Below are 56,734 nucleotides of genomic sequence, written 5' to 3' on the forward strand. Positions count from 1 at the left end.
TATGTATTGCTAAGGTTAATAGGGAAACACGATAGAATCCGAACAGCACCTATGACCGCTGCACGGAGGCCGTGACAAACGCCGCCCAGGGATGATCCGGCTCGATGCGCGTCGCCGGGAACGCACCGTCATTGACCGCGGGCGGCGGCATCACCTTCACAAGATGGTGCCCTTTCGCTTCGAGGTGACGCTTCAGCGCCGGCACGATGTTGTCGACATCGGTGCCTGCAATGAAGCGAAGCTGGCAATTCGCTACGGCCTTCGGCGGAATGGCGTTGACGGGCCGGCCCGGCGTTCCGGTCCAGAAGGTCAGGATGTTGAACGTGTTGGCCGCATAGACGCGCTCGGCCGGCGACAACCCCGGCTCACCCCACCACCTGTCGATTTGCGGACCCTTGTCACCGCCGTCGATCTCCACATCCGACAGCGCGGCTTTCACCGAGGCCGTCATTGGCGGCGCCTTCAGTTCCTCCACCAGCAGCGCGCCCGTCGGTCCCACAATCGACGCCAGCGCGTGCGCCAGCAGGAACCCGGGATCGGCAATGAGACCGCCCCAGTTGCCGGAGTGATGGCCGCCCTCGCGCAGATCCACCACGAGATCGAAATTGAGTGCACCGCGGCAGCCGAGCGCCAGAGTTGGCCTGTCCTGCCGCACACGCGGACCATCGGAGGCGATGAGACGTCGGCCGCGAAATCCGCCTTGTTCGCCTGGACGAGTTCCTTCAGCCCTTTCGAGCCCGCCTCTTCGCCCATCTCGATCATGAACTTGGCGTTGAAGCCGAGCGTGCCGCCACGCTCCGCGAGGACCGATGCCAGCGCTGCCATGTTGAGCGTGTGCTGTCCCTTGTTGTCCGCAGTGCCGCGGCCATAGAGGCGATCGCCGTCACGCGCGGTGATCCACGGTCCCTCACCTTTCGTCCATTGATCTTCGAGCCCGCGCACCACGTCGCCATGGCCATAGCCGAGAACCGTCGGCAGCTTCGGGTCCTCGATGCGCGTTGCAAGCAGAACCGGACCCTGGCCCTTGAACGGGTTGTCATAGACCTTCGACGTGAAGCCCATGGCGGCGAACGCGGGCTTCATCTCCTCGTCGAGATAGCGATGGCATTCGGCGATGCTTACGGGATCGGGAAACTTCTGGCTTTCCGTGCGGATCGCCACCCGACGCGCCAGATCGGCCTCGAATGCACCTCCTGTCACATAAGTTTCCGCGCGGCGGATGGCACCGGATCTGTCGCCCGTCATGGTGTAGCCTGTCATTGCTCGTTGGTCACAGCTCGTGCTTTCCCGCGGCATTTGGCGCGAAAGCCCGCGCATCATTATTGATCCTGCGCATAAAGCAAAGGAACCTGTTGGCGGTCAGACTTCGGCGGTATTGTCGTCAGGCGCTCTGCAATGCACGCATAGCCGCTTCACGGCAGGAGGTTGTGCCTTGCCACGCTCCAGTCATGGGAGCAAAGGAGAAGACGTGGGCGCGAGACGCGATTCGCCAATCCACGGGATTTTCCAGTGTCCTCGATCGAAAAACGCAATGCTGCGGCGGCCCTTCCGTCGCTGCCTGTCCCTATTGGAGCAACCTCCATGACAGCGCAGCCCTGGAATCCGACCCTGATCGGCATCCTTTGGGTCGCCCTGTCGATGGCCCTGTTCCCATCCTGGCGGCAGCATCCCGCACGGCGACGGATCTCGGATACCATCCGCTCGAGGTCGTCTTTCTGCGCAATTTCGCGGCTGTCATCGTCATGCTGCCGATGCTCGGCTGGCGCGGGTCCGAACTCTACCGCTCATCCGCCCTGCATCTCTACGGCGTGCGCGTGGCGATCAGCCTGGTATCGATGATCGCGTGGTTCTACGCGCTCTCGCTCATTCCACTGGGTGAAGTGACGGCGATCGGATTTCTCACGCCGCTGTTCGGAACACTTACGCCACGTGTTTCTCGGCGAGAAAGTGCGTCTGCGTCGGTGGACGGCCATCATCATCGGCTTCATCGGCGCGATGATCATTCTGCGTCCTGGCGCATCAGCGTTCGGCTTCGGTCAGGCCTGCGCGCTGGTGACGGCACTTTCGGGCGGCGTCATGGGCATTCTGCTGAAGCGCCTTGCCGCGGTCGACCATCCTGACAAGATCGTGTTTCTGACTGCGCTTCTGCTGACGCCGCTATCGCTGGTTCCGGCCCTGTTCGTTTGGAAATGGCCGGGCCTGGATATCCTGCCCGCGCTCACCGTCATTGCACTCACCGGCGTGCTCGGTCATGCGGCTTTGATGCGCGGGTATCGGACAGCGGATGCCTCACTCATCATGTCGCTGGAGTTTATCCGCCTGCCGTTTGCGGTGACGATCGGCTATGTGATGTTCAACGAGACGATCGACAAATGGACGTGGATCGGCGCGGCGATCATCTTCGCGTCCGCCTACTACATCACGCTGCGCGAAGCGAAGCTACGGCGGGAGCGCGCCAAGCCTTCGGCGTAAAACATCTTCCAATTATATACACTGAGAATGCCGCAAATTCTCACCTCTCCCCGCCCGGCGGGGAGAGTTCGCGTAGCGCAAGCTGCGCGGGTGAGGGGGCTTTGCCGATAAGGAAGAGGTGGAGACAGCTTCGACCGCCCCCTCACCGGCTCCCTCGATGTTCTCGGGAGCCTGCCTCTCCCCCTCCGGGGGCGAGGCGAAGTGAGGAGATGCGACGATTAGAGCACGTTAAACAGCGCCGGCGGCCTTGGCTCGCGCCAGCACGCGGTCGGCCATCAAGACAATGTCTATGGCGATGAATGTGCCATCGACATAGGCCGTTCCACGCCCTTCGGCTTTCGCAGCGTTGTATGCCTCTACGACACGGCGTGCCCGCACGATCTCATTGGCGTCGGGCGTGAAGACCTCGTTCACAGCCGCGATCTGGCCGGGATGGAAGACGAGTTTTCCGCTGAAACCAAGCTCGCGCCCGACCTTCGCATCTGCCCGAGCGGCATCCACATCCTTGACCGCGGTGAAGAACGCGGCGTCGATCGCCCTCGATCCCGGCGGCCGCGGCAGCGGCCACGATCAGCGCACGTGGCACCGCGAGTGCACGCTCCGTCACGGCGCTTCCGGTTGCGGCCGTGTAGTCGCCCGAGCCGAAGAACAGAGCCGTCGTACGCTTCGTCGCTTCCGCGATCTCAAGCGCGTTGAAGAGGCCGCGCGGCGTCTCGATGGTCGCCACAATCTCAATACGGTGCTTGAGGCCGCGCCGCGCCTCCTCCCCTCGAGCCAGTTGGCGAGCCCGAGCAACGCAGCGCCACTCTCGACCTTCGGCACGAACAACGCATCGATGCGATCGAGGTCCAGCGACGTCAGATCGGCCTCATGCTCGGCCGTGCCGATGGCATTGGTGCGCACCAGACGCTCGCGACGGCCGAAGTCGATGGTGCGCAGAGCATCGGCAACGAGGCGCCGGGCTTCGGGCTTCTGCTCCGGTCCGATGCTGTCCTCGAGATCGAGAACCACGCAATCGGCATCGAGCGTCGCGGCCTTGGCGATCCGCTCCGGTCGATTGCCAGGCGTAATCAACATCGAACGGCGCAGTCGCATCGAGAGGCTCCGGATCAGAGAATGAACTTGGAGAGATCGGCGTTCTTCGCGAGGTCGCCGACACGGGCACGCACATAAGCTGCGTCGACGGTGTCGTCGCCGTTCTTATCCGAGGCCTCGAACGAGATCTCGTCGAGCACCCGCTCCATGACGGTCTGCAGGCGGCGCGCGCCGATGTTCTCGACCGTCGAATTGACCTGCGACCGCGATGTCAGCCAGCGCATCGATGGCATCATCGGTGAAGTCGAGCGTCGACGCCCTCGGTCTCCATCAGCGCCACGTACTGCTTGATGAGGCTCGCCTCCGGCTCCGTCAGAATGCGCCGGAAGTCCTCTCGCGTCAGCGGCTTCAGCTCGACGCGGATCGGCAGGCGGCCCTGCAGCTCGGGCAGCAGGTCGGCGGGCTTGGCGATGTGGAATGCGCCGGACGCGATGAACAGAATATGGTCCGTCTTCACCGGCCCGTACTTGGTCGACACCGTCGTGCCCTCGATCAGCGGCAGCAGGTCGCGCTGGACGCCCTCGCGGCGAGACATCGACGCCGACTCGGCCGCTCTCGCTGCGCGAGCAGATCTTGTCGATCTCGTCGAGAAACACGATGCCGTCGTTCTCGACGGCCTTCACGGCCTCCTGCGTGATCTGGTCGCTGTCGATCAGCTTGTCGCTCTCGTCCGCCGATCAGCATCTCGTAGTCTGTCCGTACGGTCATGCGCCGCGGCTTCGTGCGCCCGCCGAACGCCTTGCCGAGCATCTCGCCGATGTTGATCATGCCGATCTGAGCGCCGGGCTGGCCGGGATGTCGAACATCGGCAACGTCGGGGCCGGTGTCGGCGACCTTGATCTCGATGTCCTTGTCGTTGAGCTCGTTGTTGCGAAGCCGGCGGCGGAAGCTTTCGCGCGTGGCCGGCGAGGACATCCTCGCCGACCAGCGCATCGAGCACCCGCTCCTCGGCGGTCTTCTCGGCCAGCGCCTTGGACTTCGCGGCGCTTGCCTCGCGCACCAGCGTGATGCCGATTTCGACGAGATCGCGGATGATGCTGATCCACGTCGCGGCCGACGTAGCCGACCTCGGTGAACTTGGTCGCCTCCACCTTCAGGAACGGCGCGCCTGCGAGCTTTGCCAGGCGCCGCGAGATCTCGGTCTTGCCGACGCCGGTCGGGCCGATCATCAGGATGTTCTTCGGCAGCACCTCCTCGCGCAGATCGCCGGTCGAGCTGCTGGCGCCGCCAGCGATTGCGGAGCGCGATCGCCACGGCGCGCTTCGCGTCCTTCTGGCCGACGATGTAGCGATCGAGTTCGGAGACGATCTCGCGCGGAGAGAAGTTGGTCATCAGCCGTCCAGTCCTAGGAATGCCAAGACGAATTTGAGGCCGATGATCGCGCCGACCAGCAGCATCAGAAAGAGAGCGCGCAAAGCCGTCATCGGCTCGCCGTAGTAGGCAACGCCCAGGACCACGGTTCCCGCCGCGCCGATGCCACTCCACGCGGCGTAGGCCAACCCGATCGGAATGCTCTGCATGGCGGCCAAGGAACCCGAAGCTCGCGGTTGAGAAGATGAGGAACGCGATGATGGCCAGGGGCGCAACGACCAGTCCTTGATGTGCATCGATGTTGTAAACCCGACCTCGAACAGTCCCGCGAGAAGCAGGGTGAGCCACCCCATGGCGACCGGTGCTCCCCTCAGCGACTGCTCTCGAGACTCTCAATCACGAGACTCCCGTTGGTGTAGACGCAAATCTCGGCAGCGATGGCCATGGCCTTCCGGGCGATATCTTCAGCGCTCATCTCGGTGTCGAGCAAGGCGCGGGCTGCGGCGAGCGCATAGTTGCCGCCCGAGCCGATGCCCATGACGTCCCGCTCGGGCTCCAGCACGTCGCCCGTGCCGGTCAGGACGAGCGTGCGCTGACTGTCAGCCACGAGCATCATGGCTTCGAGGCGGCGCAGGAAGCGGTCGGTACGCCAGTCCTTGGCGAGCTCGACGCAGGCGCGCGTCAACTGTCCTGGATACTGTTCCAGTTTGTTCTCCAGCCGCTCGAACAGCGTGAAGGCGTCGGCCGTCGCGCCGGCGAAACCGCCGATCACATCGCCCTTGCCGAGCGACCTGACCTTGCGGGCGTTGGATTTGATGACGGTGGCGCCGAGGCTGACCTGTCCGTCGCCCGCGACCACGACGCGCCCGCCCTTGCGGACCGTCAGGATGGTCGTGCCGTGCCAGGTCCCAGGGCGTCCTCCGGACGATGAGGCAATCATACCGTGTGTCATTCTGTGCGATGTCGGTGCATCATCGGGCGCCGTCAAGGTCCCATGAGCCCCGTTTGCTAGGCTTGGGCGCCGTTTTTCGCCGGGTAAGGGCGTGGCGCTCAAGGCGCCAAGCTGATAAACGCTGCGGAAGGGAACTGCAAGTAAAGTAGGGCAGATCCTGAAGAAGAGCAGCCAGCGAGGGTTCCGTGGCACGTACAGCCACCATCGAGCGGTCGACCAAAGAGACCCAGATCAAGGCAACTGTTAATTTGGACGGAACCGGCGCGTACAAGATCGCGACCGGCATCGGCTTTCTCGACCATATGCTGGAGCAGCTCGCCCGCCATTCCCTGATCGACATCGAGTTGCAGGCCAAAGGCGACCTGCACATCGATTTCCACCACACGACCGAGGATTCCGGGATCGTGCTCGGCCAAGCTATCGCGAAGGCGCTCGGCGACAAGCAGGGCATCACGCGTTACGCCTCGATCGATCTCGCCATGGACGAGGCGCTGACCCGTGCGGCGATCGACGTCTCGGGCCGGCCCTATCTCGTCTGGAAGGTGGACTTCACCCGACCGAAGCTCGGCGACATGGATACGGAACTGTTCCGCGAGTGGTTCCAGGCCTTCGCCCAAAACGCCGGCATCACGTTGCATATCCAGTCGCTGGCCGGCGACAACAACCACCACATCGCCGAAACGTGCTTCAAGGCGCTGGCACGCACCTTGCGGCAGGCTCTCACCATCGACGAGCGCCAAGCCGGCCGCGTGCCTTCGACGAAGGGAACACTGGCCGGTTAGTGTGATGATCGGGAAATCCGTCATACCTGGCAGCAGGGCTCACAAGCGAATTTCTCGATCTGAATCACACTGGAAAGTCTATGGTGATTGATCAAAGGCAAGGACTCTTGAGTGACTTGGCTTTTAAACTGGCAGTCCCCAATTTGAAGGGCAGTCTCAATTGCATCTCAAGGAACTGCCGAGCCACAAGACGGGCGATCTGACCGAAGCAGCGAGAGCCCGCACATCGAAGGAGTAAGCCGCGTGAAGACCTACACCGTGCACGAGCCGCCGAACGCTCCCGCAAATGTGGTCGACCGCGCCGAGCATATGGTGTTCGTGAAGGACGGTTTTTCCTGGGCTGCGCTGATCTTCGGGCCGATCTGGCTGCTGGCCAAACGGCTGTGGCTCGCCTTCGTGGTCTATATGGCGCTTGCTACGGTGATCTCTCTGGCGTTCGAAGCCGCCGGTGTGGGCGAGAAATTCATCGGCTGGGTCATTGCCGCACTCCATCTTCTGCTGGGACTGGAAGGCTCGACCCTTCAGCGCTGGACACTCGATCGCGCGGGCTGGCGGCTCGTCGGCAGCGTCATCGGCCGCAATGGCGATGAGTGCGAGCGCCGGTTTTTCGACGCATGGCTCGACGGCGATATGTTCGCCAAGTCCGTACCGCTGGGCGCCGGACCGGCCCCGCTATTCACGGATCGCAATCCAGGCTGGCTCTCGGGCCTCTGGCGGCGCACCTGAAGGATACCCATGCAGCGCGTCGTCATCATCGACTACGGCTCCGGCAATTTGCACTCGGCGGCCAAGGCGTTTGAGCGCGCCGCGCGATCAGCCACACCTGAGAGCCGCATCATCGTCTCGTCCAATCCCGAGGATGTCGCGAATGCGGACAGGATTGTCCTGCCGGGCGTCGGCGCGTTTGCCGATTGCAAGCGTGGTCTTGTCTCCGTGCCCGGCCTTGAAGCCGCGCTTGTCGAAAGCGTCCGGCGCAAAGGCAAACCGTTTCTTGGAATCTGCGTCGGCATGCAGCTTCTCGCCGACCGTGGCCTCGAGCATGTTGTAACGGAAGGCTTAGGCTGGATTCCGGGTGAGGTGCGTATCATCGAGCCCAACGATCCTGCGCTCAAGATTCCGCACATGGGCTGGAATACGTTGACGGTGCGGAGCGAGCACCCGCTGCTTGCCGGCATTCCGACGGGTCCCAAAGGACTGCACGCCTACTTCGTGCACTCCTATCAGCTCGTGACGAAAGACCGATCGACGATCGTTGCAGAAACGGATTACGGCGGGCCTGTCACCGCTATGGTCGGTCGCGATAACATTGCGGGCACTCAGTTCCATCCCGAAAAGAGCCAGACGCTCGGCCTTGCTTTGATCGCGAATTTTCTGAGCTGGCGGCCGTAAGCAGCGGGCGCAACACAGCTTCGCCTCCCTTCCTCTGCCGATTTCGAAAATCGTTCGCGCACGCCCGAACGGGCTACACCCAGTTTCCGCGCGTGCCGCCTCGGAACGGCCACGGATCTCGCGCATTCTGGTGATGGAGGGGCGGAGCCGCCCGCGGCACGTAGAAAAATGTGGACAATGCGTCGGAGTCACGGCGACCACGCCCGAACCACCGCTAGCATCGCAATCGAACGATGCAGCAAGGGGAGGGCGGCTGCGATGTCACGCTGTGGCTGGCTGGTTCAAGATCTCGATGTCTCGGCGCCACCGAATGCGCCGCTGCTGTTTGCGGTCGCGATCGATGATCCCTACGAGGCCGAACGCATTGTGGCCCGCCGCCTGAAGCGGCACGCATCGGTTGCCGCCACGTTGATGCAGCTCCCCGGTGGCTTCCTGAAAAAATTGGACCTTGCGCCCGGTCAGTTTGCTATGCTCGACCGACACAAGGGTCCCTGATACCACAAGACGACGATCGTCCTTGTTCGCCGCAATATCGCTCCTTTCGCGAGGCTGATCAGATGCCCCAGGGCTCATCACGATCCGATGCCTCATGCGCTATGTCTTGACGCTATGGCTCATCATCAACGGCAAGCCACAGCAGCTTGACGTCGCGACATTCAAATCGCAGCTCGGGTGCCAGATGGCATCGCGCCTCTCCGTCTCAGTGAAGATCAAGAGCACAACGGTGCGCAGCGTGCGGCCCCGGCGCGTGGAATGCCGCCGAGTCCGCACGCCCTAAACACCCGCACAAGCAATGCGAAACAACGCACACAGAACAACACAACGCCACACGACTCACACCAACGCCGTCCATTTGCCTGAAGGGGGATCTCGGGAAGCTTCATGCAATTGGACAATCTCGGGGAACACACGGGTTTGACAAGGCGATCAGGGCGACCGGGGCCCGACCACACCTCCAGCCTCCGATAGCCAATAGCCGTATCGGAGGCTGGGCAGTTTCGGGCGCGGGCACTCTGCGCGATGCCACCCTTGCGGAAGGGTCTTAGCTTGCCGCTTTCAGCGCGACATCGAGGTGCGGGATGTCGCCTTTAGTGATGTCCGCCGTGGCTGGGCTGGGGAATGCAACGACGTTATCGGACGCCACACCCTGCTGTTGCTGCCGGCGGCGGAACCAGCGCAGACCTGCGTTGGTCAGCACCGCATCACCGCGCGTCTCCTGGATCAGCAGGCCATCATTCTCGTCGAGCAGACGGTTGAGGCGCGATCCGAGTTCGGCGTCGCTACGCTCTGTCCGGATGTACCAGACGTTCTCAAGGGGTCGTGCCCAAGCCTCGCCGAGCGCCATGATGGCATCGGTGAGATAGGGCTGGTTCATGTCGGGCTTGGCGAGGTCGTAGGAGACGAGGAAAGTGCGCATGGGATGATCTCGTGGGCTGCGAGAAGGGTCCGAGGGCGGAAGTCCATCACCGCGAGTCGCGGCGTGAACATATAAAGAACAATGCCCCGATTCGGCGGTAAGTTCAATCTTTGTTCTCATCTTGAGAGGCAATATTTTCGATCTGAAACTTAGCGCCCCAAAGGGTATTGCCTCGTATCCCCGCGGAAGGGCTGCGTCAGCATCCGATCGAGACGTTGCTCCGCCGGATCCCTGAACTGCCCGATCCCTAACGTCATGCCGTCGTGTCCTGCTTCGGGCTGGGCCTTATAGGTGCCGAAGATGCGATCCCACCACGGCAGATTGAACCCGAAGTTGAGTGGCGGGCACACAGCTGGGCGCACCAAAATGAAATTTAAAAGGAACGGTCTTTCCATTGGCGATCATGAATTTTACTCCATCCATGCCGCATACATTGGCGATCTCGTGCGGATCGCTGATGGTGCCAACTGTACCATGCACCACGGCCAGCTTTGCAAATTCTGATGGTACCAGCATGCTGCTTTCAATATGCACATGACTGTCGATAAAACCCGGCAGTATAAAATGCTCCGTTTCAGGATGATGGTTCTTATGTGGTAAGCGGTTAATGGCAGTTATCTTTCCATCTGTTACATGCACTTCGCCGTAAAATATCTCTTTGTTGAAAATGTCAACAACATTGCCGTGTATCTTAAAAGAATTCATGATGATTTAATAGTGGTATAAGTTTTGCACCCGAACTGCAAGTTAATGGTTTAGTCAAAAAATATTTGCTTACAATTTTACTTTATATTGCGATCCTAAATTTTTTTAAAATGAAAAGTGTAATTATTTTCTGCCTCTTTATAATGATCATGGTGATTGCCCAGTTTGCCAATGCTCAAACAGTTGATGATGTGATAGAAAAAAATATTGCTGCCATGGGTGGTAAAGATAAACTGGCCACACTCAACAGCGTACGCATGGAGGGCAATTTATCTGTACAGGGCACCGATGTAAATATTGTCATCACCAAATTGCACAATGTGGGCATGCGCAATGATATTTCGGTAATGAGTACCGAAAATTACCAGATAGCCACACCAACCGGCGGTACTGTGTTCATGCCAGTTTTTGGCCAGGCCTCTCCACAGCCAATGCCCGACGATCAGTTGAAGTCTGCCCAGACTGCATTGGACCTGCATGGCACTTTTGTAAACTATAAAGAAAAAGGAACACAGCTGGAATTGCTGGGTAAAGAAGCGGTGGATGGTGTGGACTGCTATAAAGTAAAAGCCACTTTTAAGAACGGTAATGTTACTGTTTACTTTTACGATGCAAAGACCAACCTGTTATTAAAAACTTCTACTGAAGGTTCTGCCAACGGAGAAAAAGTAGATGTGTATACCATTTACAGTAATTATAAACAAAATGCGGATGGCTACTGGTTCGCTTATACCACTACCAATTCAAGAGGGCAAACTGATTTTGATAAGATAGAAACCAACATAAAAGTAGACGAGAAGATTTTTAAATAAATAACACAACCTCACACAATAAAAAAGCCCTTTTAAAAAGGGCTTTTTTAATATCATTAATTATTCATCCAGCAGGTCGGGCCTTTTCTCTTTGGTCCTTAATAAAGATTGTTCGTACCTCCATTCTTCCACCAGTTTATGATTGCCGCTCAATAATATTTCCGGCACTTTCCAGCCGCGGAATTCTTCGGGTCTGGTATATACCGGCGGCGCCAGCAAATTATCCTGGAAAGAGTCTGTCAAGGCACTGGTTTCATCATTCAGTACACCAGGTATCAGCCGGCCAATGGCATCTACCAAAACGGCTGCAGCAATTTCGCCGCCGCTCAGTACATAATCGCCAATGGAAATTTCTTTGGTAATAAAATGTTGCCGCACCCTTTCATCAATGCCTTTGTAATGTCCGCAGATTAGGAGCACGTTATTTTTTAAAGAAAAACTATTGGCCATTTTCTGGTTAAAGGTTGCGCCGTCGGGTGTTAAGTAGATCACTTCATCATACACCGTTTCTTTTTGCAATGATTCAATTGCATTCACCAATGGTTCTATCATCATTACCATGCCGGCGCCGCCGCCAAAGCATAATCATCCACCTGCGCCCTTGCATAAGTGGTATGGTCACGCAGGTTGATCACGTTCACTTCCAGCAAACCTTTTTCCTTTGCCCTTTTTAAATATAATGTGCAAAGGGGCTTTGCAATATATTCGGTAGCAACCGAAATGATATCGATTTCATTTTATACAACTTGTTTTAATAGATTATTTAGCAACAAATTTATCCAGGTCTCTTTTATCTTTTTTAGTGGGCCTGCCCTGTTTGCTCATTCTTTTACCGGTATGAAAAACAGCCGCCTGGAATTTGATGCGGTCCAGTTCTTCAGCAGGGGTGATGTCAATATAAAATTGGATGGCCTCACTGTATTGCACCCGGTGATTGAGCAGGCCGGTAACTTTATCACCCAGCGTTTGGCCTCGGTCTTTACTTCATATTCATCTCCAATATTTACAGTTTTGGAAGCCTTACAGTTATCACCATTATATTTCACCTTGCCCTTGTCGCAGGCATCTGCCGCCTGGCTGCGGGTCTTGAACAAACGGATGGCCCATAAATATTTATCCAGCCGCAACTTTTCCTTTTCCATGCTGCAATAAATGCTTTTATACCAATGGTAACCGCTGTAGAAGGGATTTGCTTATTTTTAGTGCTTAAAAAATAAAATCTATGAAGTTCAGGATCATTGCTCTCAGTTTATGCTGCTTATTTTTGACAGTTGCTGCAAGCCCAGCGGGGCCGCATCAACTGGACACCCGATGGATACGCTTATACCAAAATGAAGGAAGGTAACATTGTAAGAGTGGATGCCCGGACAGAAGCGGAAACTGTGCTCATTAAAGGAGCCACGCTCGCTGGTGGCAAAGCACTGATGCCGCAGTCCGGACGCTTTAGTGCCCATAACAGCAAGCTGCTGGTATTTACCAACACAGCCAAAGTATGGCGCTACAATACCCGTGGCGATTACTGGGTGCTGGATATTGCTGCCAATAAATTGACACAACTCGGTAAAGGGCGTCCTGGCGAATCACTGCCATGTTGTCAATTTTGCCGATGGAAAAAAGTAGGTTATGTAAGTGAACACAATTTGTATGTGGAAGATGCGAATACCAACGTGATCAAAAAACTTACTGCCGACGGTACCAGGAAACTGATCAACGGAACTTTTGACTGGGTGTACGAAGAAGATTTGGCTGCCGCGATGGTTTTCGCTGGAGCCTGGATGGCAAGAAGATCGCCTTCTGGGCAGGTGGTATGCCAACAAGATCAGGGATTATTATATGCTCAATACCACCGACAGCAATTATTCAAGAGTGATACCGGTGGAATACCCAAAAGTAGTGAAGCGCCGTCGCCGGTTAAGATTTGGTGTGGTGGATGTAACATCAGGTGTTATCAACTGGATGCAGATAGATGGCGATCCGCAACAACATTACCTGCCAAGAATGGAATGGAGTGGCTACAATGAATTAATTGTACAACAGCTCGATTGAAACAACAGGAAAGTAAACTGATCGATTGCAGTACATCCGATGGCAGCAGCCGTACTTTCTGGGCCGAGAATGATGAGGCCTGGGTGGACCTGAATTCTGCTGATATATTTGGTGAGCCGGGTGGATTTTCATTTATCAATAAAGGACAGAGTTTTATATGGGTGAGTGAAAAGACGGCTGGCGCCATATTTACAAGATCAGCCGCGATGGCAGAACAGAAACCTTGCTGACAAAAGGCAATTATGATATCGGTGATATCAAGTGTATTGATGAAGCCAATAATTACATCTATTTTACCGCATCACCTTCCAATGCCACACAATTGTATCTATATCGTGTACGTATAGAAAATAAAACAAGCATCCTCGATAAATTCAAAAAACCAAAAGAAGAAGCGGAGTTGCTAAGTGCAGAAAATTTAGTAGGTACCCACAACTACAATATTTCGCCCAACGGAAAGATTTGCCACGCATTCCTTTTCCAACTACAATACCAGGCCGGTAACGGAATGGATTACGCTGCCGGATAACAAACCATTCAGCGAAGCGAAAAGCATTGCTGCTAATATTAAAACTGATAACAGCAATGATGTAGAGTATATACAGATCACCACCGAGGATAATGTAACGGTAGACGCATGGGTAAACAAACCGGCCAATTTTAATCCTGCAAAAAAATACCCGGTAGTAATGTATGTATATGGCGAACCTGCATCCAGCACGGTGCAAAACAGTTACGGCGGCCAGCGTAATTTTTTATACGATGGCGATATGAGGGCTGATGGATATATACAGGTTTCGGTAGATAACCGCGGTACGCCAATGTTGAAAGGCGCTAAATGGCGTAAGTCAATTTATCGCAAGATCGGTATCATCAATATCAGGGACCAGGCCATGGCGATGAAGAAATTACTGGAAGAAAGGCCTTATTTTGATAAGGACCGTGTGGCAGTTTGGGGATGGAGTGGTGGAGGATCTTCCACACTTAACCTCATGTTCCAGTATCCCGAAATATTTAAAACGGGTATTTCCATCGCAGCTGTGGGCAACCAATTGAACTATGATAATATCTACCAGGAACGCTACATGGGATTGCCGCAGGAGAACAGGGAAGATTTTGTAAAAGGATTACCCATTACCTACGCAAAAAATTTAAAAGGTAATTTATTGTACATACATGGTACAGGAGATGATAATGTGCACTATGATAATGCAGAACAGTTACTGAATGAATTGATAAAATATAATAAACAATTCCAGTTTATGCCTTATCCCAACCGCACGCACAGCATTTCGGAAGGAGAAGGAACCTGGCAGCATTTGACCACTTTGTACACCACTTATTTAAAACAACACTGCGAGCCAGGCGCTAAATAATTTAAGATAATTTTTCAGCTGCAATAAAAAGGGTCCCGTCATGGCGGGACCCTTTTTATTTTTTGGGCTTTAAACTATTGGCAAGCCATTTGGTCTTACCGTTAGAAAATAATACATATGAAAAAATATTTTGGAAAAATGATGTTATTGCTGCTGGTAGGATTTGCATCCATTACAGCAGCCGATGCACAGATTGTAGTAAAAGTGCGGCCCGGTCCGCCGGTAGTAAGAGCAAGGCCAGTTGCGCCTTCGCCTAAGCATGTATGGGTAGGCGGTAATTATGTTTGGCGTGGGGGTAAATATGAGTACACCGAAGGTTATTGGGCCGTACCTCCCAGGGCCCGGGCTGTATGGGTGGAAGGCCATTGGCAACACCGCCGTGGTGGATGGGTGTGGGTACCCGGCCACTGGAGAAGGTAAATAACGCATAGTTTTAACGGGGTTCTTATAATTAAGCCGGGCCTGCCATAGTGCAGGCCCGCTTATTTACAGGCAACTGTTAAATTTTTCTTTGGCATAATGTTAGCAGTACTACTGTCGTTATCAGTAAAATTCAATTATGAAAAAAATACTCACGGCCGTATTGCTTTTCGTTACTTATTGTACTGCTGCTCAGCGCAACAGGTTGAGCGAAGATCATGAAAACTTTTTCCGCTTTGGTGCAAAGGGTGGTGTTAATGTAAATAAGATCACCGGTCAATCATATAAAAGCGGGTACAATTATAATTACCAGGTAGGCGGTTTTGTACAATTTAATTTTTCGAGAAGATTTGGCATACAGCCCGAAGTGAATTTTGTACAAACCTCTTCCGAATTCAGCAACTATCCTAATGATATTTATGATGATCTGTTCAGAGATGGCAGCCAGAAAAAATCTACTTTGAATTACCTGGAAGTGCCTGTTTTCCTGAATGTGAACCTTGGTCCCAGTAAAAGAATAAAACTCCAGGTAGGCCCATCTTACGGAGGTTTATTAAAACAAACTACCGACAGCCTTAAAAGCAATGGCAATATTTATAAGAATGCAGAGTGGAGCGCTATAGGCGGTCTGTGGATACAATTGCCCCTCATCAACCTGGGTGCAAGATATAAATTAGGCCTTACCGATATCAATGCAGTGGACGATTGCCAGACATGGAAAAGCCAGGCAATTCAGGTATTCGTTGGCGTTACCTTTTAGTATCAACGGAGATTGATTTTGTTTTTGTACGGAGTACTTTGTATATTAGAAGTATAATCTCCCACCATGCAAAACATACCGCTCGATCATTTATTAATGATAGATATAGAAACTGTACCCCAGTTTGCTTTATTTGATGAATTAACAGCCGACTGGAAACAACTATGGGAAGAAAAAACCCAGCGCAGTTTACCCGATTATACATCTGCCGGAGAGTTCTATCCGCAAAGGGCCGGTGTAATGGCCGAGTTTGCAAAGATTGTTTGTATCAGTATCGGTTATTTCAATAAACAGGGGAATACATTACAACTCCGTGTAAAATCATTTTATGGGGATGATGAAAAAAAACTGCTGCAGGATCTTATTGTAACAGTAAACCAGATGGAAGCAAAGAATAACCGCTGGAGTTTTGCAGGGCACAATATAAAAGAGTTTGATATTCCCTTTATCTGCCGCAGGCTTTTAATAAACAGGTTGCATATACCTGCTTATCTCGATTTTCAGCACATGAAACCATGGGACACCAATATTGTAGACACATTCCAGTACTGGCGTTTTGGCGATTACAAAAATTATACTTCTTTAAAATTACTCGCTGCGGCGCTAGGTGTTCCCTCTCCCAAAGATGATATTGATGGCAGCATGGTGGCAGAAGTATACTGGAAACAAAAAGACCTGGAGCGTATTGTAACTTATTGTCAAAAAGATGTGTTGACCACCGCTAACATCATCCTGCGTTTCAGGAATATGGACCTGCTGACAGATGAAGCGGTGGTGATAGTAAAATAAGAATTGCCTGTTGCTGTAAAATAAAATGCCCCCGTCAACTGACAGGGGCATTTATTTTATGGTGCCGTGAATTTTATTCTACGAACACTTTTAAGGTAGTAACATTATCTGCATCTATCACTTTTACAAAGTACAGCCCTTTGCTCATGGTTGCAGTATTGATCTGCAAATGTGTTTGCGCTGTAGTGGTTTGATAAACCAGTTTGCCCGCAGCATTCAGCACCTGTACAGTTGACTGCTGTGTACCTGTTTTGCTGATATACAGATTGATTGCATCTTTTGCAGGATTAGGTACCACTTCTGCAGTGTAGTTGGAATTGAACAATGCCTTCTTGATATCTGAATAATCATATTTATTGTCCTTATCCACTTCTTTCAGGCGGTAATAATTCACGCCCCTCATTGGTGCATAATCGTAGGTGCTGTAATCAATGCGATGGCTGCTGTTACCTGCTGCTGCAACTGTTGCAATAGCATTCCATGTTCTGCCATCAATAGACCTTTCGATCACAAAATAGCTGCTGTTGATCTCCTGCTCAGTGCTCCAGGTAATTTTTGCGGTGTTGTCAACTTTCTGCACATTGAAGGAGTTGAGTTTAACAGCCAGTAAAGCATTATCGTTCCTGGTATACCAGATAGGAGAAGTAATGATCCTGCTGGTACCATTGGTGATATCCAGGTAATAGTAACCGGTAGCATTGTTGGCTAAATTGATATCAGTGAATTTTAAACTGCTGCCGATAGCAGAATCAATTTTGATCGCTGACACGCCGCTGCCCGGTATACCAAACATCACACGGATAACTGCTGCTGCAGTAGAAGTGGTGGCATCAGTTAATTGCACTGCAATATTCGGAGCAAACCTGTCCAAAAGTATAGAACCCATTATCTTGGTGTTGATCGTGAAATCCACCTTGGTATCACAATCCTGTGTGGCATAGAAATTCATATTGCGCATACCACCCACAATAGCTGTCTTGGTCAACACAGGTGCAATGATCGCTGTTCTTGAATAAGTGGTATGACCAAAAGTAGTGTTGTGGTTATCATGATCCATAGTTGGGCCGAGGTGATAACCTAATGACAACATTTTTTGATAATAGAACAGATACGACAATGAAGAACCAGGATTTGAATACGTGGTATTGGTAGAAGTTGCAGGTCCGCTTTCTACTGCAGAGCCGGTGATGGCATTATCTGCAACCGGGTCGTATGCAATATTGGCAAGGTTATTATAGTCAGTAAGATTAGGATGCGCCAGTGTAGCAAAAGTATTTTTCGCCACATTATCATTCACGGTTTTAAATAAACCGGTGCTGCCGGTATAAATACTCTTCGGCACATACACGTCGTAATTATTAGCAGCGCCCCATGCACCGGCACCACTTTCCCAACCCCAAAGATCATCCATACCATCGCCGTATACCACTACGTGGCCGCCGCCGCTGATAACACCCCATTCCATACCATACAAAGCCAGGAAGCCCGGATGTGCGGAAGTGAAGTTGTTGGCTTCGGTAGAACCGGAATGGAATAACGGAATGGTATTACCAGGGTTATTTACCGAAGAGAAGTGGTTGTGTTCAGATATACCCAGGTAATCCATACACTGCGCTGTCATAGCATACGTATAATCATCAGTGGGTGTATAGCCAGGATGATCCTGGTTACCATCTGAATAATCAGAGTGAGAGTGCAGGGTACCAAAATAATAATTATTGGTAAGTACATTGGTGGTAACAATATTGCCGGAAAGCGATGCGCCTGCAGCATACTTGGTACCGCCCGAACAGTTTTTATTAGCAGCAAATACAAAATAGTAATAAGTGGTATTGGCTGTAAGACCTGTGTTGAGGAAAGTAGTAAGACTGCTGTTGGCAACTACAGTACCACCGCCAAATGCATCACCCACATTGTAATCTGTATTATCCACCGGTGAAGCAGATAAAGTAGGAGATGTGCTTTGAACAACCAGGTAATCATCTGCACTTGCTACACCTGTAAAAGTACCTGCCACCGCAGTGTTGGATGGAGTAAGCGCCAGTACAGTAGGTTGCGCACTTGGTGCAGAACATGGAGGAAGTGGTTGTGTTGTCTGCGTACCATTTAAAGGACTGGTGATATTATACACCGGTCCGTTTACGCATGACAGTGAGTTGATGCTGAATACAAAGAAATAATATTGTGTGCCTGCCTGCAAACCATTTGCAGTAAAGGAAGTAGCAGTACTTCTTTCCACCACTACGGCATTACCCAAAATATCGCCTACATTGTATACGGTGGTATTAACAGGATTATTGCTTAGTGATGCTGAAGTACTTCTTAACACCAGGTATTCATCAGCTGCAGGGCTTGCCGCAGTGAATGAACCCTGTATGGAATTAACACCCACAGTACCAAAAACAAGATTGGTTGGTTGAGCAGTTGGGGCACTGCAGGGTGGTAATCCTGCAATAGTGCTTGCAGTACCATTCAATACTGTGGTGGTGTAATATAAAGGACCGCCGGTACAAACACTGTTCAGCGGGAAAATAAAGAAATAATATTGTGTAGATGCGGTTAAACCTGTAGCAACAAAGCTGGTGCTGCTGCCTCTTGCAACAACAGTACCATCGCCCAGGTTATCACCCACATTGTATATCACGCCGTCGGTAGGGTTACCGGTAAGGCTGCTGTTAACGCTGGCAACCACCAGGTATTCATCAGCCGCAGGACTTGAAGCAGTAAAGCTTCCTGCAATTGAAACATCCGTAATGGTTCCAAAAACCAAAGCCGTGGCCGGTGCTGTAGGACTGGCACAAGGTGTAGTGGCAACAGCAGTTACATTGATATTATCAATAGAGATCTTTGGTCTTGATCCTGTAGTACCACCGGTACCGTTATGATAATAGAAACGCAATCTTGCAGTAGCGCTGTTATTGAACGAAGCAGGTAAAGCAATATTCGCTTTAGTGCCGCTGGTGGCGGCATTGTTGGTAAAGTTGAGTACCGAAGCAAAGGTCAGTTCAGTAAAAGTTACACCATCTGTGCTGGTATAAACCCTCATCGAACCATTCCTGTCACCGGTAGAGTTATTGATGGAAGCCCAGTCAAAACTTAAAGTACCCGCATTTACACCGGTAAAATCCAGGTAAAAATCAATAGCGGAAGAAGTGGAGTTATCCGGAGAGCCTGTAGATAACAATACAATGGATTGTGTAGGCGCTATCTGGTCACTACCTCTTTGCACACCACCCGAAAAACCAGGGTTACCGGTCTGGAATGATTGTGTGGATGCAGTAATATTAAAACCATTCGGAATAGTACCGCTACCGCCGGCACTGTTGCCTCCCCAGTGATTAGCGCCTGTACCGGTGATGAAGAAGTTGCTCCAGTTGGCAATATCACTAAAGGTTTCTGTATAGCTTAAACCGGATTGTGCAGACATTACTACCGGTAACGCGGTACAGTTAAATGCCTGCTGTGTGCCATAAGTAGTGCCGATGCTGTTGGTGGCATAAGCTTTATAATAGTAACGTGTATTAGGAGTAAGACCTGTAAGTGTAGAAGAGAAATTACCACCTGCTAAATTAGAAGCAACCACCTGTGTACCTGATCCGTCAGGGAAGCCAGAACTTGTGCTGTATTCAATACCATAAACAGTTACTGTAGCACAACCCGAACCGGTAATAGTACCTGCGGCAACACCGCTGGTAGCAGTGATAGACGAACTGCCGCCTGTAGTTACAGAAGGTGCAGTATTGATACCTGAGCCGGTTGCATTTACAGGATAAGATGCAGCAAGGCCACCACCACTTAAATTGATAGTGCCATTATATGATTGAACAACTGTAGGAGTGAATTTTACATAGATCACCTGGCCTGTAAAGCTATTACCCGTATACGAAAAACTTAAAGTTGAAGTATAAGTACCACCGGATGTAGTGGAATAAGTAAAGCCCGGAAGTGCAGCAATATCTATATTACTGCCATCAAGATTATTACCATCCAGCGTAAAAGAATTAGGACCGGCAGTGGTGTTGATACAAACATTACCAAAATCAGCCAGGCCGGAAGTTAATGTTACAGTACCTCCAGACGCAGGATTGATAGTAAATGTTTGTGTATTGGATGCTGCTGCTGCACCGGTAGTGGTAACACCTACCTGCGCTGTTCCAGAAGCGCTGATGTCTGTTGCAGGAATGGTAGCAGTCAATTGACTTGAATTTACAAAAGTGGTTGTTCTGTTGGAGCCAGCCCATGTTACAGTAGAACTGCCACTGATAAAATTGGTTCCATTAACAGTTAATGTAAACCCTGCAGAACCTGCTGTAGTGGAGGAAGGCGCAATTGAAGTTGTTGTTGGAGTATTCGGTACACCGGTTAACTTGATATCATCTACTCTTATAGAAGCTGTTCCGCTTTTTACAAATCTAATTTTCAAACCATTGATCTGACCAGCTGCTGGTATAGAAAGCGCTTTGGACAAATACCAGCCGGTAGATGCGTTGGCGGCTTCATTGAACAATGCTGCACTTGTATTGGCAATTACCACCCAAGCTGTACCATCCCAATATTCTACAGAAAAAGTTGCTTGCAGTGAAGCTGACTCTTTCCTATAACCAAATTGTAATACTAAAGTATTATAAGTAGCAGCATTAATAGATTCAATTGAAAAACCATAGTTTCCACTGGTAGTGGTAAAAAAGACATTACCTGCTCCGGAAGCACCTGTATAAGTACTGGAAGCACTCGTATTCCTTACGTCGGCAGGGTTAGTAGCGCCACCGTTGGAAAATGTGAATACACCGTTATTTTGCCAACCGGTATAGCTGGCAATAGTAGTAGTGGCCGAAGGGGAACCTACATTTTCTGATAAAATAGTGACTTGTGAAAAACTACTGATTCCGGTGAGCGTGAAAAAAAACAGCAATATCAACTTTAAGGTAGATAGTTTGGTCATATCCAAGTTTTAGTTTGTGTAAGTAAAAATCAGGCGTCAAATGTAGGTGCATAAAGGCTCTTAATAGTAATTTTGGTGTAAAGAATTTATTAACAATTTGCCATCCTGTCAGCGAAAAAAAACTGGCATTCAGTTTGACAAAAAGGCCATAAATAATAACAATCAATCATATGCAAAAAGGAAATATCAGGGTACAGACCGAGAACATCTTTCCCATTATTAAAAAATTCTTATATAGTGATCACGAGATATTTATAAGGGAACTGGTAAGTAATGCTATTGATGCTACCCAGAAACTGAAAACCTTGTCTTCGATAGGCGAAGCAAAAGGCGACCTGGGCGAGTTGAGGATCGATATAAAGCTGGATGCTGAAAAAAAGACACTCACTATCAGTGACCGTGGTGTGGGCATGACAGACGAAGAAGTGGACAAATACCTGAACCAGCTGGCATTTAGTGGTGCAGAAGAATTTTTGGAAAAATACAAAGGCCAGAATGAGAATAATATCATTGGTCATTTCGGGTTGGGCTTCTATTCAGCCTTTATGGTAAGCGATAAAGTGGAAGTGTTCAGTAAAAGTTTTAAAGAAGGTGCCAAAGCGGTAAGATGGGAATGTGATGGCAGCCCCGAATTTACTTTGGAAGAAGTGGAAAAAGATACAAGGGGAACGGACATTGTATTGCACATCAATGAAGAAAGCAAAGAGTTTTTAGACAAATACCGCATTGAAGCAATGCTGCAGAAATTCTGCCGCTTTTTGCCTGTGCCGATTTATTTTAAAGATGTGAATGAGAAGCCGGAAGAATTAAAAGAAGGCGAAACAGCACCGGAAGAAAAATCGATCAATAATCCTTCACCGGCCTGGACGAAGAAACCATCAGAATTAACGAACGAAGATTATATCAATTTTTATAAAGAATTATATCCTTACGGCGAAACACCGCTGTTCTGGATCCATCTGAATGTGGATTATCCATTCAATCTTACCGGTATTCTTTACTTCCCCAAGATCAAACAGAGTTACGAGATACAGAAAGATAAGATACAGCTGTATAGCAACCAGGTATTTGTAACGGACGAAGTAAAAGAGATCGTTCCGGAATTTTTAATGCTGATGCATGGTGTGATCGACAGCCCGGATATACCACTCAATGTAAGCCGCAGTTATTTGCAGGGTGATCAGAATGTAAAAAGGATCAGCAGTCATATCACCAAAAAAGTGGGCGATAAGCTAGAAGAGATATTTAAGAACGACCGCAAACAGTTTGAAGAGAAATGGGAAAGCCTGGGCCTGTTTGTTAAGTATGGTATGATGACCGACGAAAAATTTTTAGAAAAGGCCAACAAATTCCATATCCTGCAGGATGCAAAGAATGATACATTCTATACGCTGGAAGAATACAGGCTGGCAGCAGAAACCCTGCAGAAAAATAAAGACGGTTATCTTATCATTTTATACACCACCAACCCGGTGCAGCAGGACGCTTATATACAACAGGCCGAAGCCAAAGGCTATAAAGTGGTGAAAATGGAAACCATCATCGACAATGGCTTTATACAGCAGATGGAAATGAAATGGGATAAGGTACAGTTTGTAAGGGTGGACAGTGATATTACCGATAACCTGATCGATAAACAGGAGGGAGGTGATAGTGTGCTGAGCAAAGATGACGAAGCTAAACTGAAAGAATTGTTTGGCGTAAAAATTCCTGACCTGAACGTGACCGTGGAAGTAAAAGGATTGAGCAATGATACACCACCGGTAGTTGCAACCCGACCTGAGTTCATGCGCCGTATGAAAGATATGGCAGCCATGCAGGGAGCAGGCGGAATGGGCGCCTTTTATGCCAACATGCCCGACGAGGTTACACTAACAGTAAATGGCAACCATGCTGTTTATAAAAACATCCTTGCCGAAGGAGAAAAAACAAAACAGGAAAAACTGGTGCACAATCTTGCCGACCTTGCATTGTTGTCGCAGGGATTATTAAAAGGCAGCAGCCTCACTAACTTTATCAACCGCAGTGTAGAACTGATGGGGAATAATTGATAAAAGAATTTAAAATAGAAAAAGGGTTACGAAACAGTAACCCTTTTTTATTGTAGCTCTAATATCACTGCTTCCAGGTAATTCATTTTTTTAGTATGGTATACTTCTTTAAATCCTATGTTCAGTAATTCTTCTTTATGCAATGGGTTTGCATAGATCAAACTGATCTTCCTGGGGTGTTCCTCAAAACTGGTCAATATATTTTCTGCCACGCCACTCATGATAACTTCATCAAAGGGGTTGAACATAAAAATACAATCCACATCAGCAGGTATTTCGTAATAAAAAGCATCATTGTTAAATACCCTGTACTGCAGTTGCGGAAATTTATTTTTTGTAAGTAAAAGATTTTTTTCTGCGGCTGTACAAAATGCTTTTGAAAAATCAATACCGGTAACTTTTTTAAGATCATAATAAGCAGCTACACACAATGTTCTTCCCTTGCCACAACCGATATCTAAAAAATGAGTATGATTGTTTGCTTTTACCCGGTCAAAAACATCTTCCAGCACATCATAGCTCACCGGCATATAGATCGTGGAATGATCGGTATCAATGCCTTTTTTACGCAGCGATCCTAACTCATCTGCGCCAGTGGTATCAATGCCGTATTTTTTCTCTCCCTTGATCTCTTTCCTGGTGATATGCGCAGCGATCTTAAAGTTCCAGTTATACGCCAGGTAAAAAAAGTATCGTATGTATTTGAATAAGTTCACTATGGATAAAGATAAGCAGAAGGCTGTATGCTTGATAAATAAATTGTAAGGAGTGTAATTTCAAAAGATCAGATCCTTCCTACAAGATAGGTTTGATCTGTAGTGGGAGTTGCAGCGCCGCCTGCTTTTTCCAGCGTTACGGTAAAACCGGTCGCGTCACCGGGCACGTTGGATACTGCTATAAAGCGGTCGCGGATGGTGTCGTCGATAATACCAACGCTCACAGGTTGCCCATTTACAGTGGCCCACAACTGGTAATTATTACCGGGCTTTTGTTTGGCCAGGTGATGGATCATGATATAAGCCTTGTTGGTCTTTTTATCCCAGAACATAGTGCATCTGCAAATAGTATGAGGCCCCACACCGTTCATGGCCACAGGAGTGATAGCGGGGTTTTTAAGGATGTTGTAATCGTCGGTTGGCAATGTTGCAGCGGCGGTTTCTTTTTCTGCCAGTAAGCGGTCTTGCTTTTTTATTTTATCGTACAGTGTATAATTGAAGACAGTGCTGCCGATCAGCAATACCAGGCTGGCTGCAACAGCAGGCTTCCACCAATTCATCTTTTTTGATGCGATCGGGATAACAGGCGTATTCAGTTCGCTGAGTGAGGAAAGTATTTTTTCATCCAATGCAGCCGTGGTGGAACTGGGGTTATCCATAAATTGTTTTTCCAACGCTGTTTCAAAAGCAAGAACAGCACTTTGTACTTCGGGGTATTGCAGGCACATGCTTTCCACCTCCGCCTTTTCCTGCGCAGTGCAAAGCCCCATTACATAGGTCTCAATAATACCGGATGTTATAAATTCATTACTGTTCATTTACAAAAATTGTTTTCGCAGTTCGATCAGCGCATTTCGTAATCTTGTTTTTACGGTTCCTTCCGGAATGCCCAGGATCTTTGCAATTTCCTCGTGCGTATATCCATTAAAATAAGATAATTCCAGCACATTTTTATAGTCTTCCCTCAATTGCTGCACCTGTTTGCGTAAGCCAATTTTGTTAATGTTCAACTCCTGCCCCGGCAGGTTGTCGGTATAATTAACGTAATTGCTCAGCGAATCGTTTTTTTGCTGCGATTTATATGCTTTACTCCGGGTGGTATTGATGGCGCAATTGCGGGTAACATTATACAGCCAGGTAAATAACCTTCCTTTTGCCGCATCATACTTGTTGATATTTTTCCAGGCCGTAACAAACACTTCCTGTAATACATCACTGGCAGTTTCCTCATCATCAATCAATTGTTTTATTACAGTCAGCAACGCACCTTTATAATTATGGTACAGGTATTCAAAAGCGCTTTTACTATGCTTTTGAAGTGCCGTTACCAGGTCTGTTTCGGTATATGATGTTGTATTACTCAAGGAAAAGGCGAAGTGTGTTATAAAAATATAGGTAACTGTCGTTGTAAAAAAATTTTTTACCTACAAAAAACCGGAATTCTTTTTTTCTTGTACATAGCTTGAATATTTTTAATCAAAACCAGTGTATAAGCGTTTAGGGATACTGCTTTCCTGAATATGCCTGCACACAGGTACCATCACCACTATAATTATTTATTTTTTGTTGCATTATTTATACCATAACAGTATGAAACGGTATTGCTTTATTATACTTGTTCTAGCAGCTGGTTCCAAAACGCAGGCGCAGGGTTGCAGCGATGCCGGCTTTTGCTCCCTGAAATATGCTGGTACAAGCGCTCATAAAAACAGTATTGCACTAGGTAATATAAGTGGTGTTGCAGATGGACATACTTTTGTTAACAGTACCTATATCACGTATTCAATGCAGTTGCACAAAAAACTGCTGTGGGATACAAAGCTGGTTGCGAATTATGCATCGGGCAAACTCGGCCATAATTTTAATGCAGGAGATGTGTTCACGAATATTTCTTATAAAGCCTGGCAAAACAGTACGCAGCAAAAAAGTATTACTGCATTGGCAGGGTTAAAGATACCTCTTACAAAATCTAATGATAAAGCTGGTGGACAACCATTACCTATGGCTTACCAGGCATCATTGGGTACGTACGATCTGTTACTGGGCGGCAATGTACAGATCAATAAATGGGAATTCACCAATGCATGGCAAATACCATTGACACGGCAGAATGAAAATACATTCATAAAAGAAAATTCATCATCCGGCGATTTTTCTTCCACCAATAAATTCAGGCGAAAAAGCGATGTATTGCTGCGTGCAGCTTATAATATTAAGAGAGCCGGGAGTAAATTTTCTTTTAAACCCAACCTGCTGGCAGTTTATCATTTAAGTAATGATAGCTACGAAGATGGCAATACAAACAGGCAGCAGCTTACAGGTTCAAAAGGATTAACACTTAACGCAAATATTATTGGAAAATATTTCATCAACAGGTCTAACAGTATAGAACTATCCATAGCAGCACCTTTTGTGGTAAGGCAGATAAGGCCGGATGGCTTAACGAGAGAATTTACAGCAGGAATAGAATACAAAATTTCATTTTAAAATAATCCAACATGAAGCAGTTAATAACAGCAACCCTGTTGCTGATGGGGAGTCTTTTTGCAAATGCCCAGCAGGCGGTGCGTAAAGCACAATTCAACATTGATAAGAATGCAGTGGCAGTGAATGGCTATGATGTAGTGGCCTACTTTAACCAGGGCAAAGCAATAAAAGGCGATAAAAAATTTTCGGCGAGCGCAGAAGGAGTTGTGTATTATTTCAGCAACAATGATAACAAGGAACTATTTCTAAAAGACTGGAAAAAATATGAACCACAATATGGCGGCTGGTGTGCTTATGCAATGGGCGCTAAAGGAGAGAAAGTGGAAATAGATCCTGAAACTTTTAAGATAGTAAATGGTAAACTGTACCTGTTTTATCACAGCTGGGTAAACAATACACTTACCAAATGGAATAATGACGAAACTAATTTAAAAACCAAAGCAGATAAAAACTGGGTAAACATTTTTAAATGATCATGAACAAGATTTTTATTTGGATACTGAGAATAGTGCCGGCCGTAATAATGCTGCAGACACTCTATTTTAAATTTACCGCACACCCGCAATCGGTAAAATTATTCACCATCCTGGGAATGGAACCATGGGGACGCATCACCGTAGGTGTATTTGAATTGATCGCCGGTATATTATTGATGATCAACCGCACTGCGCTACTCGGTGCATTGCTGGGAGCAGGCTTAATGTGCGGCGCTATTTTCTTTCATCTTAGCAATAGCCAGGTAGGTATTTATTTTGATGGGGACCCGTTGCTCTTCATCTATGCAGTAATTACTTTATTGTGCTGCGCAACGCTGGTATTGATCTACCGCAGGCAGATACCTGCATTATTAAAACTAAAATTTTAACCATGCACGCTTTATTGCACACAGTAAACGACCTGTTTACACAAACAAACAGGGCGCTGCAATTGATCACGGCAGAACAGTACAGTTTTAAAAACGCACTGCTGGGTAATGCAACCATTGGTCAGCATGTGAGGCATATAATTGAATTGTTCCAGGAAATGATGACAGGATATTCCAGCGGCAATATTAATTATGAGAACCGCAGGCGTGATTTTTTAATAGAGACCGATAAAACATTTGCAGGCGAACAAATGCAGGTATTGCTTAAAGAGCTTAACCGGCCGGATAAAAAGCTATTGCTCAGTACAGGTTATAGTACCGAAGATGATGAATGCATTACAACAGTAACAAACTTTTACCGGGAATTTATTTATAACATCGAGCACACCGTGCATCACCTGGCATTGATAAAGATCGGCTATAAATCGGCATTCAATATTGATCTGCCGGATGAATTTGGCGTGGCGGCGTCTACCTTAAAATACAGGAAACTATGTGTACAGTAAGTTATGTGCCTATAAAAGATGGATATGTATTTACGTTCAACCGTGATGAAGATCCCAACAGGTATACGCCACATTTTATCACCCGGCAAAAACTTTTGCAAAAAGAGATCTTTTATGCAAAAGACAATAAAGCAGGTGGTACCTGGTTTGCAACCGATAGCCTGGGAAATGCAGCCATGTTATTCAATGGGGCCTTTACCCGCCATCAAAAAAAGACAGGTTATGCAAAAAGCCGGGGTGTTATTCTATTGCAGTTGGTGGCAGCACAAAATATGTTGGATTATTTCGATAACGAAAACATGCATACTATCGAACCATTTTCTATAATACTGTTTGAAAATAAAAATTTATACAGGCTGGTATGGGATGGAATGAACAAACATGTATTACCCATGCAGGAAACTAATGCCCACATATTTTCTTCTGCAACACTTTATGAAGAAAACATACAGCAATTGCGAAAAGAATGGCTGGCGGAATTTATGCAGCAGCAAATCATTAACAGCGAAGCATTACTGCACTTTCACAGCAATTATAAAAATACAGATAAGCAAAATGGTATGGTGATAGAAAGACCGGGAGGCTGCAGTACATTAAGCATATCTCAGGCAGTAATTACGCAACAGGCAACGGTAATAAAACATGTTGATCTTAAAACAGGTATGCAATATCAACAGCAAATATTATTAAATTGAAAAAGAACAGGTTTAGATATTGGTTGCACAAAGTGATACATTGGGAGTACTGGCCGCAATGGCTGGTATATGCTCCTGTAACGCCGGTATATATTTACTATACAATAAAAGCACGTACACCATTTTTTGTAACAGCAGCAAATCCCTCAATGGAAAATGGAGGTTACCTGGCCGAATCAAAATTCACCATTCATAATCAATTAGCGCAACAGCCTGTTGCGCAAACTATTTTGATAGCACAAGTTGAAAATTATGAGCAGGTAAAAGAGCAATTACATACATCCGGCATCAGCTACCCATTTTTTTGTAAACCCGATATTGGCGGAAAAGGAAGAGGAGTTGAAAAAGTGGAGAACGAAAACGGGTTAAGGAATTATCATAAAAAATCGCCCGTAAATTATTTGATACAGGCAGCGATACCTTTCAAAAACGAGATCGGTGTTTTTTATTGCCGGCTGCCTGGCGAAGCAAAAGGATTTATCAGTGGAATTGTTGGCAAAAGCACTATGGAGATAAAAGGTGATGGTGCGCATACCGTAAAGGAATTGATAGAAGCCGTGCCCCGCTATTATTACCAGCGGCATTTTTTGTTTGAAAAATATAAAGCGCAATTGCATACCATACCAGCAGCGGGCAACAGATTTTTACTGAGCGAGATCGGTAATCACGCAAGAGGTTCCCTGTTCACTGATCTTACGCATTACAATAATGCAAAACTGGAAACTGTGATAGACAGCATATCCAAAGCCTATAACACTTTTTATTTTGGCAGGTATGATATTAAGTTCAACAGCTGGGAAGAATTGTACGAAGGGAAAAATTTTATGATCGTGGAATTAAATGGTAGCGGCAGCGAGCCAACGCATATATACGATCCCCGGAAAACTATCTGGCAGGCATGGAAGATCATTTTACAACATTGGAAATTGCTATACAACATCGCCGCTGCAAATCATAAAAACGGGGTACCTTATCTTTCATTTAAAGAAGGGAGAAAGCTGCAGCAAATAGAAAAAGAGATCAATAAAAAATTCAAACAACAGGCAAAGAAAACCAGTGCTGATAACAGGGCAGCTATTCCGAAAGGCGCAGATCAATTACTTTCAGTTGCAGGCTAGTGGTGCCGTTCCATTCATTTTCATCAATGGTAAACACAATGTCTACAGGTTTTTTTAATTGCAGCAGGTGAAATTTTTCGGCCATATTAAAACCAATGCCGGTTAAAGTAACATTGTCCTGCTTTACCACAAAACGAATATGCAGTTCCTTCACAATTTTAGAATAGCCCGTATCCCAAACATTTTTTGCAACAAAAACAGGTCGCATATTCTCGGGGCCAAAAGGCTCCATCTGGCTGATGATACTATAAAAGGAATTATTCAGCGAAGCAAATGAAACCGGTGCATCAATAATGATCTCGGGCACCAGCAAATGTTCCTCAATAGTGGCAGCCACCACCGATTCAAATTTATTGCTGAAAGCTTCTACATTTTCCGGCAGTAGAGAAAGGCCGGCTGCAGCAAAATGCCCACCATAACCCAACAGGTATTCGCGGCAGGCATGCACAGCTTCGTATAAATTAAAACCCGGCACACTTCGGGCACTCCCTGCCACCACATCTCCGCTTTGTGTAAGCACCACCGTGGGGCGGTAATATTTTTCAATCATGCGGCTGGCTACAATGCCCACCACACCCTTATGCCAATGATCTTTAAAAACCACGGTGGTTTTCCTGTTCACCAATGCATCATCCGCATCAATGATCGCAAGGGCTTCTTCGGTAATACTGCTGTCAGCTTCCTTGCGGTCGCTGTTATCACTGTGCAGCATAGCCGCAAACTCCAGTGCTTTTTTATAATCAGGTTCAATGAACAACTGCACTGCCTTGCGGGCATCGTCCATACGCCCGGCAGCATTCACCCTTGGCGCAATCACAAACACCACATTATTGATGGATAATTTTTTTTGAATGCCTCCCAGCTCGATCAATGCCTTGATACCGGGATTGGGATCACTGTTGATCCTTTGCAGTCCGTAAAAAGCCATGATGCGGTTCTCACCGGTCATCGGCACAATATCAGCAGCAATCGCGGTTGCCACAAGGTCCAGGTAACAATAATAATGTTCGGCTTCAATATTAAAATGTTGTGCCAGTGCCGTGATCAGTTTAAAGCCAACACCACAACCGCACAATTCTTTATAAGGATAATTGCAATCTTTTTGTTTGGGATTTAAAATGGCCACCGCATCGGGAAGAATGCTGTCGGGCAGGTGATGGTCGCACACCACAAAATCAATGCCTAGTGTTTTTGCATAAGCGATCAGGTCAACTGATTTAATACCACAATCCAGCGAAATGATGAGAGAAAAATTATTTTCCTTCGCAAAATCAATTCCCATCTTGCTTACACCATAACCCTCGCGGTACCGGTGGGGGATATAAAAATCCAGCAGTGAAGGTTCATAGATCTTGCACAGGAACTGGAACATGGTTGCCACGCTGGTGGTACCATCCACATCATAATCGCCAAACACCAGTATCTTTTCTTTTTTTTCAAAGGCAGTAACAATGCGCTGCACGGCTTTGTCCATATCCTTCATCAGCCAGGCATCGTGCAGGCCTTGCAGTTGTGGCCGGAAATAGGTTTTGGCTTTTTCAAAATCATCGATCCCTCTCTCCACCAAAATGTTGCAAATGGTTTTGTTGATCTTCAGTTCCTGCTGCAGAGCAGTTACCTTGTTTTCATCGGCAGCTAATATTTTCCAGCGTTTCTCCATCATATCAGTATTTTCTATCGGTGGTATACCTTACCAGTTGTTCCAATGCTTTGCGTACCGGGCCATCGTTAAATTCATACAATATTTTCAACGCTTCGTCCCTGTACTGGTACATTTTTTCTGTTGCATAGGCAATGCCGCCGCTTTGCTCCACCGTGCTGATCACCTGCTTTACTTTTTCGGGATTCTTATTCTCATTCTTGATGATGTAAATAAGTTCCCTTCTTTTTTTTGCATCAATTTTATTGAGGGTGTAAATGAGTGGCAACGTTAGTTTTTTTTCTTTGATATCATTGCCGGTAGGTTTGCCGATATCTTCCTGCCCATAATCAAAAAGATCATCCTTTATCTGGAAGGCGATCCCGGCTTTTTCGCCAAATAATTTCATTTTGGCAGTGATATGCTCATCCTTGCTGGTACTGTAAGCGCCTACGGAGCAGGCAGACGAAAGGAGGGAAGCGGTCTTATTGCGGATGATCTCGAAATAAATATCTTCTTCTAAATTCAGCTTGCGTGATTTTTCTATCTGTAACAGTTCACCCTCGCTCATTTGTTTAACGGCATCAGAAAGTATGTGCAGGTGCTCAAAATCATTATTGGTCGTGGATAAAAGCAAACCTTTGGAAAGCAGGTAATCACCCACCAGTACGGCGATCTTATTTTTCCAGATGGCATTGATAGAGAAAAAGCCCCTCCGTTCCAGCGATTCATCCACCACATCGTCGTGTACCAGGGTGGCTGTATGGAGTAATTCCACCAGGGCGGCGGCCCTGTACGTGCTTTCGTTGATGGACCCGTGCAGTTTGGCGCTTAAAAAAACAAACATGGGGCGCAGTTGTTTACCCTTGCGCTTAATGATATATTTCATTATCCGGTCCAGCAAAGGCGTACTGCTTTTAACAGCACCGGCAAACTTTTTTTCAAAAATACCCAGCTCCTCTCCAATGATATCAGTTACAAATTTCATACACAAAATGAAGGCAATATAAGCCAGTAAAAAGCTCTGTCAAATTATTTTATCAGGCTTGTGCTGTTACAAAGGATGAAAATAAATATTTCGGGTAAGAAGAAATAATTTAACTTTAATGCAACGAATTGTGAGAATACTACGTCTTTAGCTATTTAAAAACAATACCTTATGAGTTTTTGGTAACCAAAATTAAATATTAAAAAATTTGGTTTGTAACGCTCATTTGATATTTTTGCAGTAAAATCAACTCGTACACATTTAGAAATTTTATTAATCATTAAGTTATGACAAGCAAAAAGTACAAATTATTATTAAGCGCTTTCATGTTCCTGGCGCTTGGGTCTTTTGCCCAGGTAGGCGGAAGTGGAAGTGTTTATGATTCCTCTGTAATTCCTGCTAAAAGGATGCCTCAGCAGAACGAATTCTGGAATAAATCTTACAATTTCCCTGCTAAACCACGCAATATGTGGGAGATCGGTGTTTCTACCGGTATCTTCACTGTAAGTGGCGATGTAGCTGCAAGAGCGTTTACGGCTCCTAATTTTGCCGTTCATGTAAGAAAAGCATTAGGATACGTATTTTCACTGCGTCTTCAATATTTAAATGCTGTTGGTAAAGGTTTAAACTGGGTAGGTTCCAACAACTTCGGTAAGAACGAAGCCTGGAATTTAAATCTGCCGGCAGGTAAACGCTATTTCTCTCCTGAAAGGGGTGGTAATGGTGTAATTTCCTACACAGATCGTGCAGGTACAACTTCTCCAACTGCCGACCAGGTTTTTTACAACTACAAAACTAAAGTGCAGGACCTGGGTTTACAGGGTATTGTTACTTTGAATAATATTCGTTTCCACAAACAAAAAACCGGCATCGTTCTGTATGGTGGTGGTGGTATAGGTGCAACTTTATACAATACTTATGTAAATGCACTAGATGGAAACGGCAACAATTACAGGTCTTTGTTTAACGGTATTAACAATATAACTTACAAAAACCGTAAAGACATACTGAAAGCACTGAAAGACGGTATGGATAAAACCTACGAAACTCCGGCAGAAAGCCAGGGAAATCGTCGTCCTAAAATCGGTAAAAATACATTGAAACCTTCCGGTACTGTATTGGCAGGTGTTGCATTTAAATTAGGTAAAAGAATTAACCTGGCTATCGAAGACAGGTGGACCTTCACCAAAGATGATCTGTTAGATGGTCAGCAATGGCAGGAGCAGGCATGGGGCGATGCATCATTGACCGGTGATTTCGATTCATATAACTATGCTTCAATCGGCCTGAACTTTAACCTGGGTGCTAAATCTGTTGAACCACTGTGGTGGAACAACCCACTGGATTATGCATACGACGAGTTAATGCACCACCGCAATGTTAAGATCCCTAAACCTGAATGCCCAGACGCTGATGGTGACGGAGTTTGCGATCACTTAGACAGGGAGCCAAATACTCCAGCTGGTTGCCCGGTTGATACACACGGTGTAACAAGAGATACTGATGGTGATGGTGTTCCTGATTGTAAAGATAAAGAACTGATCACTCCAACTTCTTGCCAGCCTGTTGACGCTGATGGCGTAGGTCACTGCCCAGAACCTGCATGCTGCAAAGAAATTAAAGATGGTTTGGCCAATGGTACTTTAACTGGTAAAGGAAATTGCCCAACTGATCTGCCTAGCCTTACTTTCAAGAAAGGTGCGATCTCTTTAAACGCTGATAACAAAGCTTTACTGGCTACAGTAGCAGCTAAATTAAAAGCAAGCCCAACCTGCAGCATCACCATCACTGGTTACTCAGGTACTTCTAAAGCTTCTCAGAACAGCTGCAACAAAAAAGTTGACGCTATCAGGAAATACCTGGTTGAAACCGGTGGTATTTCTAACGACAGGATCACTACCAATTGCGAAGTAAATCCTGACACTGAGAACACAGTTGATATTAAATCTAACTAATATAGATTTTTAAGTCTTTCACTTTTTGCTCAATGATAAGCCCTTCCGGTTTCGGGAGGGCTTTTTTATGGGGCTGGTTTTAAGGCAATTAACTATTTATCAAAGTATTAACGACTGTTTTTTGGCCGGCCGTTTATTTACTGGCATTTTTGAGTAATTTCCATTAATTTTGCATTCCTTTATATGAGATTAGTTAAAACTGTTTTGGCGGCACTGGTATTACTGATTGCAGTAACATCATGTACCAATTATAATAAGATCTATAAAAGCAAGGACTACGAGTATAAACTCCGGATGGCGGATTCATTCTATGCCAAAAAGAGGTACAAGGTAGCCCAGCAATTGTACGAAGAACTGTTCCCGGTGTTTAAAGGCACTGTAAAGTTTGAAGAGTTGTATTATAAAGACGCTTATTGCTTTTATTACATGAAGGATTACCCGCAGGCGCAGGCTTTGTTCAAAGGCTTTCTGGAAGTATTCCCCAACAGTACCAAGGCAGAAGAAGTGGATTATTTACACGCTTTTTGCTTTTACAAGCAATCGCCCAAGCTGGAACTGGAACAGGTGAACACCACCAAGGCGATAGGTATGATGCAGACCTTTATCAATACGCACCCGGGCTCGGAACGTAACAAAGAGGCGATCGATATTATTGATAAATGCAGGATAAAGCTGGAGCAGAAAGAATACCGCTCGGCGGAATTGTATTATAACCTGGGTCAATACAGGGCTGCGGGCCTGGCTTTTGCCAACCTGATGACCAATTACCCCGAATCGACCAAGGGAGATGAATACAAACTGAAGATCGTAAAATCGTACTATAAATTTGCCAAACTCAGTTTCGAGGATAAGCAGATAGAGCGTTATGAAAAAGTGATCACCGAGTACCAGGATTTTGCAGATCGTTTTCCGGAAAGTAAACTGCTGAAAGAAGCAGAGAGTTATAATAATTTAAGTCAAAATCACATTAAAGACATAAAAAATGAGCAAGCTACGTCGTCAGTTAACAGGTAATACCAGCAGTGTAGTAGAACCTAAAAGTTTATATGATATAAAGCAAAAGACCGGTAACGTGTACGAATCTATTGCTATCGTTGCAAAACGTGCCAACCAGATCAACATCACCGTAAAGGAAGAGCTGCATAATAAACTGGAAGAATTTGCCAGCCATACCGACAGCCTGGAAGAAATTCATGAAAATAAAGAGCAGATTGAAATTTCGAAAGCTTACGAGCGTATGCCTAACCCTGCACTTTTAGCTACCACCGAATTTATGGAAGACAAAGTTTACTTCCGTAAAAACGATGAAGACCTGTTCAGCTAAAAGCAATATTTACCAATATTATTAACAGAAGAAGTTATAATTTTATCCCGTCCCGCTTATAGCGAGACGGGATTTTTTATGCTGAAAGGAAAACGAATATTACTGGGCGTTACAGGCAGTATTGCTGCTTATAAATCGGCCATACTGGTGAGGTTGCTGGTAAAGCAGGGCGCCGAAGTAAAAGTTATTATGACGCCTGCAGCAAAGGATTTTGTAACACCACTGTCATTATCCACGCTTTCTAAAAACGATGTACTAGTTGATATTGCCGGTAACGATACCTGGGCCAACCATGTAATGCTGGGCCGCTGGGCCGATGTGATGCTGATTGCACCACTGAGCTGTAATACTCTTGCAAAGATGGCCAATGGTTTATGCGATAACCTGCTGATGGCCGTTTATCTCTCTGCCACCTGCCCCGTGGTGGTGGCGCCGGCAATGGATGAAGATATGTGGCATCATGCTTCCACTAAAAACAATCTTGCTGCGATAGCAGCTTTTAATAACCACATTATTCCGGTAGAAAAGGGCGAGCTAGCCAGCGGGCTGGTGGGTGATGGACGCATGGCCGAACCGGAAAACCTTGTTGCCTGGCTGCAAGATTTTTTTGCAGATACGGCTGCATTAAAAGGCAAAAAAGTATTGGTAACAGCAGGGCCTACTTACGAAGCCATTGACCCCGTTAGGTTCATTGGCAACCACTCGTCGGGTAAGATGGGCGTGGCTATTGCAGAAGAAATGCAGCGGCAGGGAGCAGCGGTAAGCCTTGTTTTAGGGCCTTCTAATATTACAGTGGCAGAAGGTATTGAAGTAATAAAAGTAAGATCGGCGAACGAAATGTACGAGGCCTGTATCAATCGCTTTGATAGCATGGATATAGCAGTGATGAGCGCCGCAGTAGCCGATTACACACCTGTAAATGTGGCTGCGGAAAAAATAAAAAAGAACGAAGGCAGTTTTAATATAGCACTCACCAAAACAAAAGACATTTTAAAATCGCTGGGAGAAAAAAAGAAAGCAGGCCAGTTACTGGTGGGCTTTGCACTGGAAACCACCAATGAAAAAGAATATGCCTTAAAGAAACTGGAGAGCAAGAACGCCGACATGATCGTACTGAATTCGCTGAACGATACAGGTGCCGGCTTTGGGCACGACACTAACAAAATCACTATTTTTGACAGGCAGGGAAAGGAATATACATTTGAAACAAAACCGAAGAAGGAAGTGGCGAAAGATATTGTAAACATTATTATCCGATCAATACATGCGTAAAACTATTTTTTTATTGCTGCTTGTTTTTACAACAGCTATAAGCCGTGCACAGGAGCTGAAAGCCACTATCACCATTTCGGCCAGCCAGGTGGGCAACTCGGTAAACCCAAGCGTGTTCCGCACATTGCAAACGGCGCTGAATAATTTTGTGAACAACCGCAAATGGACCACTGATAATTTTTTACCCAACGAAAAGATCGTGTGCAGTTTTTTCCTTAACCTGGAAGCTACTTCCGAAACGAACGTATACAATGCCACTATCACCGTACAGGCGGGCAGGCCCATCTATAATTCCTCTTACCTTTCGCCCATTATCAATTACAGGGATGAAAGTGTAAGTTTTAAATACGTGGAATTTCAACAGCTTGATTTTAATGAGAACAGGGTATCGGGTACAGATCCGCAGGCATCTAACCTTACAGCTGCGATCGCTTATTATGCTTACATGATACTGGGCTTTGATTATGATTCGTTCTCCCTGCATGGCGGCGACCTGTATTTTCAAAAGGCACAGAACATTGTGAATAATGCACCCGATGGCAGGGGCATATCGGGCTGGAAGGCTTTTGACGGTAACAGGAACCGTTACTGGCTGGTGGAAAATATGCTGAACAGCCGTTACAATATCATGCACGATGTGTATTACAATTACTATCGCCTGGGCATGGATAAAATATACGAAGATGAAAATACAGCCAGGGCCGAAGTGATGAATGTGCTGAACCTGCTGAATAATTTTAATAACGACAATCCCAATAAAATGATCAACCAGTTTTTCTTCCAGGGAAAATCGGCCGAGTTGATCAGCCTGTTCTCCAAAGCGCCGCAACAGGATAAACAAAAAGCATCTGAATTGCTGCAAAGAATGGATGTTACCAATGCCAATAAATATAAAGATGGTTTGAAATGATGCGGAAGCTGATCGTATTGCTGTGTGCAACCTTTTTATTTTCGTGCGGAAATAAAAGTAATATACCGGGTAATGTATTAAAGCCTGCCAAAATGCAACTGGTATTGTGGGATGTATTGAGGGCCGATGCATTTACTTTTGATTATGTAACAAAAGACACCACACGCAAACCGGAAGCGGAGAGTATAAAAATGCAGCTGCAGATATTTGCGGTACACAAAACATCGAAAGAAGAATTTTACAGGAGCTACGAATTTTATAAAACACGCCCCGACCTATTGCAGCCCATGCTGGACAGTATCATCAGCAAGGCCACAAGGGATAAGTTTGCCAACACCATGGGCAAACCAAAAGATTCAGACACATCAAAGCTGATAAAATGAACAAGGTATTTAATAATGCAACAGAAGCGATCGATGGCATTAAAGATGGTGCTGTGATAATGCTGGGTGGCTTTGGATTGTGCGGCATACCCGAAAACTGTATTGCCGCATTGGTAAAAAGCAAGGTAAAAGAATTGACCTGTATCTCTAACAATGCAGGGGTGGATGATTTTGGCATAGGATTAATGCTGCAGCAAAAGCAGGTAAAAAAAATGATCTCCAGCTATGTAGGAGAGAATGCAGAGTTTGAAAGGCAGCTGCTGAGTGGCGAGCTGGAAGTGGAGCTGATACCACAGGGCACATTGGCCACCCGCTGTATGGCCGCTGGCTATGGCATGCCCGCCATCTTTACACCGGCAGGTGTAGGTACCGAAGTAGCAACAGGCAAGGAAACACGAAACTTCAACGGCAAGGAATATTTATTGGAATACGCATTTGATGCCGACTATGCCATTGTAAAAGCATGGAAAGGCGATACCGATGGCAATTTGATATATGCCGCCACTGCAAGAAACTTTAATCCATTGATGGCGATGGCCGGTAAGATCACCATTGCAGAAGTGGAGGAGTTGGTACCTGCGGGCGAACTGGACCCCAATCAAATTCATACACCGGGGATTTATGTGCACAGGATTTTTAAGGGGGAGAAATACGAGAAAAGAATAGAACAGCGGACAGTGAAAACCCCCTCCGCCCCCTAAAGGGGGAACCTGTGAGCGTATTTTAGTAAACCAGCTTTTTAATAATGATGAAAATAATTTATAATCTTTAAAATTTAGTCCCCCTTTAGGGGACAGGGGCATGAGTTTAACTAAAGAACAGATAGCACAACGCATTGCGCAGGAATTGCAGGATGGTTATTATGTAAACCTGGGCATTGGCATACCCACACTGGTGGCCAATTATATACCTAAAGGTATAAACGTGGTATTGCAGAGTGAGAACGGTTTACTGGGTATGGGACCCTTTCCTGAAGCGGGAAAGGAGAACCCCGACCTTATTAATGCCGGCAAACAAACCATTACCACCATTGCCGGCTCTGCATTTTTTGATAGTGCCATGAGTTTTGGGATGATACGTGCCGGTAAGGTAGACCTTACCGTGCTGGGCGCCATGGAAGTAAGCGAAAAGGGCGATATAGCCAACTGGAAGATACCCGGTAAAATGGTAAAGGGCATGGGCGGCGCGATGGACCTGGTGGCCAGCGCCAAAAACATTATTGTAGCCATGATGCACACCAACCCCAAGGGCGAAAGCAAACTGCTGCCCCAATGTACGCTACCGCTTACGGGTAAGCGCTGTGTAAAAAAGATAGTAACCGAAATAGCGGTGATGGAAGTAACGGCCAATGGCTTTAAACTGCTGGAAAGGGCGCCGGGTGTAACTGTGGAAGAGATAGTTGCTAAAACCGCCGGTAAGCTAGTGGTGGAGGGTGATATAAAAGAAATGCAGTTTTAAACAAAAATTATACAAGCTATATATGCCAACCCGAAGCAACCGGTTGGCATTTTTTATAAACAGACCATTACGCACATGATAAAAGCCACTGCAAAAGATAAAGCCTTTATAATAAACCTGCTGGCCGCCTGCTTTGCAGATAATAAGAGCGTTAACTATATTATGGCACCCAACGGTAATAAGCAGCAAAGGATTAAGTCATTGATGGATTACTCCTTTGAAGTATGCCATCGCTTTGGCGAAGTGTTTTTAAATGATGAAAGAACTGCTTGTGCATTGATATTATACCTTGATAAAAAGAAAAACGACTTTGCAACCTTGTCGAAGGATATTAAACTGGTACTTACCTATATTGGCATCGGTAACATCAATAAAGCAATAAAAAGAGAAGCTGCTGTAAATGCCTTGTACCCACATAAAAATATTTTTTACCTATGGTATATAGCTGTTGATACTACGCAGCAGCAAAAAGGCATCGGCACCGCTTTTTTGCAGGAAATAATGCAATATGCCAACACGCTTAATAAAGATATTTACCTGGAAACCTCCACAGCACAAAATATTGATTGGTATACAAAGATGGGTTTTGAATTGTACAAGGAACTGGATCTTACCTATACGTTGAGTTGCTTTAGAAAGCAACAATAATACCTTGCCATAACGGTACGGCATCTTTAAATGCAGGTTGCTTATTTGATAAGCAACCCTGCTGATTGAATTACAAACCCTGCTGATTAAATACGCTACAATGCTAATTAGATAAGCTACGTTGCTTATTTGATAAGCAACATACCCAATTAAATAAGCAACCTTGCTGATTTGATTGGCAACGAGTGTAATTAGATAAGCTACGTTGCTTATTTAATAAGCAGGGTTGCTTGCTTTGTACCTAACCAGCGATATTAAATTACTCAGATTGCTAACTTAATAACTCTTATGCCTACACTGTAATGTTTGGTTGCTTTCGCCTTTTTTATAGGATGTGTTACTGCTTTGCAAAAATTTTCACTTACTGCAACGGGTAGCTGCACAAGGCCGTCTTTTAAATTAATCAAACCCTTGTTAATATGGCATTTAAAAAAAAGAGCACCAGCCATTATGATAAAGCCGTTACCCGGCTGGCTGCTTTACGATCCATCGATAACAATATGGACCTTGGTAACGGCCTTAGCATTGCGGTGTACGACAGCGCCGTAAACGACCTGCGCCACAAAATTGATGCGTACAACACCTACCTGAGCCAGGTAGATGAAAAGCGCAACCTGGCCGAAGCCAGCGAACTAACCCTGCGAGACCTTAGCGAGCGCATGCTGGCCGGTGTAGCCAGTAAGTTTGGCAAAAACTCCGACGAGTATGAGAAGGCGGGAGGGAAGAAAAAGAGTGACAGGAAGAAGGTGGTGCGAGTGAAGAAGGAGCCGGGAGTGTAAAAAGATAAAAGAGCCAAACGGCTCTTTTATCTTTTTATATGTTTTCAATTATTTCTTCCCATCCAACACCTTTTGCAACAACTCCACCTTCTCCTTTTCACTCTGCAACAAACGTTCGTAGAGTTTTTTATTTTCTTCCATTGCTTCTACAAATTTATCAAGCGGATTGAAATTGCAGTGTTCGTTCTTTTGATAACCAATAGCATTATCATAATTAGTGGAGATAATATTGACCGCCGCTTCTTCATCAAAATTCCTGATCGCATCCACCGGTACTTTCAAATACCCTGCTATCTGTTGTAGTAATTTATCATCTATGTTTTCTTTCTGCTCCAGCAGCGATATCTTTTGCTGGTTCCAGTCATCGCCCATGTCAATGGCCAGTGCATCCTGCTTAATGCCCAGCATCTCCCTAAAGCGTTTTACATTGCGGCCCTGGTGTATTGTTTTTTCCATATAGTATTTGATTGTGTGGTTACAAATATAATAGTTTTAAAAGGATACGATGTTGTGTAAAACACCCACAGCCACGGATAAATTACATGCGGGGAGAAGCGCAATGCAATTGGAGAGGGCGCAAAGGAATTGCGCTGCACAAAAATCCCCCTGATCACTCAAGGGGACTAATGCTGACATGCAATCCTAGTTTGTGTTGGTAATTAAACTCTTGGTGCCGCGGCCAGTATTTCTTCGCTGGCGCCGCTGGCGTATTTTTCAAAATTCTTTACAAATTCCGCAGCCAGTTCCCTTGCTTTTTTATCAAAGGCTTCGGGTGTAGGCCATGTATTGCGTGCATTTAAAATTTCGGATGGTACATTGGGGCAGGTTTTTGGTATAGCCAGTTTAAACCAGGGCGTGGTATCGTATTCCACGTTATCCAACTGGCCTTCCAGCGCTGCTGTAATCATAGCCCTTGTATAGGCCAGCTTCATTCTTTTACCAATACCATAAGGGCCGCCGCTCCAGCCGGTATTTACAAGCCATACTTTTACATTGTGCTCCTTCATTTTTTTACCCAGCATTTCGGCATACTGTGCAGGGTGCAGTGGTAAAAATGGTGCACCAAAGCAGGCACTAAAGGTTGATTTTGGTTCGGTAACACCGGCTTCGGTACCTGCTACCTTGGCGGTGTAGCCACTGATGAACTGGTACATCGTCTGCCCCGGTGTAAGCCTGCTGATGGGAGGCAATACGCCATACGCATCGCAGGTTAAAAAGAAGATGTTCTTCGGTATTTTTCCAATAGATGGTTCCAGCGCATTGCTGATAAAATCCAACGGATAACTTACCCTCGTGTTCTCGGTTATTTTTTTACTGCTGAAGTCGATCTTGTTGGTGCCTTCAATAAATGTTACGTTCTCTACCAGTGCACCCGGTTTAATGGCATTGTATATTTCCGGTTCTTTCTCTTCACTCAGGTCGATACATTTTGCGTAGCAACCGCCTTCAAAATTAAATACGCCGTTGTTGGTCCAGCCGTGCTCATCATCGCCTATCAGCATACGGTTGGGGTCGGCGCTTAAGGTGGTTTTGCCGGTACCGCTCAAGCCGAAAAAGATGGCGGTATCGCCATTGGCGCCCATGTTGGCGCTGCAGTGCATGCTTAATACATTGGCCTTTTGCGGCAGCACATAATTCAGCATGGTAAAGATGCCTTTCTTCATTTCGCCGGTGTAGCCGGTGCCGCCGATCAAAATGGTTTTGTGTGTAAAGCTTAACACAGCAAAGTTCTCGGCCCTTGTTCCGTCCACAGCAGGGTCGGCTTTAAAGCCCGGCGCCTGTATAATATGCCATTGCGGGGCAAAATTTTCCAGGTCCTTTTCTTCGGGACGGATAAACATATTGTAGCAGAACAAATTGCTCCATGGGTTTTCGTTGATCACCCTTAAGCTGAGGCGGTAATTTTCATCGGCGCAGGCAAAGCAATCCCGTACCCAGATATCTTTTGTACTTAGGTACTGCAGCATTTTTTCTTTCAGCTGAAAGAAAAATTTTTCTTCGATAGCGATGTTGAAGTCGTTCCAGTGAACGGTGTTTTCGGTGATCGCATCTTTTACTGTGAATTTGTCTTTTGGGCTGCGGCCGGTAAATTTACCGGTGTTGATCACTAAGGCGCCAGTATCGTTTAAAACACCTTCGCCGCGTTGTATGGTTTGTTCTGTTAATTCTTCGGGGTGTAATTGGTAGTGAATTTCGCCTGACGGATTTAAGCCTAAATTAACCAATGCATTTTTAGGCAAGGCAATCATCGTTGGTACTGACATGGCAACAAATTTTTGGTTTAGTTTTTTATGCAATCGTTCCCGCAAAGGTATATCATGCGCTTTTTAGGCGCCTGCCGGCGGAATGAATGAGTTTGAAATGCCTGTACGCAAACGATTGCGTAAATTCAATTATTGTGTGTTTTATTGAAAATCCTCAAATATTGGCCTAAAAAGGTTGAATGCATTGAATATTTTTTAATTGAAACCGCGGAAAAACGGGGGATTTTGCTTGCCCAAAATAGGTTTGGGCCACTCGCTTAGGTTTTTGCTGGCGCAAAAAGGGGTTAGCCACGGATTACACGGATTAACACGGATTTTTTGGTTTTGCTGGCGCAAAACTGGGTTGGCCACGGATTACACGAATTAACACGGATTTTGAGTACTGGTTTTAAAGGTTTTGTGTTTTATCTGTGAAAATCCGTGTAATCCGTGGCCGGTTTTCTTAATTGTTTATATTGCAGTTTAAACGATAACGCATGAAATATCTTCCACTTAACCCCCAGATCTTCATCGACAACCGCAAAAGGTTCGCCGGCAAAATGGAGAAAAATGCCATTGCCATCTTTAACAGCAACGACGAATTGCCTACCAATGGCGACGCCTTATTTAAGTTTAAACAGAATACCGACCTTTTCTGGCTAACGGGTATTGAGCAGGAAGACAGCATGCTGGTTTTGTACCCCGATAACCCCGACCCCAAGTACCGCGAAGTACTGGTACTGGTGCGCCCCAACGAGCTGAAAGAAAAATGGGACGGCCACCGTTTAAGGGTGCAGGAGGCCAAAGCCATTTCGGGTATTCAAACCATCATTTGGCTGGATACGCTGGATGGTATGCTGCAACCCTGGATACACTGGGCCGACAGCATTTACCTGAACACGAACGAGAACGACCGCAAGGCCAATCTTGTTCCGGTTAGGGATTACCGTTATATAAAGCAAATGAAGCGCCGCTATCCTTTGCATACCTATAAACGCAGTGCGCAAATATTGAAAGAACTGCGGGGCATTAAATCGGCGCTAGAAGTGGAAGTGCTGCAGAAGGCCATTGATATTACCGACAATACTTTCCGGCATTTACTGCAGTTCATCAAACCCGGTGTGATGGAATATGAAATTGAAGCGGAGATCTATCACCAGTTTATGAAGCAACGCAGCGCTGGACCTGCTTACGGCAGCATTATTGCCAGCGGCGACAGGGCCAGAACCTTGCACTATGTAGAGAACAACCAGGAATGCAAAGATGGCGAACTGATACTGATGGACTTTGGTGCGGAGTATGGTAATTATTGCGCCGACCTTACAAGAACTATTCCTGTGAATGGTAAATTCGGCCGCAGGCAAAAAATAGTGTACAATGCCTGCCTGCATTTGCACCATTATGCTGCCAGTATTTTAAAACCGGGCATCAGCATTTTAGATTATACCGAAAAAGTGGGCGAAGAAGCCACCCAGGTTTTTTTAAAGATCGGTTTGCTGCGTAAAAGCGATGTAAAGAATGAAGACCCGGAAAACAGGGCGTATAGGAAATATTTGTACCATGGTATTTCGCACCATTTAGGTATTGATGTGCACGACCTGGGTACAAGAACGGAACCTATTAAACCGGGCATGGTGTTTACTATTGAGCCAGGTATTTATATTGAAGAAGAAAAGATGGGGGTGAGGATCGAGAATAATTTCTGGATCACAAAGAGTGGTAATAAAGACCTGATGAAGAATATACCGATAACGGTGGAGGAGATTGAGGCGTTGATGAAAGTGTAACGAATTTTTTATTCGTTCCTTTATTCACGAAGTGAATAAATTTTGGCCACGGATTACACGGATTAACACGGATGATTTAGTGCAACGAATTTTTTATTCGTTCATCCTCTTGGAGGATTGAAGGGAACGAATAGGAAATTCGTTGTGCGTATTGAAAAGAACGAATAGGAAATTCGTTACACGCTATATCTTGTTGCCTTCTATACGGTTCAGGAAAACATCGCGGTAGGTTTCGCCGATGGGTATTACTTCGGTGCCGATGAAGATGCGGTTTCTTTCGATGGTATCAATTTTATTTAAAGCGATGATATAGGATTTGTGCACCCGCATAAATTGCTGACCGGGCAGGTGCTGCTCAAATGTTTTTAGGTTTTGCAGCGTGATCAGTTTTTCTTTGGTGGTTTGTATGCTGATATAATCTTTCAATCCTTCTACAAAAAGAATTTCGTTCAAATTTACTTTCACCATCTTGCTATCTGTTTTGATGAATATGTAACCATCATCTATAGCAGGGGTTCTCTGGTTGCTTGCGGTATTGGTGGTGGTGATCTTGTGGATGGCTTTTAAAAATCTTTCGTAGGTAATAGGTTTCAGTAAATAATCGGTGATGTTGTATTCATAGCCTTCCAAAGCATAATCGGTATAAGCGGTGGTCAATATCACACGGTAATTATTGCCCAGTATTTTTAATACCTGTATGCCCGACAATTCCGGCATCTGCACATCTAAAAAAATAATATCCACTTCATTTTTCTGGATAAACTGAATGGCTTCAAATGCATCCGTACCTGCAAAGCTGAGGAAAAGATTTTCTGTATCACTGATATACTTGCTCAGCAATTCCACCGCCAAAGGTTCATCATCCAGTATTACACATTTCATTGGTCTACTAAGTTTATCTGCAATTTACATTGATAAATATTCTCCTCCTGCTGCACATTTAAAGTATAGCGGTTAGGGTATAATAATGCCAAACGTTTCTTTACATTTTCCAGCCCGATACCCGATGAAGTATCCTTGTTATTATGATTGATATAATTGGAAGTGGTCAATGAAAGATCATTACCCTGCACATCAATAGTAATGTGCAGGGGCTTATCAGCATTATTAATGATGCCATGCTTGAACATGTTTTCTATAAACGGTATCAATATCAACGGAGCAATCTTTTGCTGGGCAATAGCCCCGTTTACCTGGTATACCACAATATTTTTATTGTTTAAACGGATGGTCTGCAGTTCAATAAAGCTGCTGATGTATTCAATTTCGTGTTGCAGGCTTACTTTTTCTGCATTGCTGTCCTTATACATATACCGCATCAACAGGGATAGTTTTTCAATGCTGGGCAATGCCTTATCAGAATTACTGCTTACCAGCGAGTAAATATTATTGAGCGTATTGAAAAGGAAATGCGGATTTACCTGGTTCTTTAAAAAAGAAAGTTCTGCCGATCTCTTCTCTTCCAGTAACTGGTATTTTTCTTTTTGTGTTTTTATGTTGTCATCTATCACCCACAGTAACACACTCATTACGATCAATACACCGCCAAAATAAATATTGTCGAAAATATAGTAGCTAACAGGGGTGCCACGGCTATAATTGGTAATGCCGAACCATTTTAACAGCAATACTTCCTGTATGCTGTAGCGAAGCAAGATAAAAGCTGCCAGCAATAATATCCAGCCGGCCCATGCTTTTACAATGCGGCTCTTTTTATAAAAATGCGGCAGTATAAAAAAATAATTGAAGTAGAATATAGCAGGGAAAAGCAGGTACTGGCTGATAGTGATGGGGTTGAAATAAAAGCTCAAACTCCTCGGCGCTTTTGAAACGAAGAGCTGGCCCACCGTATCGTCCCACGCAAAGGTGTGGAACCAGAACAAGGCGTGCAACAGTATTTTCTGAGACTTTTTCATGCTGTAAAAATAAGCGCCCGGCGGCATACCGTGGTGCTGTATCTGCCAACACCCCTTTTTATCCGACGAACCGGCGGCGGGCATTTGCCGCAGATTAAAGCCTGTTGGTATAATAAAAATAAATACGGGGAAGATCGGAGGCAATTTTACAGCAACAAATAAAGTATAGCCATGAAAAAATTATTTACAGTGTTTTGTATTCTTTTAAACGCCCTTGTTTTCGGCCAGCAGAAAACCATCAGCGGTAAAGTGCTGAACGGGAAAAATGAACCTGTTGCTTATGCCAATATTGCGCTGGTGAATATTACTACCAGTAAAACAGTAAAAGGTACCCTTAGCGACAGCCTGGGTAATTTTATTATTGCTGTTGCGGCCAACGGTAATTTTAAACTGCAGGTAACCAATACAGGTTTTGAACCCTATCATTCCGCACCCTTTTTGCTGGACTCTGCTCATACAGCAGTAAACATGCCGGCCATCACTTTATCTGAAAAATTTGAGACCAATAAAGCCGTGGTGGTACAAGCCAAGAAAAAATTTATTGAGATACAGGCCGATAAAACGGTACTGAATATTGAGAACAGTGTGGTGGCAGTAGGTAACTCTGCTTTTGAACTCATTAAAAAAGCGCCTGCTGTTACGGTGGATAAAGATGATAATTTAAAACTAAAGGGCAGCGTTGCCAGCATTTATGTAGATGGTAAACCTTTTTATTTAACCGGCGAACAGCTGACGCAATACCTGAAGAACCTGGATGCAGATGCCATCAGCAAGAATAGAGATCATTGGCAACCCCAGCAGTAAATATGATGCTGCCGGTTTAACAGGTATCATCAATATTAAACTGAAAAAGAATAAACTGTTCGGCACCAATGGCAACTATACTTTTGGTAGTGGTTATGGCCGCTATCCAAAAGTGAGCTCGGCGCTTTCGCTCAATCACCGCAATAAGAACATCAATGTTTTTGGCGATGGTTATATTGGCTACAGCAACAGTTTTAATAAACTTACGTACAACAGCATCATTGTAAATAATACTACTACCACTTACCAGGACAGGGATAATTACTGGCATCCTAAAACAGTCTGGAATTCTTTTAAGATAGGTGCCGATTATAACCTGAGCAAAAAAACAGTCATTGGTGTGTTGATAAAAGGAAATGGAGAACATGAAAAATCCATTACCGATAACAATACTTTTTTCAGGGATGCGAATGGCAAAGTGTTTAACAGCATTTTTACCAAAAAAAATTATGATGAAAAGACGAATAATATCAGCTACAATGTGAACCTTAAAACAGAAATTGACAGCGCCGGCAGCGAGTTACTGTTTGATGCCGACTATGTTACTTTTAAAAGAACGGCAGCCGATGATGATTACAATCATTTTTATGATGCCAATGGTAACAGCTATCGCGATCCTTATATTTTCAGGAATGCAAGCCCTGCGGATATCAATATCAGGTCGGCAAAACTCGATCTTACAAAATGGATCAATAAAAATTTGAAGATAGAGACCGGTGCTAAATACAGCAGCGTGGAAAACAATAATTATCTGCAAGTAGATTCGTTGAGTGGTGATAAATGGATGACCGATAATGGCCGCACCAATACTTTTATTTACAAAGAACGCATTGCAGCAGGGTATTTTAATTTTACCAAAGAATGGAAAAAGATAAGCCTGCAGATGGGCCTGCGTTTTGAGAATACCGATTACTCCGGCAACAGTATTACGCTGCACCAGGTGCACGACAGCAGTTACAGCAATCTTTTTCCCAGCGCCTTCTTTACTTACCATCAAAATGATAAGAATACCTGGAACATCAGTTATTCCCGCCGCATCAACCGGCCATCTTATCAATCGTTGAATCCTTTTATCACTTTTATTGATCCCTATACACAGTTTGAAGGCAACCCGAATTTAAAACCCAGTTTTTCTCAATCGGTGGAAGTGAAACACAGTTATGCTGATTTTCTTTTTACAACATTAAGTTACAGTTACACCAAAGCGCAAAGTACCAATGTGATATTGCAGGATAAGCAAACGGGTAAGGTAAATAACATTACCGCTAATGTGGGCAATTCATCTTACCTGGCGCTGGATATTACCACCAGCCTGCAACCTTATAGCTGGTGGAGCATGGATAATAACGTTAGTTTCAACACGGGCAATTCCAATTCCACTTATCCCGGTTATGAATTTGATCAGAACTTTTTTGGTATGGATCTCAGCACCAGTCATTCTTTTACATTGCCTAAAAAGATCAAATTACAAACCAGTGCTTATTATGGTACACCATCCCGCAGCGGCATTGCAAGGGTACGTTCTTACTATGGTGTAAGTGCAGGTTTACAAAAGTCGTTGTGGAATAACAAAGCCTCTTTCAAGATCAATTTCAATAATATCATCGGGCCATCGGCTTACCGGGCAAGGTATGTGAGCGATAACCTGAACATTAAATGGATCAATCAATGGGAAGGCCGCCGGGTGAACATCAGCTTTAATTATAAATTCGGTAATAATAATGTAAAGGCGAGCCGCCAGCACAATTCGGCTTCGCAGGATGAAAAGAACAGGGTGAACTTGTAATAGCGAAGACGGGTAGGTTGTGAACTTTTGCAGCTCTTTAGAACGGGGACAGCAAAGGTTCACAACCTTTTGCATGCCATAAAGTATTACATTTGTGCAAACCAATAATACAACCCCGTTTGGTACTACCGGGTAATACTTTATGCAACGTCACATCCCCAATGTTTTTACACTGCTGAACTTATTTCTTGGCTGCATTGCGATTGTTTTTGCGCTGCAAACAGAAACCATTTCTATTTACGTGGATAATGAACTGAGTTCGCACTACAATATCCCTGAAAGAATATCGGTAGCTTCGTATTTTATTTTTGCAGCAGCTGTTATTGATTTTTTGGATGGCTTTGTGGCAAGGTTATTAAAAGCCACTTCCGAAATGGGCAAGCAACTGGATTCGCTGAGCGATGTGGTGAGTTTTGGTGTGGCGCCTTCGGTGATATTGTACCAGTTATTGAAGATCAGTTTTATTAAAGAAGAAGGCGGGCTGGATGTGTCCATAACCTGGCTGCTGCCGGCTTTTTTGGTAGCTTGTGCGGGCGCTTACCGTTTGGCAAGGTTCAATATCGATACCTCCCAATCCTACGGTTTTAAAGGGGTACCCATACCTGCTGCCGGTTTGCTGATCGCTTCTTTTCCGCTGATATTGCATTTTGGCAATAGCCTGGTGAATGTAAACGACCTGCTGACCAATAAATGGGTGCTGTATGCAATAATATTGGTGGTAAGCGTGCTGATGGTTTCCACGCTGCCCCTGATGACGCTTAAGTTCAAGGATTTTACGATCAAGAATAACCTGCCTAAGATAATTTTACTGGTAATTGCTGTTGTGGCCGCACTTCTTTTGCAATGGCTGGCGGTGCCGGTGGTATTCGTTATCTATATTATTTTATCTTTGCTCTACAAACAAAAACAATCATGACATATACAGTACAGGTAAAAGTGATGCCGCTGAAAGATCTTTTAGACCCGCAGGGAAAAGCAGTAATGGGCGGCTTGCAGAATTTAGGCATTAAGAATGTAGGCGATGTAAGGATCGGTAAACATATCGACCTGCAGGTGGAAGCCGGCAGCAAAGAAGAAGCACTGGCCGCTGCAGAAAATGCCGCGAAGAAGTTGCTTGCCAACCCGGTGATGGAATATTTTGAACTAACCGCTGTGTAATAATTGATAATTTTATAATGAATAATGGATAATACACTCGTTTTAAGGGGTACTCAGTTGCTAAGAGATCTTCAAACAGAAAAAATTATACATTGTTCATTGATCAATTATTCATTATAATTCATGCTGTATATCGTTCCTACTCCAATTGGTAACCTGGCCGATTTTACTTTCAGAGCGGTGGAGGTATTAAAATCTGTTGATCTTATCCTGGCAGAAGATACCCGTACTTCGGGCGTACTGCTGGCGCATTACCAGGTGCAAAAACCTATCTCACCTTATCATCAGCACAACGAACATAAAATTGTAACACACCTGGCCGAACAAATGATAGCCGGTAAGACCATTGCATTGCTAACGGATGCGGGTACACCGGGTATCAGTGATCCTGCTTTTTTACTGGTAAGAGAATGCGTGAAGCACAACATTAAAGTGGAATGCCTGCCCGGCGCCACTGCCTTTGTGCCGGCACTGGTGAACAGCGGGTTGCCGATGAACAGTTTTTGTTTTGAAGGTTTTTTCCACTAAAAAAAGGAAGACAAACGATGATGAAAAAGCTGGCGGAAGAAGAACGTACGATGGTGTTTTATGAAAGCCCGATGCGGCTGGTAAAAACGCTGAACGAATTCATACAATATTTCGGGGCCGAAAGGCAATGCTGTGTAAGTCGCGAACTCACTAAAAAGTTTGAAGAAAATAAAAGAGGTTCCTTGCAGGAAGTGCATGATCACTTTAATGAAAAAGCAGTGAAGGGGGAGATCGTGATCGTGGTACAGGGAAAAGAATAATATTATGATGATACGAAAGCTGCTACTGCTTTTTTGTATTGCAATCAATACCTGTTGCTTTGCACAGGACAGTAATATCTGGGGTAATATCTCAAGGGCCATCAATGCCCAACCCTATGCGGGGAAAAACTTCACGATACAGGTTGCCGCCAAAGTAATTGCCACCGATAAAACGGCGCAGGCCGGCATGTGGGTTTCTGTAATGAAAGAGAATAAGAAGAACGGCTTTTATAAGAATATGGCCGATGCACCCATTAAAGACAATCAATGGAAAGTGTATAGTATTTCGGGCAGGCTGGATAAAACAGCGGCCTATCTTACCATGGGTATGGGCTACAGCGATCGTGGTATTTTTTATTTTGACGATTTTAAATTTTTGGTGGAGAATGATGCGGGAGTAATGGAAGAAGTGCCTTTGATCAATAATGGTTTTGAAGAAGACAGTGTGCAATCGAAACATTCCTGGTGGCCCGGCAGCAATAAAAATTTTTATACCCTCTCCATTACTACTGAAGATGTATATTCCGGCAAGCATGCATTTAAAGCGGATGGTACTTCGTTGCTGGCTGCAAGAACTTATGGCAGCAATGATTCTGTTGGCAATTACGCCCATGTGAACGGCATTAAAATATATTATGAAACTTATGGTGCAGGCCAGCCCTTGTTATTGCTGCACGGTAATTCCTCTTCTATAAGAACTTTTGAAAAACAAATACCGGAATTAAGCAAACACTATAAGGTGATAGCGATAGACACCAGGGGGCAAGGGAAATCTACAGAAGATGGGAAGAAATACACCTACGATCTTTTTGCAGATGATGTAAATGCGCTGCTCGATCAACTGCATCTTGACAGTGTGAATATTGTGGGCTGGAGTGATGGTGGCAATACGGGACTTATTGTGGCAATGAAATATCCTGCAAAAGTTAAAAAACTGGTAACCATGGGGGCCAATGTATTTATTGACAATACGGTGGTTGATAAATCGGTATTTACTTCTCTTAATAAGGAAAAGAAAACACTAAGCAGCAGCAATGCTGCCAATGAGCAAAACAGGATACGGCTGATCGATCTTTTACTCACCGAACCGCAACATAGTTTTGCAGAATTGAAAAACATTCAATGCCCCGTGCTGGTAGTGGCGGGAGAAAATGATGTAATTAAAGAAGCGCATACAAAAGCCATTGCGGCAAATATTCCCCGTGCTGTATTGAAGATCATACCTAAGGCAACGCATTATTTTCCTTCGGAAGACCCTGGGAATTTTAACAAATTGGTGGAGGATTTTCTTAGAGGCCAGGGCCAATAGCATAAGTGGGGAAATGGGGCCGTTGACGGCCGGTGCTGCTCATCACATTTCAATTTTTTACTTCCTCAGTTTTTCCGACATTTACCGTTTATACAACAGGCATGAAGAAAATACTGGTGCTACTATTCATCGCAGCATCCTGTACAGCAGGGCGGAAGGGCCGGGCATTTGACAGAAAGACGCTCGACACGCTTACTGCTCCTTATTTTTGGGGCCGTGGCTATACTAAAGATGGTATGCAAAAGGCTGCCGGTTTTTTAGCAAATGAATTCAAGAGCTACGGACTGGAGGCTATGACAGATAATTACATGCAGCATTTCAGTTATCCTGTTAACACATTTCCCGGCAAAATGCAGGTGAACATAAATGGAAAAGATCTTGTACCCGGCGAGGATTTTATTGTAAGTCCCGAATCAAGAGGTGTAAAGGCGGAAGGCGAACTGGAAATGCAGGACGGCAATCAATTTGTGAACCGTAAAGATATGGTGCTGATAAAGATGCAGGATAAACTAACCTGGGATGTTGCGAAAAGTGTAGCCAATTACTCGTTGATACTGGTAGATAAAAAAGCGCTTCCAAAAATACCGGTTTCTTTTAAAGTGGATATTGAAAATGAACTGGTGAAGGATTTTAAAGCGGAGAATATATGCGGCATGGTGAAAGGCACTGTAAAGCCCGACTCTTTTATTTTCATCACAGCGCATTACGATCATTTAGGCGGCATGGGTGCCGATACTTATTTTCCCGGCGCCAATGATAATGCGAGTGGTGTTTCATTGTTGCTGAAACTGGCGCACTATTATGTAAAGCATCCACAAAAATATTCTATTGCATTTATTTGTTTTGCCGGAGAAGAAGCAGGATTGATAGGATCAAAATATTTTACAGAAAACCCATTGGTACCGTTAAAGCATATACGCTTTTTAATAAACACCGACCTTGCAGGCACGGGAGAAGAAGGTATCACTGTTGTAAATGCCACTGAATTTCCTAAAGAGTTTGCCATGATGAACGCGGTGAATGATAAAAGTAAATTGCTGGTAAAGATCAATTCGAGAGGTAAGGCTGCCAACAGTGATCATTATTTCTTTACCGAAAAAGGCGTGCCTTCTTTTTTCTTTTACACATTGGGTGGCATCAAGGCGTATCATGATGTATTTGACAAAGCAGCTACTTTGCCTATGAATAATCAGGAAAACCTGTTTAAACTGATCGTTGGGTTTAATAAAAAACTGATGGGTAATTGACCCGTTTTACAATAAAAAATTATACTAAAAGAAAATGAATATGATGAGAGTTTTTGTATTGATCGTTGGCCTTTTTCCTTTGATAAGTTTTGCACAGTCCGACAGGTGGCAGCAACGGGTGAAGTACACCATGAATATTGATATGGATGTAACCACCAACCGCTTCACCGGTACCCAAAAGCTGGAGTACACCAACAATTCGCCGGATGTGCTGCCGAAATTATTTTATCATTTGTACTTCAATGCATTTCAGCCCAACAGCAGCATGGATGTACGCAGCCAGGAGCTGGGTAAGAACGTGATCAACGGCCGTGGTGACTGGGATGCCAGGGTACGTGACAGGATATCGAAATTAAAAGATGATGAGATCGGTTATCAAAAGATCATCAGCCTGAAAATAAACGGTGTGCCGCAACCCTTCAAGTACCACGAAACCATACTGGAAGTGGACCTGGTAAAACCAATGGCGCCTAAAAGTAAACTGGTGATCGATATGCAGTTTGAAGCGCAGGTGCCCTTGCAGATCCGCAGGAGCGGAAGGGACAATCCTACCACCGGTGTGCGCTACAGTATGAGCCAGTGGTATCCTAAATTATGCGAGTATGATTATGAAGGATGGCACCCCACCCCTTATGTTGCCCGTGAATTTTACGGCGTATGGGGCGACTATGATGTGACCATTAATATCGATAAGGATTATAAACTGGGCGGTACCGGTGTAGTAGTGAATGCAGCAGAGATCGGCTGGGGATATGATGTACCCAACTCGCCTTTAAAACCCATTACAAAACCAAAACGTACCTGGCATTTTGTGGGCAACAATGTACACGATTTTATGTGGGCTGCTGATCCTGATTATATACATATCGTACGCAAAATGCCGAATGGCGGCCCTGTACTGAATGTATTGTACAATTATAAACCCAACGATACCAAGAACGATTCCGCATGGACATTGGTGGCAGATGCAGCCGTGGTTGCATTGCCTTACATGGAAAGCAAGTTTGGTAAATATCCTTACCCGCAATACTCTTTTATACAGGGCGGCGATGGCGGCATGGAATACCCGATGGGTACACTGCTGGTTGGTCCCGGTCTTGGCACTGTGTTTCATGAATGGATGCACAGCTGGTACCAGATGATGCTGGGCACCAACGAAAGCATGTATGCATGGATGGATGAAGGCTTTACCAGTTATGCAGAAGATGTGGTATCCAAATTCTATTATAAAAGATCATCGCTGGATGCTATGAAGGAATCTGCACAGCGTAATCCGAACAGGGGTCTTGCGGATCTTATCCCTTCTTTGCCTAATGATCATGCTGATGCTTATGCAAGTTATTTTTCGCTGGCAAAAAGCGGGTACGAGGAACCGTTAACTACGCATGCAGATCATTTCAATACCAATTTTGCTTATAGTGCAGCAGCTTATTCCAAAGGAGAAGTGTTCATGGAGCAGCTGGGGTATATTATCGGCGCTGGTGTAAGAGATAAAATGCTGCTGGAATATTATAACCAATGGCGCTTTAAACATCCCAACAGCAACGACCTGGTACAGGTGGCAGAAAAAGTAAGTGGCATAAAACTGGACTGGTATAAAGAATATTTCTGCAACACTACCAAGACCATCAATTATGCTATTGATAGTTTATGGGAAGAAGGCGGTGTATCTAAGATACGCTTGAAGAGGATCGGGCAGATGCCGATGCCGATAGACCTGCAGCTGACCTTTAAAGATGGTACTACGGAGATGCATTATATTCCATTGAACCTGATGTTTGGAGAAAAGCCCAACGAAAATCCTACTCAGAAAAGGGAAGTGCATGAAGAATGGCGCTGGACACATCCCACTTATGTAGTGGAAGTAAAACACCGGCTTACGGATATGACGGCAGTGGAGATAGATCCATCCAAACGGATGGCGGATGTGGAAAGGAAAAATAATTTGCTGGAATTAAAATGGTAGGAATTTACATGGTCAGACGGGGGCGTCAGACCATGTAAAAAGTATGGTCAGGCGAGGGTGCCAGACCATGTAAAAGCATGATCAGACGAGGGCGTCAGATCATGCCACACGGTCTGACGCCCCCGTCTGACCGTGTGGCATGAGACACCAATTAAGCTAAGAGATATGGAGATAACAATAAGACGTGCGACAATAAATGATGTGATCACTTTATCAACGATTGCAAGGCAAACATTTTACGATACATTCACGGGTACCTGCACGGAAGAGGATATGGAAAATTTTCTGGAAGAATATTTTAATGAAGAGCAGGTGGCAAGAGAGCTCAGTAACCCGGATGATCAGTTTTATTTTGCTGAAGTGGACGGTGAGCCAGCCGGCTATCTCCGCTATATGGAAGATTACAGGAACTTTCCGCTGATGAAGCAATGGAAGGCGATGGAACTGAAACGCATTTATATCCTCAAGGAATTTCACGGCAAAGGCATTGCACAAAAGCTGATGGATTTTTTGATAGATGTGTGTACAAAAAATAAGTACGAAGTGATCTGGCTGGGTGTGTGGGAACATAATTTACGTGCACAGAAGTTCTACGAAAAATATGGCTTTGTAAGTTCGGGCCATACCCACGATTTCCCGATTGGCAATACACCGCAGACAGATATCTG

General features: G+C 45.7%; 62 protein-coding genes and 4 pseudogenes (1 of these 66 cut by a window edge). 43 read left to right on the forward strand and 23 right to left on the reverse strand.

The genetic code is table 11. The features are described from left to right. Window positions 1-49: 49 nt before the first annotated feature. Window positions 50-595, reverse strand: a complete 546-nt coding sequence (locus QM738_RS10725; RefSeq protein WP_462276717.1) for a peptidase dimerization domain-containing protein — start codon at window positions 593-595, stop codon at window positions 50-52. Between the two features lie 80 nt (window positions 596-675). After that, window positions 676-1,320 (reverse strand): annotated as a pseudogene (locus QM738_RS10730) (M20/M25/M40 family metallo-hydrolase); the annotation flags it as partial. A 128-nt stretch (window positions 1,321-1,448) separates the two neighbouring features. On the opposite strand from QM738_RS10730, the pseudogene QM738_RS10735 reads away from it, so the two are divergent. Both QM738_RS10735 and QM738_RS10740 read left to right on the forward strand, forming a co-directional pair. Beyond that, a pseudogene (locus tag QM738_RS10735) lies at window positions 1,449-1,913 on the forward strand (EamA family transporter); the annotation flags it as partial. A 16-nt stretch (window positions 1,914-1,929) separates the two neighbouring features. Then, window positions 1,930-2,472 (forward strand): DMT family transporter, encoded by a 543-nt coding sequence (locus tag QM738_RS10740; protein ID WP_462276718.1) that lies wholly within the window; start codon window positions 1,930-1,932, stop codon window positions 2,470-2,472. A gap of 228 nt (window positions 2,473-2,700) precedes the next feature. Here the strand turns inward: QM738_RS10740 and QM738_RS10745 are convergent, their stop codons facing one another. From QM738_RS10745 to hslV, 7 genes and pseudogenes are all read right to left on the reverse strand, one after another. Further along, complete coding sequence (locus tag QM738_RS10745) at window positions 2,701-2,973, reverse strand: hypothetical protein (RefSeq protein ID WP_462277539.1); 273 nt, start codon at window positions 2,971-2,973, stop codon at window positions 2,701-2,703. Beyond that, window positions 2,855-3,567, reverse strand: a pseudogene (locus QM738_RS10750) (HpcH/HpaI aldolase/citrate lyase family protein). Before QM738_RS10750 ends, QM738_RS10745 begins: the two are co-directional and overlap by 119 nt. 14 nt (window positions 3,568-3,581) lie before the next feature. Then, on the reverse strand, window positions 3,582-3,803 hold the full coding sequence (locus QM738_RS10755; protein WP_462276719.1) for a hypothetical protein: 222 nt from the start codon (window positions 3,801-3,803) through the stop codon (window positions 3,582-3,584). Then, on the reverse strand, window positions 3,800-4,102 hold the full coding sequence (locus tag QM738_RS10760) for an AAA family ATPase (protein WP_462276720.1): 303 nt from the start codon (window positions 4,100-4,102) through the stop codon (window positions 3,800-3,802). The genes QM738_RS10755 and QM738_RS10760 overlap by 4 nt, the downstream gene beginning before the upstream one ends. 229 nt (window positions 4,103-4,331) lie before the next feature. Then, entirely contained in the window at window positions 4,332-4,736 is a 405-nt protein-coding gene (locus tag QM738_RS10765) for an AAA family ATPase (protein WP_462276721.1), read from the reverse strand. Window positions 4,737-4,898: 162 nt separating this feature from the next. Continuing rightward, entirely contained in the window at window positions 4,899-5,231 is a 333-nt protein-coding gene (locus QM738_RS10770; RefSeq protein ID WP_462276722.1) for a DMT family transporter, read from the reverse strand. A gap of 17 nt (window positions 5,232-5,248) precedes the next feature. Beyond that, the gene (gene hslV, locus QM738_RS10775; protein WP_462276723.1) at window positions 5,249-5,818 is read right to left on the reverse strand and encodes an ATP-dependent protease subunit HslV; all 570 of its coding nucleotides are present in this window, start codon (window positions 5,816-5,818) and stop codon (window positions 5,249-5,251) included. Window positions 5,819-6,015: 197 nt separating this feature from the next. On the opposite strand from hslV, the gene hisB reads away from it, so the two are divergent. The 4 genes from hisB to QM738_RS10795 all read left to right on the forward strand — a co-directional run bounded on the left by hisB (window position 6,016) and on the right by QM738_RS10795 (window position 8,496). Further along, on the forward strand, window positions 6,016-6,612 hold the full coding sequence (hisB, locus tag QM738_RS10780) for an imidazoleglycerol-phosphate dehydratase HisB (protein WP_462276724.1): 597 nt from the start codon (window positions 6,016-6,018) through the stop codon (window positions 6,610-6,612). Between the two features lie 243 nt (window positions 6,613-6,855). Continuing rightward, window positions 6,856-7,338 (forward strand): DUF2628 domain-containing protein, encoded by a 483-nt coding sequence (locus QM738_RS10785; protein WP_462276725.1) that lies wholly within the window; start codon window positions 6,856-6,858, stop codon window positions 7,336-7,338. 9 nt (window positions 7,339-7,347) lie between these two features. Continuing rightward, window positions 7,348-8,001, forward strand: a complete 654-nt coding sequence (gene hisH, locus QM738_RS10790) for an imidazole glycerol phosphate synthase subunit HisH (protein WP_462276726.1) — start codon at window positions 7,348-7,350, stop codon at window positions 7,999-8,001. 177 nt (window positions 8,002-8,178) lie between these two features. Next, window positions 8,179-8,496, forward strand: a complete 318-nt coding sequence (locus tag QM738_RS10795; protein ID WP_462276727.1) for a hypothetical protein — start codon at window positions 8,179-8,181, stop codon at window positions 8,494-8,496. A gap of 547 nt (window positions 8,497-9,043) precedes the next feature. Here QM738_RS10795 and QM738_RS10800 read toward each other — a convergent pair. Next, the gene (locus tag QM738_RS10800; RefSeq protein WP_462276728.1) at window positions 9,044-9,418 is read right to left on the reverse strand and encodes a hypothetical protein; all 375 of its coding nucleotides are present in this window, start codon (window positions 9,416-9,418) and stop codon (window positions 9,044-9,046) included. Window positions 9,419-9,703: 285 nt separating this feature from the next. Beyond that, entirely contained in the window at window positions 9,704-10,123 is a 420-nt protein-coding gene (locus tag QM738_RS10805) for an amidohydrolase family protein (protein ID WP_462276729.1), read from the reverse strand. A gap of 110 nt (window positions 10,124-10,233) precedes the next feature. Between QM738_RS10805 and QM738_RS10810 the strand changes: the two genes are divergently transcribed. Continuing rightward, window positions 10,234-10,935, forward strand: a complete 702-nt coding sequence (locus QM738_RS10810) for a hypothetical protein (RefSeq protein WP_462276682.1) — start codon at window positions 10,234-10,236, stop codon at window positions 10,933-10,935. 60 nt (window positions 10,936-10,995) lie between these two features. Here QM738_RS10810 and trmD read toward each other — a convergent pair whose 3' ends face one another. Both trmD and QM738_RS10820 read right to left on the reverse strand, forming a co-directional pair. After that, complete coding sequence (gene trmD, locus QM738_RS10815; RefSeq protein WP_462276730.1) at window positions 10,996-11,472, reverse strand: tRNA (guanosine(37)-N1)-methyltransferase TrmD; 477 nt, start codon at window positions 11,470-11,472, stop codon at window positions 10,996-10,998. 284 nt (window positions 11,473-11,756) lie between these two features. Then, on the reverse strand, window positions 11,757-12,077 hold the full coding sequence (locus tag QM738_RS10820) for an RNA-binding S4 domain-containing protein (protein WP_462276731.1): 321 nt from the start codon (window positions 12,075-12,077) through the stop codon (window positions 11,757-11,759). 282 nt (window positions 12,078-12,359) lie between these two features. Here QM738_RS10820 and QM738_RS10825 point away from each other — a divergent pair. From QM738_RS10825 to QM738_RS10860, 8 genes and pseudogenes are all read left to right on the forward strand, one after another. Next, window positions 12,360-12,671 (forward strand): annotated as a pseudogene (locus QM738_RS10825) (DPP IV N-terminal domain-containing protein); the annotation flags it as partial. 97 nt (window positions 12,672-12,768) lie between these two features. Further along, complete coding sequence (locus QM738_RS10830) at window positions 12,769-12,981, forward strand: DPP IV N-terminal domain-containing protein (RefSeq protein ID WP_462276732.1); 213 nt, start codon at window positions 12,769-12,771, stop codon at window positions 12,979-12,981. Next, window positions 12,978-13,211: a hypothetical protein gene (locus QM738_RS10835; RefSeq protein WP_462276733.1), complete on the forward strand. Its 234-nt coding sequence runs from the start codon at window positions 12,978-12,980 to the stop codon at window positions 13,209-13,211. The genes QM738_RS10830 and QM738_RS10835 overlap by 4 nt, the downstream gene beginning before the upstream one ends. After that, a complete protein-coding gene (locus QM738_RS10840) occupies window positions 13,205-13,510 on the forward strand; it encodes a DPP IV N-terminal domain-containing protein (protein WP_462276734.1) in 306 nt (101 codons plus the stop codon). The genes QM738_RS10835 and QM738_RS10840 overlap by 7 nt, the downstream gene beginning before the upstream one ends. 160 nt (window positions 13,511-13,670) lie before the next feature. Continuing rightward, complete coding sequence (locus tag QM738_RS10845) at window positions 13,671-14,357, forward strand: alpha/beta hydrolase family protein (RefSeq protein ID WP_462276735.1); 687 nt, start codon at window positions 13,671-13,673, stop codon at window positions 14,355-14,357. A 117-nt stretch (window positions 14,358-14,474) separates the two neighbouring features. Then, window positions 14,475-14,777, forward strand: coding sequence for a hypothetical protein (locus tag QM738_RS10850; protein ID WP_462276686.1), 303 nt, complete (start codon window positions 14,475-14,477; stop codon window positions 14,775-14,777). A 139-nt stretch (window positions 14,778-14,916) separates the two neighbouring features. Next, the gene (locus tag QM738_RS10855) at window positions 14,917-15,537 is read left to right on the forward strand and encodes a porin family protein (protein WP_462276736.1); all 621 of its coding nucleotides are present in this window, start codon (window positions 14,917-14,919) and stop codon (window positions 15,535-15,537) included. Window positions 15,538-15,603: 66 nt separating this feature from the next. Then, a complete protein-coding gene (locus QM738_RS10860; protein WP_462276688.1) occupies window positions 15,604-16,326 on the forward strand; it encodes a ribonuclease H-like domain-containing protein in 723 nt (240 codons plus the stop codon). Between the two features lie 73 nt (window positions 16,327-16,399). On the opposite strand, the gene QM738_RS10865 is transcribed toward QM738_RS10860, so the two are convergent. Then, the gene (locus QM738_RS10865; protein ID WP_462276737.1) at window positions 16,400-21,268 is read right to left on the reverse strand and encodes a T9SS type A sorting domain-containing protein; all 4,869 of its coding nucleotides are present in this window, start codon (window positions 21,266-21,268) and stop codon (window positions 16,400-16,402) included. A 170-nt stretch (window positions 21,269-21,438) separates the two neighbouring features. Here QM738_RS10865 and htpG point away from each other — a divergent pair, with 170 nt between their 5' ends. Next, window positions 21,439-23,319: a molecular chaperone HtpG gene (gene htpG, locus QM738_RS10870; protein ID WP_462276738.1), complete on the forward strand. Its 1,881-nt coding sequence runs from the start codon at window positions 21,439-21,441 to the stop codon at window positions 23,317-23,319. A gap of 47 nt (window positions 23,320-23,366) precedes the next feature. Here htpG and QM738_RS10875 read toward each other — a convergent pair whose 3' ends face one another. The 3 genes from QM738_RS10875 to QM738_RS10885 all read right to left on the reverse strand — a co-directional run bounded on the left by QM738_RS10875 (window position 23,367) and on the right by QM738_RS10885 (window position 25,399). Then, entirely contained in the window at window positions 23,367-24,035 is a 669-nt protein-coding gene (locus QM738_RS10875) for a methyltransferase (RefSeq protein ID WP_462276739.1), read from the reverse strand. Between the two features lie 68 nt (window positions 24,036-24,103). Beyond that, window positions 24,104-24,853: an anti-sigma factor gene (locus tag QM738_RS10880; RefSeq protein WP_462276740.1), complete on the reverse strand. Its 750-nt coding sequence runs from the start codon at window positions 24,851-24,853 to the stop codon at window positions 24,104-24,106. After that, a complete protein-coding gene (locus QM738_RS10885) occupies window positions 24,854-25,399 on the reverse strand; it encodes an RNA polymerase sigma factor (protein ID WP_462276741.1) in 546 nt (181 codons plus the stop codon). 226 nt (window positions 25,400-25,625) lie between these two features. Between QM738_RS10885 and QM738_RS10890 the strand changes: the two genes are divergently transcribed. The 6 genes from QM738_RS10890 to QM738_RS10915 are packed head-to-tail and all read left to right on the forward strand — an operon-like array spanning window position 25,626 to window position 29,706. Further along, entirely contained in the window at window positions 25,626-26,522 is an 897-nt protein-coding gene (locus tag QM738_RS10890) for a hypothetical protein (protein ID WP_462276742.1), read from the forward strand. Between the two features lie 11 nt (window positions 26,523-26,533). Further along, window positions 26,534-26,995 (forward strand): YHS domain-containing (seleno)protein, encoded by a 462-nt coding sequence (locus tag QM738_RS10895; RefSeq protein ID WP_462276743.1) that lies wholly within the window; start codon window positions 26,534-26,536, stop codon window positions 26,993-26,995. 2 nt (window positions 26,996-26,997) lie between these two features. Beyond that, complete coding sequence (locus tag QM738_RS10900) at window positions 26,998-27,387, forward strand: DoxX family protein (protein ID WP_462276744.1); 390 nt, start codon at window positions 26,998-27,000, stop codon at window positions 27,385-27,387. Between the two features lie 2 nt (window positions 27,388-27,389). Then, window positions 27,390-27,893, forward strand: coding sequence for a hypothetical protein (locus QM738_RS10905; RefSeq protein ID WP_462276745.1), 504 nt, complete (start codon window positions 27,390-27,392; stop codon window positions 27,891-27,893). Beyond that, window positions 27,881-28,588 carry an NRDE family protein gene (locus QM738_RS10910; protein WP_462276746.1) on the forward strand — a complete coding sequence of 236 codons (708 nt, stop codon included), beginning with the start codon at window positions 27,881-27,883 and terminating at the stop codon, window positions 28,586-28,588. Before QM738_RS10905 ends, QM738_RS10910 begins: the two co-directional genes overlap by 13 nt. Continuing rightward, the gene (locus QM738_RS10915; RefSeq protein WP_462276747.1) at window positions 28,585-29,706 is read left to right on the forward strand and encodes a hypothetical protein; all 1,122 of its coding nucleotides are present in this window, start codon (window positions 28,585-28,587) and stop codon (window positions 29,704-29,706) included. The genes QM738_RS10910 and QM738_RS10915 overlap by 4 nt, the downstream gene beginning before the upstream one ends. Here QM738_RS10915 and recJ read toward each other — a convergent pair. Together recJ and QM738_RS10925 are read right to left on the reverse strand one after the other, a co-directional pair. Further along, on the reverse strand, window positions 29,663-31,369 hold the full coding sequence (recJ, locus tag QM738_RS10920) for a single-stranded-DNA-specific exonuclease RecJ (RefSeq protein ID WP_462276748.1): 1,707 nt from the start codon (window positions 31,367-31,369) through the stop codon (window positions 29,663-29,665). The genes QM738_RS10915 and recJ overlap by 44 nt on opposite strands. 1 nt (window position 31,370) lies before the next feature. Next, window positions 31,371-32,333, reverse strand: coding sequence for a polyprenyl synthetase family protein (locus tag QM738_RS10925; protein WP_462276749.1), 963 nt, complete (start codon window positions 32,331-32,333; stop codon window positions 31,371-31,373). Window positions 32,334-32,620: 287 nt separating this feature from the next. Between QM738_RS10925 and QM738_RS10930 the strand changes: the two genes are divergently transcribed. From QM738_RS10930 to QM738_RS10975, 10 genes are all read left to right on the forward strand, one after another. Next, window positions 32,621-34,288, forward strand: a complete 1,668-nt coding sequence (locus tag QM738_RS10930) for an OmpA family protein (RefSeq protein WP_462276750.1) — start codon at window positions 32,621-32,623, stop codon at window positions 34,286-34,288. A gap of 183 nt (window positions 34,289-34,471) precedes the next feature. Continuing rightward, entirely contained in the window at window positions 34,472-35,302 is an 831-nt protein-coding gene (locus QM738_RS10935; RefSeq protein WP_462276751.1) for an outer membrane protein assembly factor BamD, read from the forward strand. Next, window positions 35,271-35,612, forward strand: coding sequence for a DNA-directed RNA polymerase subunit omega (locus QM738_RS10940; protein WP_462276752.1), 342 nt, complete (start codon window positions 35,271-35,273; stop codon window positions 35,610-35,612). Before QM738_RS10935 ends, QM738_RS10940 begins: the two co-directional genes overlap by 32 nt. Window positions 35,613-35,690: 78 nt before the next feature. Beyond that, complete coding sequence (gene coaBC / locus QM738_RS10945; protein WP_462276753.1) at window positions 35,691-36,884, forward strand: bifunctional phosphopantothenoylcysteine decarboxylase/phosphopantothenate--cysteine ligase CoaBC; 1,194 nt, start codon at window positions 35,691-35,693, stop codon at window positions 36,882-36,884. Beyond that, window positions 36,877-37,794 (forward strand): type IX secretion system protein PorD, encoded by a 918-nt coding sequence (gene porD / locus QM738_RS10950; RefSeq protein WP_462276754.1) that lies wholly within the window; start codon window positions 36,877-36,879, stop codon window positions 37,792-37,794. The genes coaBC and porD overlap by 8 nt, the downstream gene beginning before the upstream one ends. Next, complete coding sequence (locus QM738_RS10955) at window positions 37,791-38,177, forward strand: DUF4296 domain-containing protein (RefSeq protein WP_462276755.1); 387 nt, start codon at window positions 37,791-37,793, stop codon at window positions 38,175-38,177. Before porD ends, QM738_RS10955 begins: the two co-directional genes overlap by 4 nt. Continuing rightward, complete coding sequence (locus QM738_RS10960; RefSeq protein ID WP_462276756.1) at window positions 38,174-38,878, forward strand: CoA transferase subunit A; 705 nt, start codon at window positions 38,174-38,176, stop codon at window positions 38,876-38,878. The genes QM738_RS10955 and QM738_RS10960 overlap by 4 nt, the downstream gene beginning before the upstream one ends. Before the next feature lie 100 nt (window positions 38,879-38,978). After that, window positions 38,979-39,635: a CoA transferase subunit B gene (locus tag QM738_RS10965; RefSeq protein WP_462276757.1), complete on the forward strand. Its 657-nt coding sequence runs from the start codon at window positions 38,979-38,981 to the stop codon at window positions 39,633-39,635. A gap of 75 nt (window positions 39,636-39,710) precedes the next feature. Beyond that, complete coding sequence (locus QM738_RS10970) at window positions 39,711-40,283, forward strand: GNAT family N-acetyltransferase (protein ID WP_462276758.1); 573 nt, start codon at window positions 39,711-39,713, stop codon at window positions 40,281-40,283. A gap of 419 nt (window positions 40,284-40,702) precedes the next feature. After that, a complete protein-coding gene (locus tag QM738_RS10975; protein ID WP_462276759.1) occupies window positions 40,703-41,062 on the forward strand; it encodes a hypothetical protein in 360 nt (119 codons plus the stop codon). A gap of 48 nt (window positions 41,063-41,110) precedes the next feature. Here the strand turns inward: QM738_RS10975 and QM738_RS10980 are convergent, their stop codons facing one another. Beyond that, on the reverse strand, window positions 41,111-41,518 hold the full coding sequence (locus tag QM738_RS10980) for a helix-turn-helix domain-containing protein (RefSeq protein WP_462276760.1): 408 nt from the start codon (window positions 41,516-41,518) through the stop codon (window positions 41,111-41,113). Between the two features lie 203 nt (window positions 41,519-41,721). Then, the gene (gene pckA, locus QM738_RS10985; protein ID WP_462276761.1) at window positions 41,722-43,326 is read right to left on the reverse strand and encodes a phosphoenolpyruvate carboxykinase (ATP); all 1,605 of its coding nucleotides are present in this window, start codon (window positions 43,324-43,326) and stop codon (window positions 41,722-41,724) included. A gap of 476 nt (window positions 43,327-43,802) precedes the next feature. Here pckA and QM738_RS10990 point away from each other — a divergent pair, with 476 nt between their 5' ends. Next, complete coding sequence (locus QM738_RS10990) at window positions 43,803-45,092, forward strand: aminopeptidase P family protein (protein WP_462276762.1); 1,290 nt, start codon at window positions 43,803-43,805, stop codon at window positions 45,090-45,092. A gap of 183 nt (window positions 45,093-45,275) precedes the next feature. Here the strand turns inward: QM738_RS10990 and QM738_RS10995 are convergent, their stop codons facing one another. Continuing rightward, entirely contained in the window at window positions 45,276-45,974 is a 699-nt protein-coding gene (locus QM738_RS10995; protein ID WP_462276763.1) for a LytR/AlgR family response regulator transcription factor, read from the reverse strand. Continuing rightward, the gene (locus QM738_RS11000; protein WP_462276764.1) at window positions 45,971-47,008 is read right to left on the reverse strand and encodes a sensor histidine kinase; all 1,038 of its coding nucleotides are present in this window, start codon (window positions 47,006-47,008) and stop codon (window positions 45,971-45,973) included. The genes QM738_RS10995 and QM738_RS11000 overlap by 4 nt, the downstream gene beginning before the upstream one ends. Window positions 47,009-47,179: 171 nt before the next feature. On the opposite strand from QM738_RS11000, the gene QM738_RS11005 reads away from it, so the two are divergent. The 10 genes from QM738_RS11005 to QM738_RS11050 form a co-directional block, all read left to right on the forward strand. After that, the gene (locus QM738_RS11005) at window positions 47,180-47,812 is read left to right on the forward strand and encodes a carboxypeptidase-like regulatory domain-containing protein (protein ID WP_462276765.1); all 633 of its coding nucleotides are present in this window, start codon (window positions 47,180-47,182) and stop codon (window positions 47,810-47,812) included. Beyond that, window positions 47,769-49,598: an outer membrane beta-barrel family protein gene (locus QM738_RS11010; protein WP_462276766.1), complete on the forward strand. Its 1,830-nt coding sequence runs from the start codon at window positions 47,769-47,771 to the stop codon at window positions 49,596-49,598. Before QM738_RS11005 ends, QM738_RS11010 begins: the two co-directional genes overlap by 44 nt. 142 nt (window positions 49,599-49,740) lie before the next feature. Next, window positions 49,741-50,514, forward strand: coding sequence for a CDP-diacylglycerol--serine O-phosphatidyltransferase (gene pssA, locus QM738_RS11015; protein ID WP_462276767.1), 774 nt, complete (start codon window positions 49,741-49,743; stop codon window positions 50,512-50,514). Continuing rightward, window positions 50,511-50,756, forward strand: a complete 246-nt coding sequence (gene purS / locus QM738_RS11020; protein WP_462276768.1) for a phosphoribosylformylglycinamidine synthase subunit PurS — start codon at window positions 50,511-50,513, stop codon at window positions 50,754-50,756. The genes pssA and purS overlap by 4 nt, the downstream gene beginning before the upstream one ends. A 123-nt stretch (window positions 50,757-50,879) precedes the next feature. After that, entirely contained in the window at window positions 50,880-51,284 is a 405-nt protein-coding gene (rsmI, locus tag QM738_RS11025; RefSeq protein ID WP_462276769.1) for a 16S rRNA (cytidine(1402)-2'-O)-methyltransferase, read from the forward strand. Window positions 51,285-51,301: 17 nt separating this feature from the next. Beyond that, entirely contained in the window at window positions 51,302-51,544 is a 243-nt protein-coding gene (locus tag QM738_RS11030) for a hypothetical protein (protein WP_462276770.1), read from the forward strand. A 4-nt stretch (window positions 51,545-51,548) separates the two neighbouring features. After that, a complete protein-coding gene (locus tag QM738_RS11035; protein ID WP_462276771.1) occupies window positions 51,549-52,853 on the forward strand; it encodes an alpha/beta fold hydrolase in 1,305 nt (434 codons plus the stop codon). Window positions 52,854-52,954: 101 nt separating this feature from the next. Next, window positions 52,955-54,100 (forward strand): M28 family metallopeptidase, encoded by a 1,146-nt coding sequence (locus QM738_RS11040; protein ID WP_462276772.1) that lies wholly within the window; start codon window positions 52,955-52,957, stop codon window positions 54,098-54,100. Between the two features lie 40 nt (window positions 54,101-54,140). Beyond that, on the forward strand, window positions 54,141-56,066 hold the full coding sequence (locus QM738_RS11045) for a M1 family metallopeptidase (RefSeq protein ID WP_462276773.1): 1,926 nt from the start codon (window positions 54,141-54,143) through the stop codon (window positions 56,064-56,066). Window positions 56,067-56,231: 165 nt separating this feature from the next. Continuing rightward, window positions 56,232-56,734, forward strand: partial view of an N-acetyltransferase family protein gene (locus tag QM738_RS11050; protein WP_462276774.1) — the 5' portion only. The gene runs 28 nt beyond the window's last position; only the first 503 of its 531 coding nucleotides appear in the window; it begins with the start codon at window positions 56,232-56,234; its stop codon lies off the right edge, out of view.

The organism is Ferruginibacter sp. (assembly GCF_049840995.1).
GTDB lineage: Bacteria > Bacteroidota > Bacteroidia > Chitinophagales > Chitinophagaceae > Ferruginibacter.

Excerpts from the sequence above, each read along its gene's own strand:
- QM738_RS10900 (WP_462276744.1), top strand. The coding sequence starts at position 26,998 with ATGAACAAGATTTTTATTTGGATACTGAGAATAGTGCCGGCCGTAATA.
- htpG (WP_462276738.1), top strand. The coding sequence starts at position 21,439 with ATGCAAAAAGGAAATATCAGGGTACAGACCGAGAACATCTTTCCCATT.
- QM738_RS10850 (WP_462276686.1), top strand. The coding sequence starts at position 14,475 with ATGAAAAAATATTTTGGAAAAATGATGTTATTGCTGCTGGTAGGATTT.
- QM738_RS10880 (WP_462276740.1), bottom strand. The coding sequence starts at position 24,853 with ATGAACAGTAATGAATTTATAACATCCGGTATTATTGAGACCTATGTA.
- QM738_RS11040 (WP_462276772.1), top strand. The coding sequence starts at position 52,955 with ATGAAGAAAATACTGGTGCTACTATTCATCGCAGCATCCTGTACAGCA.
- coaBC (WP_462276753.1), top strand. The coding sequence starts at position 35,691 with ATGCTGAAAGGAAAACGAATATTACTGGGCGTTACAGGCAGTATTGCT.
- QM738_RS10795 (WP_462276727.1), top strand. The coding sequence starts at position 8,179 with ATGCGTCGGAGTCACGGCGACCACGCCCGAACCACCGCTAGCATCGCA.
- porD (WP_462276754.1), top strand. The coding sequence starts at position 36,877 with ATGCGTAAAACTATTTTTTTATTGCTGCTTGTTTTTACAACAGCTATA.
- purS (WP_462276768.1), top strand. The coding sequence starts at position 50,511 with ATGACATATACAGTACAGGTAAAAGTGATGCCGCTGAAAGATCTTTTA.
- hslV (WP_462276723.1), bottom strand. The coding sequence starts at position 5,818 with ATGATTGCCTCATCGTCCGGAGGACGCCCTGGGACCTGGCACGGCACG.
- QM738_RS10765 (WP_462276721.1), bottom strand. The coding sequence starts at position 4,736 with ATGATCGGCCCGACCGGCGTCGGCAAGACCGAGATCTCGCGGCGCCTG.
- QM738_RS11035 (WP_462276771.1), top strand. The coding sequence starts at position 51,549 with ATGATGATACGAAAGCTGCTACTGCTTTTTTGTATTGCAATCAATACC.
- QM738_RS10830 (WP_462276732.1), top strand. The coding sequence starts at position 12,769 with ATGCTCAATACCACCGACAGCAATTATTCAAGAGTGATACCGGTGGAA.
- QM738_RS10995 (WP_462276763.1), bottom strand. The coding sequence starts at position 45,974 with ATGAAATGTGTAATACTGGATGATGAACCTTTGGCGGTGGAATTGCTG.
- QM738_RS10895 (WP_462276743.1), top strand. The coding sequence starts at position 26,534 with ATGAAGCAGTTAATAACAGCAACCCTGTTGCTGATGGGGAGTCTTTTT.
- QM738_RS10965 (WP_462276757.1), top strand. The coding sequence starts at position 38,979 with ATGAGTTTAACTAAAGAACAGATAGCACAACGCATTGCGCAGGAATTG.
- QM738_RS10845 (WP_462276735.1), top strand. The coding sequence starts at position 13,671 with ATGTATGTATATGGCGAACCTGCATCCAGCACGGTGCAAAACAGTTAC.
- pssA (WP_462276767.1), top strand. The coding sequence starts at position 49,741 with ATGCAACGTCACATCCCCAATGTTTTTACACTGCTGAACTTATTTCTT.
- QM738_RS10990 (WP_462276762.1), top strand. The coding sequence starts at position 43,803 with ATGAAATATCTTCCACTTAACCCCCAGATCTTCATCGACAACCGCAAA.
- QM738_RS10905 (WP_462276745.1), top strand. The coding sequence starts at position 27,390 with ATGCACGCTTTATTGCACACAGTAAACGACCTGTTTACACAAACAAAC.
- QM738_RS10755 (WP_462276719.1), bottom strand. The coding sequence starts at position 3,803 with ATGATGCCATCGATGCGCTGGCTGACATCGCGGTCGCAGGTCAATTCG.
- QM738_RS10820 (WP_462276731.1), bottom strand. The coding sequence starts at position 12,077 with ATGGAAAAGGAAAAGTTGCGGCTGGATAAATATTTATGGGCCATCCGT.
- QM738_RS10805 (WP_462276729.1), bottom strand. The coding sequence starts at position 10,123 with ATGAATTCTTTTAAGATACACGGCAATGTTGTTGACATTTTCAACAAA.
- QM738_RS10955 (WP_462276755.1), top strand. The coding sequence starts at position 37,791 with ATGATGCGGAAGCTGATCGTATTGCTGTGTGCAACCTTTTTATTTTCG.
- recJ (WP_462276748.1), bottom strand. The coding sequence starts at position 31,369 with ATGATGGAGAAACGCTGGAAAATATTAGCTGCCGATGAAAACAAGGTA.
- QM738_RS10935 (WP_462276751.1), top strand. The coding sequence starts at position 34,472 with ATGAGATTAGTTAAAACTGTTTTGGCGGCACTGGTATTACTGATTGCA.
- QM738_RS10865 (WP_462276737.1), bottom strand. The coding sequence starts at position 21,268 with ATGACCAAACTATCTACCTTAAAGTTGATATTGCTGTTTTTTTTCACG.
- QM738_RS10810 (WP_462276682.1), top strand. The coding sequence starts at position 10,234 with ATGAAAAGTGTAATTATTTTCTGCCTCTTTATAATGATCATGGTGATT.
- QM738_RS10930 (WP_462276750.1), top strand. The coding sequence starts at position 32,621 with ATGACAAGCAAAAAGTACAAATTATTATTAAGCGCTTTCATGTTCCTG.
- hisH (WP_462276726.1), top strand. The coding sequence starts at position 7,348 with ATGCAGCGCGTCGTCATCATCGACTACGGCTCCGGCAATTTGCACTCG.
- QM738_RS10770 (WP_462276722.1), bottom strand. The coding sequence starts at position 5,231 with ATGGGGTGGCTCACCCTGCTTCTCGCGGGACTGTTCGAGGTCGGGTTT.
- QM738_RS10910 (WP_462276746.1), top strand. The coding sequence starts at position 27,881 with ATGTGTACAGTAAGTTATGTGCCTATAAAAGATGGATATGTATTTACG.
- QM738_RS10860 (WP_462276688.1), top strand. The coding sequence starts at position 15,604 with ATGCAAAACATACCGCTCGATCATTTATTAATGATAGATATAGAAACT.
- pckA (WP_462276761.1), bottom strand. The coding sequence starts at position 43,326 with ATGTCAGTACCAACGATGATTGCCTTGCCTAAAAATGCATTGGTTAAT.
- QM738_RS11010 (WP_462276766.1), top strand. The coding sequence starts at position 47,769 with ATGCCATCAGCAAGAATAGAGATCATTGGCAACCCCAGCAGTAAATAT.
- QM738_RS11005 (WP_462276765.1), top strand. The coding sequence starts at position 47,180 with ATGAAAAAATTATTTACAGTGTTTTGTATTCTTTTAAACGCCCTTGTT.
- QM738_RS10800 (WP_462276728.1), bottom strand. The coding sequence starts at position 9,418 with ATGCGCACTTTCCTCGTCTCCTACGACCTCGCCAAGCCCGACATGAAC.
- QM738_RS10960 (WP_462276756.1), top strand. The coding sequence starts at position 38,174 with ATGAACAAGGTATTTAATAATGCAACAGAAGCGATCGATGGCATTAAA.
- QM738_RS10890 (WP_462276742.1), top strand. The coding sequence starts at position 25,626 with ATGAAACGGTATTGCTTTATTATACTTGTTCTAGCAGCTGGTTCCAAA.
- QM738_RS10940 (WP_462276752.1), top strand. The coding sequence starts at position 35,271 with ATGAGCAAGCTACGTCGTCAGTTAACAGGTAATACCAGCAGTGTAGTA.
- QM738_RS10970 (WP_462276758.1), top strand. The coding sequence starts at position 39,711 with ATGATAAAAGCCACTGCAAAAGATAAAGCCTTTATAATAAACCTGCTG.
- QM738_RS10760 (WP_462276720.1), bottom strand. The coding sequence starts at position 4,102 with ATGTCTCGCCGCGAGGGCGTCCAGCGCGACCTGCTGCCGCTGATCGAG.
- QM738_RS11030 (WP_462276770.1), top strand. The coding sequence starts at position 51,302 with ATGATGAAAAAGCTGGCGGAAGAAGAACGTACGATGGTGTTTTATGAA.
- rsmI (WP_462276769.1), top strand. The coding sequence starts at position 50,880 with ATGCTGTATATCGTTCCTACTCCAATTGGTAACCTGGCCGATTTTACT.
- QM738_RS10855 (WP_462276736.1), top strand. The coding sequence starts at position 14,917 with ATGAAAAAAATACTCACGGCCGTATTGCTTTTCGTTACTTATTGTACT.
- QM738_RS10980 (WP_462276760.1), bottom strand. The coding sequence starts at position 41,518 with ATGGAAAAAACAATACACCAGGGCCGCAATGTAAAACGCTTTAGGGAG.
- QM738_RS10925 (WP_462276749.1), bottom strand. The coding sequence starts at position 32,333 with ATGAAATTTGTAACTGATATCATTGGAGAGGAGCTGGGTATTTTTGAA.
- QM738_RS10975 (WP_462276759.1), top strand. The coding sequence starts at position 40,703 with ATGGCATTTAAAAAAAAGAGCACCAGCCATTATGATAAAGCCGTTACC.
- QM738_RS11000 (WP_462276764.1), bottom strand. The coding sequence starts at position 47,008 with ATGAAAAAGTCTCAGAAAATACTGTTGCACGCCTTGTTCTGGTTCCAC.
- QM738_RS11045 (WP_462276773.1), top strand. The coding sequence starts at position 54,141 with ATGATGAGAGTTTTTGTATTGATCGTTGGCCTTTTTCCTTTGATAAGT.